Below are 57,671 nucleotides of genomic sequence, written 5' to 3' on the forward strand. Positions count from 1 at the left end.
GGGGGCGCCGTGGAGCTGTCTCTGTCTTTGCAATTCGGGGTGGGCGCTCCGCCGCTTGGGGGCGCCCCCCGGGGGGGGGGGGGGGGCGCCGGGCGGGGGGGGGGGGGGGGGGGGCGCCCCCCCCCCCCCCCCACGGCGGAGTCGGCTCAGGTGAGCGTCAGGGTGAGGACTCCGGAGTACGACCCCGGAGGCGTGAACGCCGGTACGTCCAGGGAGAGTCCGGCGTCGACGGTGAACTGGCCGCCGGTGAGCGTGCCGTCCGGGGTCGACGCGAGGGTCGCTCCGGAACTGCCGACGGTGCCCGCGGAGCCTGCCGTGCAGGTGCTGGGGCTGCCCGACTTGGTCGCGCAGGCGGGGGTCCAGCTGAGCTTGCCCGCGTCGATCTTGGCACCGGGTCCGGTGAAGTCGGTGACCTTGCCGGTGAGCGACCAGCCGGCCGGCCCGCCACGGAAGTCCTTGACGGTGACGGTCTGCAGATTGCCCGTGGACGCCCCGCCCTGACCGAAGTCGACCGCCGACAGCGCGACGGAGTCCCCGGCCTGGGACATGGACAGGGTCCCCGCCTTGACGGTGGTGGTCAGCTTCTGGCTCCCGGCCGGCACGGGGGTCGTGTCGTTCACGACGTACGCGGCGGGCCCGGCCCCCAGGGAGTCGCTCCACGCACTCCCCTCGTACGCCACGATCCCGGTCGTCGTCTTGTCGTTGACGGTGATCGGAGCGCTGAAGGAACCGTCGGTGCCCGCGGTGGCGGTCGCCGTGTCCGCGGTCTGGCTGCTGCCCGACCGCCCGGCCAGCGTCACGGTCGCGCCCGGCGTGAAGTTCTGGCCGCTGACGGTCACGCTGTCACCGGGGTTCCCGGAGGCCGAACTCAGGCTGATGGCACGGTTGTTGACCGGGGTGGTGGCGGTCGCCGTGACGGTCTCCGACACCGGTGCGGGCGGGTTGGTGACCGTGCAGGGGGTGTCCAGCTCCAGGATGTAGCTGGTGTGGATGTTGTAGTCACCGGGCGAGAGCGTGATGGCACCCGGCGAGGTGACGGTGAACGTCCCGGTCATCGAGAACGACGGGAAGGTCCCGTACCCCGGCACCGGATCGTTCTTCTTCGGCCCGGCGACCGTGACGTCCCCGGTCTGCGCGCCACCCAGCGTCACCTTCCCCGTCGGCGTCATGATGTCGGCCGGCAGGGCGAGGGCGGTGGGGTTGTTGGCGGCGGGCGTGACCACGGTGTAGGTCACGGTGACCGTGTCGCCGACCTTGGGGCTGGTGTTGTCCACCGAGATGTTGGCGGTGGTGGTGCCGTCGATCGGCGGGAGGCCCGCGACGGCGGGCGGGATGCAGTGCGTGGCGAAGTCGACGTTCGTCCCGGCGGCACCGGCCGGACAGGCCAGCGCGCCGCCCGCCGTGACCGCGAGCGCGGTCGCCCCGAACAGTGAGATCAAGCGCCACCGTCGGGATCTTCGTGATCTTGGGGGTGAACCCATGGAAGCCCCCTCCTGAGGGTTGCGGGCGCAGCGGCTCCTCTGCGCCGACAGGGGGCCATTGATGTGGAGGGCGCGTGAGAAGTCAATGGAGATGCCGCAGAAACCTGACGGTTCATCAGCTTCTGCGGCATCCGGAACGAACCCGTCAGCCGGACCGGTCAGAAGACGAAGGGTCCGGGTGACTGGGCGGCGCTGGACGTACAGGTGACGGTGACACCGAAGATGACCATCTTCAGCGAGCCGCCGTAGAAGTCGAGGCTGTCACCGGAGGCCACGGTACCGGGGAGCGGGCCGACGGTGACCGCGGAGCCGGCGGCCATGGCCGGGTTCACGGTGCCGCTGAAGGTCCGGGTGGCACCGGTGGAGTTGGCCATGGTCAGCGTGGAGGCGATGGAGTTCGCCGACAGGGCGAGCGGGGTGGTGATCGCGCTGGAGGTGAGCGTGAGGGTGGCGCTCGTGCCGCTCTGGGTCGCGGTGAGGGTGGCCGCGCCGCCGCCGAAGATGCCGCAGCTGGCGGTGACGGTCGCGGTGGTGGGGGTGACGGCGGCGGCCGATGGCGCGAAGGCCAGCGCCGTGGCGGCGAGGGCTCCCGCCGCGAGTGCCGCACCGGTGGTGATTCGCTTCATGGGGACAGTGCTCCCTTCCCGTTGCACGTTGCCTGGGAATGCCATGTGGGGATGGCGACGACCCCGGTCCGGGTGGATGCGGGCACACCGCGGGGCGCCGAATCCGACGGCCCGTCCGAATCTGACGGTCCGTCGGAACGTACGGTCCCATTGACACGCGAGAGACTCGGACCGACAAGGTTGAATTCCGGCCTACTGTCTGCGACGCCTGGCCGAGGGGGTGGGTGCGGGTTGCGACGGCGGTGCGGGTGCGGGTGCGCGGGGGCCGGTCGCGCAGTTCCCCGCGCCCCTTGAGGTGGGACGGCCGAAGCCGGCTGCCGAGCGGGGCCATTCGCCGGAGGGGTGGTTGCGGCGGGGCGGGGGGGCTGGTCGCGCCCCTTGCGGTGGGATCAGTCAGCGCCCCTTCAGGGACGCCGGGAACTGCGCGAGCAACCACGACGGCGCCGCACCCGCCCATCCACCCCGCCCACCCAAGTCAACGAACCCCCGCCCCTCACCCGACGGAGTCAAGCAACCCCTCGCCTCTCCGGCGACCGGGTCGGGTGGGTGGGCAAGGTCAGGCGGGGACAGTGAGCCGCACTTCGCCGTCCGGCCCCGCCAGCAGCACCGGCGTCCCCGGCCCCCCAAGATCCCGCACCGCGGCAACATCCTCCGCACAAACCCCGTCGGCCCCCGTCACGACCGCCGCCGCCTCCAGCGACTCCGCCCCCGACGCCACCGCCATCGCCACCGCCGTCCGCAGCGCGCTCAGCTTCAGCGAGGCCAGTTCGACGGTCCCCGCCACATACGTACGGCCCGTCGAGTCCCGTACGGCCGCCCCCTCGGGCACCCCGTTGCGGGCCCGGGCCGAGCGGGCCAGGGTGACGATCTTGCGGTCCTCGGGATCAAGCGCGTTGCTGTCGGTCATACCCCGAGCATACGAACCGCGCGCTTGACTCGGTCAACCCGGTTCACGACCGGTCCAGCCGCAGTCGCTCCGCTCTCGGCAGGCCGGCGACGACGAGGTCGTACGAGTCCTCGATCAGCTCTTTCACCAACCGGTCGGGGAGGTCGCTGTCCACGGTCACGGTGTTCCAGTGCCGCTTGTTCATGTGATATCCCGGCGCGATCAGCCCCTCGTGCTCGCCGCGCAGCCGCACCGCGTCCTCGGGGTCGCACTTGAGGTTGACCTTGAGGGGCCTGCCGTCCATCCAGCTCAGCGCGAACATCTTGCCGAGCACCTTGAAGACGGAGATGTCCGGGTTGAAGGGGAAGTCCTCCTCGGCCGCATTGAAGGAGAGGCAGAAGGCGCGGAGTTGGGCCGGGGTCACTCGGAGGTCTCCTCCGCGTCCTCGGCCGCGGGCACCGGCTCCACCAGCACCGTCACGATCTTGTTCCGGCGTCCGGCGGCCGCCTCGGCGGTCAGCGCCAGCTTGCGGCCGTCCGGGAGTTCCACCTGTGCGGAGGCACCGGCGATGGGTACCCGGCCGAGCGCCTTGGCGAGCAGTCCGCCGACGGTCTCCACGTCCTCGTCGTCGTACTCCTCCAGGCCGTACAGCTCGCCGAGGTCCGTGATGTCGAGGCGGGCGGTGACCCGGTGGCGGTCGTCGCCGAGGTCGGTGACGGGCGGGAGTTCCCGGTCGTACTCGTCGGTGATCTCGCCGACGATCTCCTCCAGGATGTCCTCGATGGTGACGATCCCGGCCGTGCCGCCGTACTCGTCGATGACGACGGCGACGTGGTTGTGCTCCTTCTGCATCTCGCGCAGCAGGTCGCCGGCGTTCTTGGTGTCGGGCACGAAGAACGCGGGCCGCATGGCGGTGGAGACCAGGTCGGACTCCGCGTCCCGGCTGATGTGCGTCTTGCGGACCAGGTCCTTCAGATACACGATCCCGACGATGTCGTCCTCGCTCTCCCCGGCGACGGGTATCCGCGAGAAACCCGAGCGCAGCGCGAGGGTGAGGGCCTGGCGGATGGTCTTGTAGCGCTCGATGACGACGAGGTCGGTGCGCGGGACCATGACCTCCCGGACCAGCGTGTCACCCAGCTCGAAGACCGAGTGCACCATACGGCGCTCCTCGTCCTCGATCAGCGACTCCTGCTCGGCGAGGTCGACCAGGGCCCGCAGTTCGGCCTCGGAGGCGAACGGGCCGCGCCTGAAGCCCTTGCCGGGGGTGAGCGCGTTGCCGAGGAGGATGAGCAGGTAGGGGATCGGGCCCATGACGCGGGCCAGCGGCAGCAGCACGTACGCGGCGGCCGTGGCCGTGTTCAGCGGGTGCTGGCGGCCGATGGTGCGCGGGGAGACGCCGACGGCGACGTACGACACCAGCACCATCACGCCGATCGCGGCGAGCAGCGCCTGCCAGGTGGTGGGGATCTCCTCCAGGCAGGCGTAGGTGACCAGGGCCGCGGCGGCCATCTCGCAGGCGACGCGGACCAGCAGCGCCACATTGAGGTAGCGGGTGGGGTCGGCGGCGACCTGGGCGAGCTTGGCGCTGCCGCGCCGCCCGGACTTCACGGCCTCCTCGGCGCGGAAGCTGGAGACACGGGCGATACCGGCCTCGGCGCAGGCGGCCAGCCAGGCGACGACGACCAGCGCGATCGCGCCGAGGACGATCTGCGGACTCATACGAATACGACCCGGCCGCTTACGAGACCGTCGGCGCCGGGGACGGGCCGGTCAGGCCCTGCTCCGACCGCCAGCCGTCCACGATGGCCGCCTGAAGGCCGAACATCTCGGCCTTCTCGTCGGGCTCCTCGTGGTCGTAGCCGAGCAGGTGCAGCACTCCATGGACGGTGAGCAGCTGGAGCTCCTCGTCCATGGAGTGCTGGGTCTCGGCCTCGGCGCCCTGCTTGGCGGCGACCTCCGGGCAGAGCACGATGTCGCCGAGCAGCCCCTGCGGGGGCTCCTCCTCGTCCTTCGACGGCGGCCGCAGCTCGTCCATCGGGAAGGACATCACATCGGTCGGACCCGGCAGGTCCATCCACTGGATGTGCAGCTGCTCCATGGCGTCGGCGTCCACGACGATCACCGAGAGCTCGGAGAGCGGGTGGATGCGCATCCGTGCGAGTGCGTAGCGGGCGATGTCGAGGATCGCCTGCTCGTCGACCTCGGTTCCGGACTCGTTGTTGACGTCGATCGACATGGCGCTGTGCTTGTCTACTTCCCCTTGTGCCCGGCCTTCGAGCGGCCGCCCTGGTGGGCGCCGTTCTCCGTGCCGTGCTTGCTGTCGTACTTCTCGTACGCGTCGACGATACGGCCCACCAGCTTGTGCCGTACGACATCGTGGGACGTGAGACGGGAGAAGTGCACGTCCTCCAGGCCCTCCAGGATGTCCTGCACCTGGCGCAGACCGGACTTGGTCCCGTTGGGCAGGTCGACCTGGGTGACGTCACCCGTGATCACGATCTTCGATTCGAAGCCGAGCCGGGTGAGGAACATCTTCATCTGCTCGGGCGAGGTGTTCTGGGCCTCGTCGAGAATGATGAAGGCGTCGTTGAGGGTGCGGCCTCGCATGTAGGCGAGGGGGGCCACCTCGATCGTCCCGGCCGCCATCAGGCGCGGGATCGAGTCCGGGTCGAGCATGTCGTGCAGCGCGTCGTACAACGGCCGCAGGTAGGGGTCGATCTTCTCGTAGAGCGTGCCGGGCAGGAAGCCCAGCCGCTCGCCCGCCTCCACGGCCGGCCGGGTCAGGATGATGCGGTTGACCTGCTTGGACTGCAGGGCCTGCACCGCCTTGGCCATGGCCAGATACGTCTTTCCGGTACCGGCGGGGCCGATGCCGAAGACGATCGTGTGCTTGTCGATCGCGTCGACGTACCGCTTCTGGTTCAGGGTCTTGGGGCGGATGGTGCGGCCGCGCGAGGACAGGATGTTCTGGGTCAGAACCTGGGCCGGGGTCTCCTCCGCGCCCTCCCCGTTCTCACTCGCCCGCAGCATGGCGATCGAGCGTTCCACTGCGTCCTCCGTCATCGGCTGTCCGGTGCGGAGCACCAGCATCATCTCGTCGAACAGGCGCTGGACGAGGGCGACTTCGTGCGCGTCGCCGACCGCGCTGATCTCATTGCCCCGGACGTGTATGTCGGCCGCCGGGAAGGCCTTCTCGATCACGCGCAGCAGGGAGTCGCCGGATCCCAGCACGGTGACCATGGGGTGCTGGGCGGGAACCTCGAACTGAGCTCGGGCCTGCTGCTGCGCGGGAGAGTGAGCTGTGGGTGTCTGAGTCATGGGCCGGCGCTTAAGGCCTGCGGTTCCTCCTCTTCACGGCCGCGTAGCTGAGGGCGGCCTCGCGGTATCAAGCGTACGACGCGGGACTGACAACGCCGTAGGCCTTTTCGCAGTGGAAGGCGCCCCCGGTGAAACGGTGAGCCCTGCATGCGCTCCCGCACGCCGGGGCAGAATCCGGGCCGTCACTGCCATCACGTGGCCGGAGGGGCCGCGTCCGCTCCACGTCACCTGTCCGTACAGAAAGCAGGTAGCCGTGCAGCTGCGTCTGCCCACGTCGGTGTCCGAGGCCCGGGAATGTCTGGCCGAGGGGGCGATACCCGTCGGCGGGGCGACCCTCGTGTGGGCCGCGTGGCAGCGGGACGGCTTCCCGGAACAGGCGGTGTCCCTGCGGGGGGTGCCGGAGGCGACGGTCATCGGGGACGGGGTGCTGGGCGGCGCGGTGCTGCTCCACCAGGTCGACGAGCGTGTTCCGGAGCTGCTGCGGAGGGCGGCGAAGGGTGTCGGTACGGGTGCGGTGCGCCGCGCGGCGACGGTGGGCGGGAACATCGCCGGGTCGACCCTGCGGGATCTGTTGCCGGCGGCGATCGTGCTGGACGCGCGGGCCGATGTGCTCACGGCGGACGGTGTGTACGAGGTGGACCTGACCGAGGTGCAGGCCAAGTCGCCGGTGCTGCTGGCGCTGCGCTGGCGGGAGCCGGTGAAGGGCGCCTACGTGAAGGTCGCCGATCCGGCGGGCGGAGAGGTCCCGACGATCGCCGCGGCGGCGGTGGACACGGAGGGTGTGCTGCGGGTCGCGGTGCGGGAGGGGTATGCGGTGAGCAGCGGTGAGGTGGGCGCCGACGGGGGTGAGCTGGAGGAACTGTTCGCCGGGGCGTTGTCGGGGGTGTCGGAGGCGGGGCGGGAACTGGTGCGGGAGCAGGTTGCCAAGGTGCACGGGGAGTAGGTGGGGCGGTGTCGGTTCGTCGTCGGCTGCGGGCCGGTGGGGGCTGATCGCGCAGCTCCTCCCCCGGCGCCGGTAAGCGACACCCCCCGCCCTCACCCCGCCCGGCCGAACCCGATCGTCGGTACTGCTCTCCGCAGGGGCCACGGCCGCACCAGTTCCTCCCCCGGCACCAGGCCCTCCAGGAACGCGTACCGCCGCAGTGCCGCCGGATCCTGGCCTTCCACGGACTGGACCTTGCGCCACCACGCCCCGATCTCCGACCACCCGGGAGCGGACAGGGAGCCGCCGAACTCCTGCACCGAGAGCGCCGCGGTGAGGCCGGCGAAGGCCAGGCGGTCGGCGAGCGGCCAGTCGGCGAGCGTGCCGGTGACGAAACCGGCGACGAAGACATCGCCCGCGCCGGTCGGGTCGAGGGCCTCCACGGCGATCGCCGGGACCTCCGCGGACTCGCCGGTGCGGCCGTCGACCGCGTACGCCCCGTCCGCCCCGAGGGTGACCACGGCGAGGGGCACGTACTCGGCGAGGGCGTGGGCCGCGGCGCGCGGGCAGTCGGAGCGGGTGTACCGCATCGCCTCCGCCGCGTTCGGCAGGAACGCCTCGCAGTGTTCGAGGTCGGCGAGGCCGGCCAGATCCCACGCCCCGGTGTCGTCCCAGCCGACGTCGCCGAAGATCCGGGTCCCCTCGGCGGCGGCCTTGGCGATCCACGGGTTGCGTTCGCCGGGCGTGAGGGAGGCGACCGCGGCGCGGGCCCGGGCGGGGTGCCCGGGCGCGTTCTGCTGGCGGAACAGCGTGTCGGCGGGCGGCTCGTGCCCGTGCGACACCATGGTCCGCTCCCCCTCGTAGGCCATGGAGACGGTGACCGGGGAGTGCCAGCCGCGTACGGTCCGCGACGGGGAGAGGTCGATGCCCTCGCCCTGGGCGAGCGTGTCCCAGCAGTACTCGCCGTAGTGGTCGTCGCCGAAGGCCGCCGCGAGGGAGGTCTTCAGCCCCAGGCGGGCGAGGGCGGTGGCCATGTTGGCGATGCCGCCGGGGCTGGAGCCCATGCCCCGGGCCCAGGACTCGGTGCCGCGCACCGGCGCGGAGCCGAGGCCGGTGAAGATGATGTCGAGGAAGACGGTGCCGGTGAGGTAGACGTCCCAGGGCGGATCGTCCGGCGTGCGCAGGCCGGCCAGCGGGTCGACCTGGGCCGGGCAGTGCGGTTCTGTTGCTGCTCCGATGTCGTCGTCGAGGTACTCCGGTTCCTCTCCGGCGAACGCGTTGGACGCGGTCACGGTGCGCTCCCTGACGTGGTGCGGATCCGGCAAGTGTGCACCATGTCACGGCAGAGGCGGCCGCCCCCGCCGTGCGACCGCCCGAACGAGCGTCCCTTCCGGCGCCGCTACCAGCGCGGTACCGCCGGTGTCGGCCACCCCGGCTCGGCCACCCGCATCGCGGCCGCGTCGTCGCGGTCGCGGAGCGTCCCGTCGTCGTCCAGCCAGCGCCGGTGCAGCCGCCGTAGCCGCTCGTGGTCGAGTTCGACGCCGAGGCCGGGCTCGTCGGAGACGGTGACCCGGCCGCCGTCGAAGGTGAGCCGTTCGGTGAGGACGTCCTCGGACTGCCAGGGGTAGTGCGAGTCGCAGGCGTGGTGGAGGTCCGGGACGGTCGCGGCGACGTGGGTCATCGCGGCGAGGCTGATCCCGAGGTGGGTGTTGGAGTGCATGGAGACGCCGACGCCGAAGGTCCGGCAGACGGCGGCCAGTTCCCGGGTGTTGCGCAGCCCGCCCCAGTAGTGGTGGTCGGAGAGCACGACCTGGACGGCGCCCCGGGTGAACGCCTCCCGGATCTCGCCGAACGTCGTGACGCACATGTTGGTCGCGAGCGGCACGTCGGTGCCCGCGGCCACCTCCGCCATCGCCGGGGTGCCGAGCGCCGGGTCCTCCAGGTATTCGAGGACGTTCCCGAGTTCCTTCGCGACCTTCAGCGAGGTCTCGACCGACCAGGCGCCGTTCGGGTCGAGCCGCAGCGGGTGCCCGGGGAACGCCTCGGCCAGCGCGCGTACGGCCGCGATCTCCTCGTCGGGCGGGAAGACCCCGCCCTTGAGCTTGAAGGAGGTGAAGCCGTAACGGTCCTTGAACCGGCGGGCCTGCGCCACGACCCCGGCCGGGTCGAGCGCGGCGCCCCAGTCGTCGGCCTCCGCCGGGACGCCCGCCGGATGCGCGGCCCACTTGTAGAACAGGTACGCGCTGTACTCGACCGAGTCGCGCACCTTGCCGCCGAGCAGTGTGTGCACGGGCAGCCCGAGCGCCTTGCCGAGGGCGTCGAGGCAGGCGACCTCGAAGCCGGAGACGACCGACAGCCGCAGCTTGTCGGCGGTCTGGACGCCTCGCAGCCCGCCGACGTCGACCTGCCCGGAGACCCGGGCCGCGTCCACGGCGACCTCGTCGGCGACCGTGAACAGCCCGTTCAGGTCACTGACCTGCCGTCCCCGCAGCCGCTCGGCGAACGGCCGGGCCAGCTCCAGGTACTTGGTGTCGCCGTAGGTCTCGCCGACCCCGACCACCCCGTCGGCGGTCTCCACCTCCACGATCAGCCGGGGCGTGTACGGCTGGTGCACGCCCTGTGTGTTCAGCAGCGGCGGGTCGGCGACCAGGATCGGGGTGAGGCGGACATCGGTGATCGTGAGGTTCACAGGGACGCTCCTACGAGGTCGAGTCCGGTGGTGAGCAAGGCCCGGAGGTCGGCGAGGTCGGTGGGCGAGGGGTCGGTGAGCGGGGCGCGTACCGGGCCCACCGGCCGGCCGCGCAGCCGGGCCGCCGCCTTGACCAGCGACACGGCGTACCCGGGGACGCGGTCGCGGAGTTCGACGAGCGGGACGTAGAAGTCGCGCAGCAGCTTGTCGACCGTGCCGTGGTCGCCGCCCTGCAGGGCGGTGAAGAAGGCGTTCGCGATCTCGGGGGCGAAGGCGTGCACGGCGGAGGAGTAGGCGGGGACGCCGACGGTCGCGTAGGCGCGGGCCTGGATCTCGGCGGTGGCGGCGCCGTTGAAGAAGAGGAAGCCCTCCGGGGCGGCGAGGGTGAGCCGCTGGAGCCGGTCGAGGTCGCTGTGCCCGTCCTTGAGCCCGATGACACCGGGGATCCGGGCGATACGCGTCAACGAGGCGGCCGTGTAGGCGACTTGACCGCGCTGGTAGGCGATGAGCGGGAGTGACGTCCGGGCCGCGAGCTGCTCCAGCTGGGCGACCAGTCCGTCCTGCGGGGCGGCGACGAGGTAGTGCGGCAGGACCAGCAGGGCGTCGGCCCCCGCATCTTCGGCGATGCGCGCGAAGCGGGCGGCCTGCGCCCAGCCGTACCCCACCCCGGCGACCACGGGTACCCGGCCGCCGGCCTCCTCGACCGCCACGGTCACGACCTGCCGGTACTCGTCCTCGTCCAGCGAGAAGAACTCGCCCGTCCCGCAGGCCGGGAAGAGCGCGCCGGGCGCGGTGGCCAGCTGCGCGCCGACGTACGCCCGGAACCCGTCGACGTCGAGGGACCCGTCGGCACGGAAGGAGGTCAGCGGGAAGGACAGCACCCCGCCCGCCATCCCGTCCCGCAGCCTGCGCACCACACTCCCCGGCTCTCCACCCACCGCATTCATCTCCCCATGTAGATGACATCCATGTATGAAGACAGAGGGTAGATATGCGAACGCACCCCCGTCAACGGCACACCCCGCACCCGCCCCTCTACGATCAGCACATGTCCGAGACAACAGGCGTCCGCGAGGTGAAGTCCGCGGCGCGCACGGTGGAGCTGCTGGAGCTCCTCGCGGCCCGCGGCGACCGCCCGGCCCGGCTCCAGGAACTGGCGGACGAACTCGGCGTCCCGCGCAGCTCGATGTACGCCCTGCTGCAGACGCTGATCACCCGGGGCTGGGTGCGCACCGACACGACCGGCTCCCTCTACGGCATCGGCATCCGCACCCTGCTGACCGGCACGAGCTATCTGGACTCCGACCCGCGCGTCCGCCTCGTACGCCCGTACCTGGACGAGGCGTCCCAGGCACTGGGCGAGACGATCCACCTCGCCCGGCTGGACGGCACGAACGTGGCCTACCTGGCGACCCGGGAGTCCCACGAGTACCTGCGCACGATCAGCAGGGTGGGCCGACGCCTGCCGGCCCACGTGGGCGCCCTGGGCAAGGCGCTCCTGGCGGAACGCGCGGACACCGCCCTGCCCGAGGGCCCGTACCGGGCACTGACCCCCAACACCCACACCACCAGGGACTCCCTCACGGCGGATCTCGCCGAGGTCCGCCGCCGCGGCTACTCGACCGACCGCGAGGAGGGCGTCCTCGGCATCGCCGGCTTCGGCTTCGCCCTGCGCTACGACACCCCGGCCCAGGACGCGATCAGCTGCTCGGTACCGGTGGCCCGCCTGACACCGGAGCACGAGGAGGAGATCGTCGCGGTGATGGAGGAAACCCGCACAAGAATCGAGTCGGCGACAACGGGCGGCACGGTCAACTGGCGCTGAGCGTTCCCACCTGCCTGGGGGCGCGGGGAACTGCGCGACCGGCCACATCGAACCCGCACCCGCCACCCCACCGCTCCCCCACGGCGCGCGGCGCTTCTACCCCCCTCCCCACCTGCCAAACCACACCGTGCTCCACATCACACCCCCCGCCCTTCTTCCGCTCCCTCTCCCTTGATACAAATTGCCCGCGCGTTCCTGTCCCTCGACGGCCTGCGCCCAACCCCCTTTCTCCACCGCTCCTTTCGCATGCCCTGGGAACGCCCGTGTCCGCCCGCACCACCCCCTGGCCCCTCGTCGCCCTGTTCACGGCCGGGTACCTCGCCCCGTACCTCCTCCCGACCACCGTCGGCAGGCTGGAGTCGGGGCTCCCCCTCTCCGCCACCCAGGCGGGCGCAGTCGGCAGTGCACTGCTGCTGAGTTCGGCGGTGGCCGGCTTCCTGCTCGCCGCCCGCGTGGACCGCATCGGCCCCCGTACCCTCGCCCGGACCGGCCTGCTCCTCGCCGCGCTCGGCTACGGCGGCGCCGCCCTCACCACCCATGTCCCGGCGGTCATAGCCGGCGCGGTCGTCGGCGGCTTCGGCTCCGGCACGATCACCGCCGTGGCCGCCACCGGCATCGCAGCCCAGCGCGACCCGCACCGCGTCACCACTCTCGGCCTGCTCGGCGTCTCCGCCCTCGCCGGTGCCGTCTATCTGACGGTCCCGCACCTCGGCCCCGGCCATGCGCAGCCCCTCGCCGCGATCGCGCTCACCGCCCTCGCCGTCTGGCCGCTCACCGGCCGTCTCTCCCCCCGTACCGCCCCGGCCCTCCCCCTCACCGACACCGACACCGGCACCGGCGGCTCCCGGCTCCCCCGCCTCCGCTCGGGTCTGCTGCTGGCCGCCGCGATGCCGTGCTGGTCGGCCGTGCAGAACTCGCTCTGGGGTGTGAGCGGCCGGATCGGCCTGACGCAGGCCCATCTCAGCGAGGTGACCGTCGGCGGGGTGTTCGCGGTGGCGCTCGGCGCCGGTCTGCTGGGCGTGGTCGGGGCGGGCGCCCTGGGCCCGCGGCTCGGCCGGGCGCTGCCGATCGGTCTGGGCACGGTTCTCATCGCGGGCTGCGTCGCGCTCAGCGCGTCCGCCACCGACCTGACGACGTTCGCGGCCGGCGAGATCGCCTGGAACGTGCTCTACCCGGTCGTCCTGTCGTACGTCATCGGCCTGGCCGCCTCCCTCGACCCGCGGGGCCGCTGGGCGGTACTGGTCGGCTCGGCGTCGTCGCTCGGCACGGCCACCGGCCCGGTGATCGGCAGCCTGCTGTCGGCCCGGGCCGGTTTCCCGGCGATGGGGACGATCCTGGCGGTGGGCCTGCTGGCGGTCGCGGTCCCGCTGACGGCGGTGGCACTGCGGCGCAGGACCACCACCGTCGCGACCCACTCGGCGCTCACCGACGAGACGGCGGTACGACTGGACGTCGCGGCCTAAAGGCCTGGAGGCATGGAGGCCTGGAGGCCTGGAGGCCTGGAGGCCTGAAGACGCAGAGGCCTAGGGCCGGTGGGGGCCGAACTCGAAGGCCTCCACCTCGGCGATGTACCGCGCCCGCAGTTCCTCGTCGTCCTCCAGGAAGGACGCGACGAAGGAGTTGCGGGCCAGCTCCCGCATCTGCTCCCTGGACAGGCCCAGCGCGTCGCGCACGGCGTGGTAGTTGTCGGCGACGTACCCGCCGAAGTAGGCCGGGTCGTCGGAGTTGACCGTGCACAGCAGCCCGGCCTCGATCATGGCCGGAAGCGGATGCTCGGCCAGCACGTCGACGGCGCGCAGCCGGACGTTCGACAGCGGGCACAGCGTCAGCGGAATCCGCTCCCGCACCAGCCGCTCCACCAGCGCCGGGTCCTCCATGCAGCGCAGCCCGTGGTCGATGCGCTCCACACCGAGCAGGTCCAGCGAGTCAGTGATGTACTGCGGCGGCCCCTCCTCACCGGCGTGGGCCACCCGCCGCAGCCCGAGCTCGGCCGCGGCCTCGTACACCTCGCGGAACTTGACCGGCGGATGCCCGACCTCGGCCGAGTCCAGCCCGATGCCGGTGATCCGGTCGAGGTAGGGCTTCGCGGCCTCCAGTGTCGCCATCGCGGACTCGGCGGACTCGTCCCGCAGGAAGCACATGATCAGCCGGGTGGAGATGCCGTGGTTCTCGACGCTGTGGCCGAGCGCCCGCCACAGCCCCTCGACGACCGTGCCCATGGGCACTCCCCGCGCGATGTGCGCCTGCGGGTCGAAGAAGATCTCGGCGTGCCGTACGCCCTGCTCGGCGGCGCGGGCGAGGTAGGCGTTCGCGAGGTCCTCGAAGTCCTGCTCGGTGCGCAGGACGGCCATCAGCTCGTAGTACAGGTTCAGGAAGGACTGCAGGTCCTCGAACTGGTACGCCTTGCGCAGCGCTTCGGTGTCCGCGTACGGCAGTTCGACGCCGTTGCGCTCGGCGAGCCGGAACGCCAGTTCGGGCTCCAGGGTGCCTTCGATGTGGAGGTGCAGTTCAGCTTTGGGGAGGGGCATCAAAGCATGGTACGGCCGCTTCACCTGCGCTTCGGAACCGGCACACGGAGCAGATCCCGCGCCACGGTCAGCTCGCCCTCGTATCCGGCGGCCCGCGCCTGCCGCTCGAACTCCTCGGGTTCCGAGTAGCGCTGGCTGAAGTGGGTCAGCACGAGGTGCCGTACGCCCGCCTCCCGGGCGACGGCCGCCGCCTGACCGGCGGTCAGGTGGCCGTGTTCCTCGGCGAGTCCGGCGTCCTCGTCGAGGAACGTGGACTCGATGACGAGCAGGTCGCAGCCCTGAGCGAGGGCGTGCACGCCCTCGCACAGCCGGGTGTCCATCACGAACGCGAACCGCTGGCCGCGCCGCACCTCGCTGACCTCGTCCAGCGTGATGTCCCCGAGGACGCCCGCGCGCTGGATCCGGCCGACGTCGGGGCCGGTGATCCCGTGCGCGGCGAGCCGTTCGGGCAGCATGCGGCGGCCGTCGGGTTCGACGAGCCGGTAGCCGTACGACTCGACGGGGTGGGACAGCTTTCGGGTGTCCAGCGTGTACGACCCGGTGGCGGCGAGGTCGCCGTCCGCGTCGACCGGGGCCTCGGTGATGCCGACGGTCTCGCGGTAGGCGGTGGCGTAGCGGAGGCGGTCGAAGAAGCGCTGCCCGGACCTCGGGTAGTGGGCGGTGACCGGGTGCGGGACCTTGTCGAGGTTGATCCGCTGGATGACGCCGGCGAGGCCGAGGGAGTGGTCGCCGTGGAAGTGGGTGACGCAGATCCGGTTGAGGTCGTGCGCGGCGACGCCGGCCCGCAGCATCTGCCGCTGGGTGCCCTCGCCGGGGTCGAAGAGGATGCCCTCGCCGTCCCAGCGGAGCAGGTAGCCGTTGTGGTTGCGGTGCCGGGTGGGGACCTGGCTGGCGGTGCCGAGGACCACCAGTTCACGTACGGACACGGCGGGTTATCCGGGCGGCCACTGCAGGCCGCGGCCGCCGAGGACGTGTGCGTGGGCGTGCCAGACGGTCTGGCCGGCGCCGCTGCCGGTGTTGAAGACGATGCGGTAGCTCTCCAGCTTGTCCTCGTCGGCGACGGTCTGCGCCTCGCGCAGTATGTCGGCGGCGACGGCGGGCTCGCCTGCGGCGAGCTCGGCCGCGTTCTTGTAGTGGACCTTGGGGATCACCAGGACGTGGGTGGGCGCCTGGGGGTTGATGTCCCGGAAGGCGACGGTGGTGTCCGTCTCGCGGACGATCGTCGCGGGGACGTGGCCTGCGACGATCTTGCAGAACAGGCAGTCGTCCTGAGGTTCCCCTGCCATGTTTTCTCCTCGCCGGGTGATCAGTTTCGGGGGCATCGTATCGTCGTCGGGCGCGGGTGCGTGGGGGGTCGATCGCGCGGTTCCTCCCCCAGCCTTCGGCCGGGAGTACCCCCACCGCCCCTGGGTGGGACCCGGCACCCCTCCCTACATCGGCAGCGTCGGCGGGGTCTTCGCGGGAGTCGTCTCAAGCGCCTCCAGCGCTATCCGCACCGCCTCGTCCAGCTGGGGATCCCGCCCCGCCCCCCAGTCCTGCGGGGTCTGTACGACCTCCACGTCCGGGTCGACGCCGTGGTTCTCCACGCCCCAGCCGTAGCCCTCCAGCCAGAACGCGTACTTCGGCTGGGTGACCAGCGTGCCGTCGACCAGGCGGTAGCGGCTGTCGATGCCGATCACGCCGCCCCAGGTGCGGGTGCCGACCACCGGGCCGATGCCGAGCGCCTTGATCGCCGCGTTGACGATGTCCCCGTCGGAGCCGGAGAACTCGTTCGCGACGACGACCACCGGCCCCCGGGGCGCGTCCATCGGGTAGCTGTGGGGCCGCATGCCGCGCGGCAGGTCCCAGCCGACGATCCGCCGGGCCAGTTTCTCGACGACGAGCTGGGAGGTGTGCCCGCCCCGGTTCTCGCGGACGTCGACGACGATGCCCTCGCGGGCCATCTCCACGCTCAGGTCGCGGTGGATCTGGGCCCAGCCGGGCGCCTGCATGTCGGGGACGTGGAGGTAGCCGAGGCGGCCGCCGGACGCCGTGTGGACATGGGCCCGGCGGTCGGCGACCCAGGCGTGGTAGCGCAGCGGTTCCTCGTCCGAGACCGGGACGACGACCGGGTGGCGCAGCTCGCCGCCGCCGGCCGGGGACACGGTCAGCTCGATCGCCTTGCCGGCCGTGCCGACGAGGAGCGGGCCGGGGCCGGTCACCGGGTCGACGGCGCGGCCGGCGACGGCCACGATCGCGTCGCCGACGCGGACCGCGACACCGGGTGCCGCGAGCGGGGAGCGGGCGCCGGGGTCGGAGGTCTCGGCGGGCAGGATCCGGTCGATGCGCCAGCTGCCGTCCGCGTGCCGGGAGATGTCGGCGCCGAGCAGGCCCTGGCGGGCGCCGCCGCCGTGGCCGCCGCGCGGGGTGACATAGGCGTGCGAGGTGCCGAGTTCGCCCTGCACCTCCCAGAGCAGGTCGACGAGGTCGTCGTGGGTGGCGCAGCGGTCGACGAGCGGGCGGTAGCGGTCCAGGACGCCGTCCCAGTCGACGCCGCCGAGGTCGGGGCGCCAGAACTGGTCGCGCATGATGCGGCCGGTCTCGTCGAACATCTGCCGCCACTCGGCGGCCGGGTCGACGGTCTGCCGTACCCGGGTCAGGTCGACGGTGATGTTGGTGTCGCTGTCGTCGTCGCCCGAGGCGCGGCGGTCGCTGGGTACGACCTTGAGCTTGCCGTCGGCCCACAGCAGGACGCGTTTGCCGTCGCCGCTGACCTGGAAGTGGTCGGCGTCGGAGGCGAGGTACTCGATGCGCTGCTGGGCGAGGTCGTAGCGCTCCAGCTCGGTCTTGGGCTCGGGGTCCTCGGGGTGGGCGCGGGAGGCGCCGAGCACACCGCGCACCGGGTGGCGCAGCCACAGGACGCCGTCCTTGGCGGCGCGCAGGCCGGAGTAGCGGCCGGCCTCGACGGGGAAGGGCACGATCCGGTCGGCGAGGCCCTCCAGGTCGATGCGGGTGGCGGGGGTGCCCTCGGCGTCCGGGGTCTCGTCCTTGTCGGGGGTCTCGAAGGGGCGGCCGTGCCGCTGCGGCCCGAACGGCGAGGGGGTGGTCGCGGCGAGGGTGATCAGGTGCGGGCGGTCGCCGACCACGAAGGCCAGGTCGAAGACGTGCTCGTCGTAGACCGGGTCGAAGGAGCGGGTGGAGAGGAACGCCAGGTGTTTGCCGTCGCGGGTGAAGGCGGGGTCGTAGTCCTGGAAGCGCAGCGGGGTCGCCTCGGTGACCGTGAGGTCGGTGGTGTGGGCGATACGGAGCTGGGCGAGTCCGCCGGCGCCGGGGTGCGACCAGGCGAGCCAGCCCGAGTCGGGCGAGAAGGTGAGGCCGGAGACGTCGCCGTCCTCGCTGCGGTCCACCTCCCTGACCTCACCCGTCTCGCGTTCGACGAGGAGCAGGCGTCCGTCGTGGGAGGCGACGGCGACCCGGCTGCCGTCCGGGGCGACGGCGAGCCCCAGGACCCGGCCGAGCTGTCCGGCGGCGAGCCGGCGCGGGGTGGAGCCGGGCGCGAGGCCGGTGGCGGGGGCGAACTCCAGGGCGTCCTCGCCCTCGGCGTCCGTCACCCACACCACCCACTCCTCCGCGTCCGCGCGGAAGGTGACGGGCCGCCGGGCACGCACCCCGGGCTGGGCGGCGAGGGCGCGCGCCGGGCCGGACCGGTGGGTCACCCAGTGCACGCCGCCGCGTACCAGGACGGCGCTGCCGCGCGCGGTGTGGTCGGGCGAGGCGGAGCCGAACCAGCGGGCCGCGTTGACCGGGTACGGCTGCCGGTCGACGCGGGGCCCGCCGAGCCGGACGTCCAGGCGGCGCGGCTCGGCGCCCTCCAGGTCGTCCAGAAGCCAGAGTTCACCGGCCGAGGCGTACACGACCCGGGTGCCGTCGCTCGCCGCGTGCCGGGCGTAGAAGCCGTCGAGGGGGGTGTGCCGGCGCAGGTCGGAGCCGTCGGCGAGGGAGGAGTACAGCGCCCCGGTGCCCTCGTGGTCGGAGAGGAACGCGATCCTCTCCCCGGCCCACACGGGGTACTCCAGGTTCCCGTCCAGTTCCTCGTGCAGCCGTACGAACTCGCCGTCCCCGGCCCGGTCGATCCAGAGCTTCCCGGCCGTACCGCCCCGGTACCGCTTCCACCAGGCCGCCTCGCGGCCCATCGGCGCGGACAGCAGCACGGTGTGCGGCCCGTGGGCGACATGGCCGACCGGGCCGTACGGCAGGACGGCGGACGGTCCGCCGTCGAGCGGGACGGTACGGGCCCAGCTGCGCCGGAGGCTGGCCTGGCCGTAAGTGGTGATCGCGAGGACCTGCCCGTCGTCGGTCCAGCCGCGCACCTGGGTGCGCGCACTCCCCCAGTGCGTCAGCCGGGTCGAGGGGCCGCCGTCGACGGGGGCGATGTGGATCTCCGGGGCGCCGTCGCGGGTGGAGGTCCAGGCGACCGTGGTCCCGTCGGGGGAGATACGGGGCAGGGTCACGGGGACGTTGTCGGCGCTGACCCGCCAGGCCCGGCCGCCGTCGAGGGGCGCGAGCCACACGTCGTCCTCGGCGGTGAAGGCGATCAGGTCGCCGTGGACATGGGGAAATCGGAGGTAGGACCGCGGTCCTGTCGCTGCACCCTGAGTCACCCGCTCAGCCTATGCACCACGGCGTGTTCCCGGCGGTCGGTTTCGATCACTTTCCCTGCACGGGCCAGCACTTGGGGTCACCCTGGCACCAGATGGTCCTGGTGACCGTGACGGTGGGACCGGGCTGCCGCCCGTACGTGGGCGGCCGGTAGCTGTACGACGGTCCGGGCGTGGCATCGCAGTTGCCGAGCCCCTTCACATGGAACCACTCCTTGCCGCCGACCTCGGCCACGAGGTCACCGCGCACACAGGCCCCGCTGACCGCCTTGGTGACCCGCCCGGTCACGGTGATGGCCCGGCCGTCCTTCGTCTTCCCCTTGCAGTCGACGGAGACGACGGTGGTCTCGGAGGGGGACGGCGTCCTGGTGGCCTGCGCCGCCTTCGTCGCCTTCGCCGAGGAGCCGTAGTTGCCGGTGCAGGTGAGCCAACTGACGTCGACGTGCTGCCGTTTCAGCTCGGCGGTGGCGGTCTGGTCGGTGGTGTACGCGACCGTCGCGGTGTTCAGGTCGCTGGGCCGGCAGGCCACCATGCCGCCGATGCCCACCGCGGCAAGGCACGTCACGGCGGCCACCCTGGCTGCGCGCGGCCGACGCCAAATCCGTCTCAATGCCCCCATGGAGGGCAGCCTGCCACCGCCGGGCCCCTGACGGTAGGGGGCATACGGCCACTCACGTGTTCGGTCATGTCCCCCTGGGGGGACCGGTCCTGCGTGCCGTGGCGCCCGGGGCCGTCGTCAGGTGCGGAGCAGCAGCCACTCCTGCAGCTCCACCAGGTTCCCCTCCGGGTCCTTGAGGTGGGCGACGCGCATGCGTTCCGTCATCGGCGCCGGGCCGTGCACCAGGACGGCGCCCCGCGCGGTGATCTGCTCGCAGTAGGTGTCGAGGTCGTCGACGCGCAGCACCACCAGCGACCGGTGCCCGGTGGCGGAATCCCCCAGCTCGCCCAGTATCGCGGCCATCATCGCCCGGTCCTGCAGGGCGATCCCCGCGGACCCGGCGTGCGGGCTGAACTTCTCGTACGGCCCTTCGCTCGCCCCCGACTGCGGCTTCAGCCCGAGCACCTCGCAGTAGAAGCGGTAGCAGGCGGCGAAGTCGGTGACCAGCAGCCGGATCTGGGCGAGTTCCACGGTGTGTTCCCCCGGAGTGTCGTGCGGTTCAGGACCACCGGCCGGTGCGGCCCAGGAGCAGGGCCGCGGCCGCCGTCCCCGCGGTCGATGTGCGCATCACGGTAGGCCCCAGGGTGTACGCCTTCGCACCCGCCTCCTCGAAGAGTGCCAACTCGTCCCGGGCGACGCCCCCTTCGGGCCCGACGACCAGCACGATCTCGCCCTCGGCGGGCAGTTGGGCGGTGGCCAGCGGCAGGCTTTCGTGCCCGAAGTCGGAGTGGAGGACGGCGGCGAGGTCGGCTCCGGCGAGAAGCGCGGCAACCTGCTTGGTCGTCGCCGCGTCCGCGACCTTGGGGAACCGCACCCGGCGGGACTGCTTGCCGGCCTCGCGGGCGGTGCCCCGCCACTTCGCGAGCGATCTGAGGCCCCTGTCGCCCTTCCACTGGGTGATGCAGCGGGCAGCCTGCCAGGGCACGATGGCGTCGACGCCGACCTCGGTCATGGTCTCCACGGCGACCTCACCGCGGTCGCCCTTGGGGAGGGCCTGGACGACGGTGATACGGGGCTGCGGGAGGGGCTCCTCCTGGACGCTGTGCAGGCCCGTCACGACCAGCCGGTCCTTGCCCTCGGCGGCGCGCACGACGCCCTCGATCCAGCGTCCGCGCCCGTCGGTGAGGATGACGTCCTCACCGGGCTGCAGCCGCTTCACGGAGACCGCGTGGCGTCCTTCGGGCCCGTCCAGGACGACCTCGCCGCCGGAGAAGTCGGGCACGACCAGCGGGTCGAGCACGAACACAGGGGCGGTCATCGCTCCTCCCCCTCCTTGGTGGACAACGCTGTCGACGCGGCGGCGAGTTCCTCGGCGAGGATCTCCACCAGCTGTCCGGCGGGCAGCTCCCGGGCCATCCGGTGCCCCTGCCCGGCCCACAGCGCCATGCCCTGCGCGTCCCCGGCCCTGGCGGCGGCCTTGCGCAACGGGGAGGTGAGGTGGTGGACCTCCGGGTAGGCGGCGGGCGCGTACGGGCCGTGCTCGCGCAGGAAGCGGTTGACGAGACCGCGGGCGGGCCGTCCGGAGAACGCCCGGGTCAGTTCGGTCCGGGTGAACAGCGGGTTGGTCAGCGCCTGCTTGTGCAGCTCGGTGGCGCCGGACTCGGGGGTGGCGAGGAAGGCCGTACCCAGCTGGGCGGCGCTCGCCCCCGCGGCCAGCACGGCGGCGATCTGGCTGCCGCGCATGATGCCGCCGGCGGCGACGACGGGGATACCCACCGTCTCCCGTATCTGGGCGATCAGCGACAGCAGCCCGATCCCGGACCCGTCGTTCTCCTGCACGTCCCGGTGTGTGCCCTGGTGTCCCCCGGCCTCCACGCCCTGCGCGATCACCGCGTCCGCCCCGGCCCGCTCGACGGCGAGGGCCTCCTCGGCGGTGGTCGCGGTGACGAGGGTCAGGGTGCCCGCGCGGCGCAGGGAGTCGAGGACCTCCGGGCTCGGGACACCGAAGTGGAACGAGGCCGCGGCCACCGGGTTGTCGAGCAGTACGGCCAGCTTGGCCTCGTACCCGTCGTCCCGGCCGCTGTCCGGGTCGCCGAGCTCGGTCTCGTACCAGGCGGCCTCACCGGCCAGCTGATGCGCGTAGACCTCCACGGCCCCGGACTCGGCGTACTCCGGCTGCGGCATGAAGAGGTTCACGCCGAAGGGACGGCCGGTCAGCCCCCGCAACTGCTTGATCTCCTGGTACATCCCGTCGGCGGTCTTGTACCCGGCGGCGAGGAACCCCAGCCCGCCCGCCTCGGACACGGCGGCGGCGAGCTGCGGCACGGAGACCCCGCCCGCCATGGGGGCCTGCACGATCGGAAGGGGGAAGAGATCGGTCAGCGCGGAGGACATGACGGCATGTTGTCACGTCCTCCGAACAAGTCCGAATCGGGCCGCCGCCTTGGCACATGCCAGATATATCGGGGTCGAAGGCCTCACCTTCGACCCGAGCCTCACCTTCGGCCGAACCGAGTCGGGCGAAGGCCTCGCCCTTCGGCGAACCGAGTCGGGTGGTGGGTGGGCGAAGGCCTCGGGGGTCCAGGGGGCGGGGCCCCCTGGCGGCCACCCGTCAACGCCCGTTGAACGCGTCCTTCAGCCGGCTGAACAGACCCTGCTGGCCCGGCTGGAACTGCCCCGTCGGCCGCTCCTCGCCGCGCAGCTTCGCGAGCTCCCGCAGCAACCGCTCCTGCTCGGGGTCCAGCTTCGTCGGCGTCGTCACCTCGACGTGCACGATCAGGTCGCCCCGGCCGCCGCCCCGCAGATGCGTGACACCGCGCCCGTGCAGCGGGATCGACTGCCCGGACTGCGTGCCCGGCCGGATGTCGACCTCCTCCATCCCGTCCAGCGTCTCCAGCGGCACCTTCGTACCGAGCGAGGCCGCCGTCATCGGGATCGTCACCGTGCAGTGCAGATCGTCCCCGCGCCGCTGGAACGTGGAGTGCGGCAGCTCGTGGATCTCGACGTACAGGTCACCGGCGGGACCGCCGCCCGGACCGACCTCGCCCTCACCGGCGAGCTGGATCCGTGTGCCGTTGTCTACACCGGCCGGGATCTTCACGGTCAGCGTCCGCCGCGACCGCACCCGCCCGTCACCCGCGCACTCGGGGCACGGCGTCGGCACGACGGTCCCGAACCCCTGGCACTGCGGGCAGGGCCGGGAGGTCATGACCTGCCCGAGGAAGGACCGCGTCACCTGCGAGACCTCACCCCGGCCCCGGCACATGTCGCAGGTCTGGGCGGTGGTGCCCGGCGCCGCGCCCTCACCGTTGCAGGTGTTGCAGACGATCGCCGTGTCGACCTGGATGTCCTTGGTCGTACCGAAGGCCGCCTCGTCGAGCTCGACCTCGATCCGGATCATGGCGTCCTGGCCACGGCGGGTACGCGAGCGCGGCCCGCGCTGCGACGCCGTACCGAAGAACGCGTCCATGATGTCCGAGAAGTTCCCGAACCCGCCGGCCCCGAAGCCGCCCGCGCCCGCGCCGCCGCTCTGCGAGAGCGGGTCGCCGCCGAGGTCGTAGACCTGCTTCTTCTGCGGGTCGGAGAGCACCTCGTAAGCGGCGTTGATCTCCTTGAACCGCTCCTGGGTCTTCGGATCCGGGTTGACGTCCGGGTGCAGCTCGCGCGCGAGCCGCCGGAAGGCCTTCTTGATCTCTTCCTGCGACGCGTCGCGGCGCACGCCGAGAACGGCGTAGTAGTCCGTGGCCACTTACGACTCCGCCAGGATCTGTCCGACGTACCGTGCCACCGCTCGTACCGCTCCCATCGTTCCCGGGTAATCCATGCGGGTCGGTCCGACCACGCCGAGCTTGGCGAGTGCCTCGCCGCCCGAACCGTAGCCGACCGACACCACGGACGTGGAGTTGAGTCCCTCATAGGCGTTCTCGTGACCGATGCGTACGGTCATGCCCGAATCCCCGGCCTCGCCCATGAGCTTGAGGAGCACGACATGCTCCTCCAGCGCCTCCAGGACGGGCCGGATCATGAGGGGAAAGTCATGCCCGAAGCGGGTGAGATTGGCGGTCCCGCCGATCACCAGCCGCTCCTCGTTCTCCTCGACGAGCGTCTCCATCAGCGTGGAGAGCACCGCCGAGACCGTACCGCGGTCCTCGGCCTCGAAAGCCTCCGGCAGGTCTTCCACCAGCCGGGGAACGTCCGAGAACCGGCGCCCCGCGACCCGGCTGTTCAGCCGCGCCCGCAGATCCGCCAGCGACGACTCCCCGAACGGCGCCGGGCAGTCGACCATCCGCTGCTCGACCCGCCCGGTGTCGGTGATCAGCACCAGCATCAGCCGGGCCGGAGCCAGCGCGAGCAGTTCCACGTGCCGCACGGTGGACCGCGTCAGCGACGGGTACTGCACGACCGCGACCTGCCGCGTCAGCTGCGCCAGCAGCCGCACGGTCCGCGCCACGACGTCGTCGAGATCGACGGCGCCGTCGAGGAAGTTCTGGATGGCCCGCCGCTCGGGCGCGCTCATCGGCTTGACGCCGGCCAGCTTGTCGACGAACAGCCGGTAGCCCTTGTCGGTGGGGATCCGCCCGGCGCTGGTGTGCGGCTGGGCGATGTACCCCTCGTCCTCCAGGGCGGCCATGTCGTTGCGCACGGTCGCCGGGGAGACACCGAGGTTGTGCCGCTCGGTCAGCGCCTTCGACCCGACCGGCTCCTCGGTTCCGACATAGTCCTGGACGATGGCGCGCAATACCTGAAGCCTGCGTTCACTCAGCATCCAGCGCCACACCTCCAGAAAGTCGTCCCCGCGGCCTTTCGGGTCCTTCGGGTCTTTCGTCTGGCACTCTGCGATCCCGAGTGCCAGCATCCCCGGCCAAGTGTACGGCTGCCGGGTACTGACTGGGCAAGGTCGGTCAGGACCCGTGACGTTCTACGGCTAGCGTCGCGGCATGACGGTGACTTGGGAAGAGCTGGGCTGGGAGCGGCTGGCCGAAGGGGTCGGCCGGTGCCGGCTGCCGGGCTGGGACTGCACGGCGGGGCTGGTTCTCGGCGCGGGCACGGCCCTGATGGTGGACGCCGGATCGAGTCTGGCGGAGGGCGCGCGGTTGCGTACGCAGGCGCAGGAGCTCGCCGGCCGCCGTGTGACCCATCTCGCGCTCACCCATCCGCACTTCGACCATGTCTTCGGCGCGGCCGCCTTCGCGGACGCGGAACTGTACGCGGCGGTGGGCACGGAGGCCGTCCTCGCCCACGACCGCGGGGAACTCCGCCTGGACGCGATCCGCAACGGCCTGCCGGCCCCGGAGGCCGAGGAGGCGGCCGACGCCCTGCCGCGCCCCCGCCATCTGGTCTCCGGCGAGTGGACCCTGGACCTCGGCGACGGCCGCCAGGCCCTGCTGGCCAACGTGGGGCCCGGCCACACACCGCAGGACCTCGCGGTCCTCGTCCCCGGCGACCCGGAGGTGGTGTTCTGCGGCGACCTGGTGGAGGAGTCCGGCGATCCGCAGGCCGGCCCCGACGCCGTACCGTCCCGATGGCCCGCGGCCCTGGACCGCCTCCTGTCGCTCGGCGGCGATCGCGCCCTGTACGTGCCCGGTCACGGAGCGGTGGTGGACGCGGCGTTCGTACGGGCACAACGCGACACCCTGGCGGCCCGTTTCGGCGTGTCGCGGTGACCGTGGCCGGGCTTCTCCTATCGTCATCCGAATGCGCCAGTACTCCGCCGACCTGACCCCGCCGTGGAAGAAGCCGAAGCCGGTGCCGGAGGTGGCCGCCGAACCCGGTCTGGTGGTGGAGGAGCCCGGCACGGGTTTCTGCGGCGCGGTGATCCGCTGCGAGGCGGGCACGGTCACCCTGGAGGACCGCTTCGGCAAGCACCGGGTCTTCCCGCTGGAGCCGCGCGGCTTCCTCCTGGAGGGCCGGGCCGTCACCCTGGTGAGGCCCGCGTCCGGGGGTCCGGTACGCCCCTCCCGCACCGCCTCCGGCTCGGTCGCCGTCCCCGGCGCACGCGCGCGTGTCGCCCGCGCGGGCCGCATCTACGTGGAGGGCCGCCACGACGCGGAACTCGTCGAGAAGGTCTGGGGCGACGACCTGCGCATCGAGGGCGTGGTCGTGGAGTACCTGGAGGGCGTCGACGACCTGCCCTCCATCGTGGCCGAATTCGCCCCGGGCCCCGACGCCCGCCTGGGCGTCCTCGTCGACCACCTGCTCCCCGGCACGAAGGAATGGCGCATCGCCCGGTCGGTCACCAGCGCCCACGCCCTGGTGGTCGGCCACCCCTACATCGACATCTGGGAGGCGGTGAAGCCGTCCTCCCTGGGCATCGAGGCATGGCCGCGCGTCCCGCACGGCCAGGACTGGAAGACCGGCGTCTGCCGGGCCCTCGGCTGGCCCTCCGACAACACGGGCGCGGTGTGGCAGGCGGTCCTCGCGCGCGTGGGCTCCTACAAGGACCTGGAACCGGAGCTGCTGGGGCGGGTCGAGGAGCTGATCGACTTCGTCACGGGCAGCGGCGGGGCCTGACCCCGGCCGGTCTGGTCGGTCCGGCCGGTCCGGTCAGTCCACCAGGTCCCGCACCACCGCGTCCGCCAGCAGCCGGCCCCGCAGCGTCAGCACGGCCCGCCCCTCGTCGTACGCCTCCCGCACCAGCAGCCCGTCCGACAGCGCCCGGCGCGACGCCCTGAGCCCCTCCTCCTTCAGGAGCCCCAGCGGCACCCCCTCCCGCAGCCGCAGCTCCAGCAGGATCCGCTCCACCCGCCGGTCCTCGTCCGCCAGGACCTCGCGTCCGGCACCCGGCGACCGCCCCGACGCCAGTGCCGCCGCGTACGCCCCCGGATGCTTGACGTTCCACCAGCGCACCCCGCCCACGTGCGAGTGCGCCCCCGGCCCGGCGCCCCACCAGTCGGCGCCCCGCCAGTACAGCTCGTTGTGCAGGCAGCGGGCCGCCTCGGAGGTCGCCCAGTTGGACACCTCGTACCAGTCGAAGCCCGCCCCCGTCAGCACCGACTCCGCGATCAGATAGCGGTCGGCGTGGACGTCGTCGTCGGTCATCGGGACCTCGCCCCGGCGGATCCGCCGCGCGAGCTGCGTGCCCTCCTCGACGATCAGCGCGTACGCCGACACATGGTCGGGTCCGGCCCCGATCGCCGCGTCCAGCGAGGCCCGCCAGTCGTCGTCGGACTCGCCCGGGGTGCCGTAGATCAGATCGAGGTTGACATGTTCGAAGCCGGCCGCACGGGCCTCGGCGACACACGCCTCGGGGCGCCCGGGGGTGTGGGTCCGGTCGAGGACCCGCAGCACATGCTGTCTCGCGCTCTGCATGCCGAAGGAGATCCGGTTGAAACCGCCCTCCCGCAGGGTCGCCAGATAGGCCGGGTCGACGGACTCCGGGTTCGCCTCCGTCGTCACCTCCGCGTCGGCCGCCAGCCCGAACTCGTCACGGATCGCGCCCAGCATCCGTACGAGATCGCCGGCCGCCAGCAGCGTCGGCGTACCGCCCCCGACGAACACGGTCCGCACCTCGCGCGGATCGTCGCCAAGGACCTTCCTCGCCAGCCTGACCTCGTCGATCAGCGTGTCGGCGTAGTTGTCGCGGGAGGCGAGGACACCGCCGGTGCCGCGCAGCTCGGTCGCCGTGTACGTGTTGAAGTCGCAGTAGCCGCAGCGGGTCGCGCAGTAGGGGACGTGCAGGTAGAACCCGAGGGGGCGGTCGGCGGCACCGGCGAGCGCGGAGGCGGGCAGCGCGCCGTCGTCGGGGACGGGCTCGCCGTCGGGAAGTGCGGAAGGCATGTCCTCCATTGTCCCGCACCCGCGCCCCGCACCCGTCCGGCCGTTCACTCGGCCTGGAGCACCAGCAGCGCCAGGTCGTCCTCCGGCTGGCCGCCGCCGAACTCGTGGACGAGCCGTCTGATCCGCTCGGCGATCAGCTCGGCACTCAGCCCCGCGCAGCCGGCCAGCGCCTGCGCCAGCCCGTCGCCGTCGTCGAACTGGCGGGAGCCGGAACGGCGCTCGGTGACCCCGTCGGTCACACACAGCAGGCTGTCGCCGGGCGCGAGCTCGATGGTCTCGCTGATGTACGTCTCGTCCTCGACGACCCCGAGCAGGGTCTGGGGGCAGGCGGCGGTACGGACCTCCCCGTCCGGGCCGAGGAGCAGCGGCAGCGGGTGTCCCGCGGAGGCGAGGGTGCAGCGGACACCGCCCCCCTCCAGAGGCGTGAGCTCGCCGTACAGGAGGGAGAGGAAACGCGTCTGCGGGCCGTCGCCGGGCGGCGACGGGCGGCCGCCGGCGGCGACCAGGGCGCGGGCGGCCGCGTCGGCGGCCTCCGTGGCGTCGTCGAGGAGGAGCTGGTTGAGGCGGTCCAGGACGTCGGCGACCCGGTAGCCCTCACGGGCGAGGAGCCGCAGCCAGGGGCGGGCCAGCCCGATGACGACAGCGGCCTCGGGGCCCTTGCCCTGGACGTCGCCGACGGCGAAGCACCAGCGGCCGTCCCCGGCCGGGAACAGGTCGTAGAAGTCGCCGCTGGGCCCGCCCTTGTCGCAGGGTTCGTAGACGAGCGCACTGCTCAGCCCCGGGATCTCGGCGACCGCGCCGGGCAGCAGTCCGCGCTGCAGTACGGCGCTGATGGTGGCCTGGCGGGCGTACTGGCGGGCCGCGCCGATGGCGAGGGCGACCCGCCGGCCGAAGTCCTCCACCAGACCGGTGATCTCGTCGGGGAAGGCGTCGGGGCCGGAACGTCCGATGACCAGTGTGCCGAGCGGGCGGCCGCCCGCGATCAGCCGGTAGGCGAGCGCCGAGCCGTGGGCGCCCTGCGGGCCGAACGCCGCACGGGGCCAGGGATACGGCTCGGGCCCGGACCGTAAGCCCTCCCTCGCGCAGGGCGGATCCTTCTCCAGGACCCGGCGCAGCTCCTCGATGCGGTTCTCGCTGCCGTGCCAGACCCGGGCCAGCCGCGGCCCGCCCGCACCGGCGGGGTCGCTCCAGCCGCCCCCGCGCACGGTCGCCTCGTCCTCCAGCCACACCGCGCACCAGTCCGCGAGCCTGGGCACGATCAGCTGTCCGGTGAGCGCGGCGACCAGGTTCTCGTCGAGCTGCCCGGCGAGCAGGTCGGAGGCCTCGGCGAGGAAGGACAGGGCGCCCCGGTTGAGCCAGTCGTGGTCCCGTTCGGGGCGATGGGGGCACCCCCGCGCGAGGTCGTCCGAGCCTGCGGGAGGCTCGGGCGCGAGGATCTCGGCGACCTTCAGCTCCTGCTCGTCGGGGAGCGTGCCGCCGCGGCCCGTCAGCCGCGCCCACACCGTCTTCGCGCCGGTCCGGTACGTCACGCCCCAGGACTCGGCGAGCGAGGCGACCAGACGCAGCCCGCGCCCGTACTCCGGGGTCTCGTACGGCGTCTCGCCCGGGTGGTCGCGCGGGGCGCGGGAGGGATGGTGGTCGGTGACCTCGACGACGAACGCCGTCTCCTCCCCCGCCTCCAGCCACCAGTCGACCTCGACGTCCGTGCCGGCGTGGACGACGGCGTTGGTGACGAGTTCGCTGACGACGACCATGACGTCCTCGGCGATCCGCGCCTGTTCCCGGCCCAGCCGTTCCTGACCCGGCCGGTCCCGGTCCAGCAGGCCGCAGTCGATCCACTCGTCGAGGGAGGCGCGCACCAGCGCGCGGGCGGAACCCGGCGCGAGGGGGCTCCCGGGCAGGGTCGCACGCCCCTGCGCACGCGGGCCCGTGCTCTCGTGCGCAGGCGCCTCACGGACCCGGGAGACGGTCTCCCGTTGCGTGGGTATGGCCCCCATGTCCAGCTCCCCGAGCAGTTCGGACGAATACATCCCGATCGATGCGGACAGAGTGACAGACTGACTGCGCCCATAAGCACCGAGTTACCGAAGTGGGCCGCCATGAGTGAGAACAGTGCTACGCGTGTGCTCGAAGACGGACAGAAACCGGAACAACTCCGAGCATCCGAGTTACGCCCTCTGCTCGCCGCGATGACCGCCGCCCGCGACGGCGACTTCAGCAAAGTGCCGGAGACCGGAGAGGGGATCGTCGCCGAACTCACCGCGGTCTACAACCAGATCATGGACCGCAGCGTGCACTTCAACACCGATGTGCAACGCGTGAAACGGGAGCTCGTACGGCACGGCCGCCTCGACGAGCGGCTGTCGGCGAGTCCCGGCCAGGGCGCCTGGACGTCCCGTGTCAACGACGTCAACCAGGTCCTCGACGCCCTGGTCGCCCCGGCGGCGAACGCCACGCGCGTGCTGGACGCGGTGGCCGGCGGCGATCTCACCCAGCGGGTCGATCTGCACGACGGCAGCCGGCAGTTACGCGGTGATCTGCGCCGGCTGGGCAGCACGGTGAACAAGATGGTCGATCAGCTGTCCCTGTTCACCGGGGAGGTGACCCGGGTCGCGCGCGAGGTCGGCACCGAGGGGCGGCTCGGCGGCCGGGCCAAGGTGCAGCGTCTGTCGGGAAGCTGGCGGGACGTGACCGAGGCCGTCAACACCATGGCGTCCCGGCTGACCGCCCAGGTCCGCGACATCGCCCTGGTGACGACGGCGGTGGCCCGCGGCGACCTGACCCGCACGGTGACCGTCGAGGCGACAGGCGAACTCCTGGAACTGAAGCTCACCGTCAACACCATGGTCGACCAGCTGTCCGCGTTCGCCGACGAGGTCACCCGCGTCGCCCGCGAGGTCGGCACCGAGGGGCAGCTGGGCGGCCGCGCACAGGTGCGGGGCGTTTCCGGCGTCTGGAAGGACCTCACCGACAACGTCAACTTCATGGCGTCGAATCTGACGTCCCAGGTCCGCAACATCGCCCAGGTGACGACAGCCGTCGCCAACGGCGACCTTTCGCAGAAAATCATGGTCGACGCCCAGGGCGAGATTCTCGAACTGAAATCGACGATCAACACGATGGTCGACCAGCTCTCCGCCTTCGCCGACGAAGTCACCCGCGTCGCCCGCGAAGTCGGCACCGAAGGAAACCTCGGCGGCCGGGCACAGGTCAGAGGCGTCTCCGGCGTCTGGAAAGACCTCACCGACAACGTCAACTTCATGGCCGACAACCTGACCTCCCAGGTCCGCAACATCGCCCTTGTCTCCACGGCCGTCGCCCAGGGCGATCTCGGCAAGAAGATCACCGTGGAGGCGAAGGGCGAGATTCTCGAACTGAAATCGACGATCAACACGATGGTCGACCAGCTCTCCGCCTTCGCCGACGAAGTCACCCGCGTCGCCCGCGAAGTCGGCACCGAAGGAAACCTCGGCGGCCAGGCACAGGTCAGAGGCGTCTCCGGCGTCTGGAAAGACCTCACCGACAACGTCAACTTCATGGCGTTGAACCTGACGTCCCAGGTCCGCAACATCGCCCAGGTGACGACAGCCGTCGCCAACGGCAATCTTTCCAAGAAAATCACCGTCGACGCACGCGGCGAGATCCTGGAGTTGAAAGACACCGTCAACACGATGGTGGAACAACTGCGGGCCTTCGCCGACGAGGTGACCCGGGTGGCCCGCGAGGTCGGCACCGACGGCCGGCTGGGCGGCCGGGCCCAGGTGCTCGGCGTCTCCGGGGTCTGGCGGGACCTGACCGACAACGTCAACTACATGGCCGACAACCTCACCTCACAGGTGCGGAACATCGCCCAGGTGGCGACGGCCGTGGCACAGGGCGACCTGTCGAAGAAGATCGACGTGGACGCGCGCGGCGAGATCCTGGAACTGAAGACCACCATCAACACCATGGTCGACACACTGTCGTCGTTCTCGTCCGAGGTGACACGGGTGGCCCGCGAAGTTGGCTCCGAGGGCCAGCTGGGCGGCCAGGCACGCGTGGAGGGCGTGTACGGCACCTGGAAACGCCTGACGACGAACGTGAACGAACTCGCGCTCAACCTCACCACCCAGGTCCGCGCGATCGCCGAAGTCGCCTCCGCCGTGGCCCAGGGCGACATGTCCCGCTCGATCACCGTCGAGACGCAGGGCGAGGTCGCCGAACTGAAGGACAACATCAACCTGATGGTGGCCAACCTTCGCGAGACCACCCGCGCGAAGGACTGGCTGGAGTCCAACCTGGCCCGCCTGGCCGCGCTGATGCAGGGCCACCGCGACCTGATGGAGGTCGCCGACCTGATCCTGCGCGAACTGACCCCGCTGGTGAACGCCCAGTACGGCGCGTTCTTCCTGGCCGACCCGGACGAGGACGGCCCCGCCGTGCCCACCGCCGTACCGGCGAAGGGCCTGGCGTTCATCGCCGGCTACGGCTCGGCCCAGGGCGCGACCGTCGAGACCGGCGGCCTGCCGGTGCACGGCCTGGTCCGCCAGGCGGCCCGCGAGAAGAAGCGGATCCTCGTCGAGGAGGCACCACCGGACTACATCAAGATCAACAGCGGTCTCGGCGAAGCCGCCCCGACGACGATCGTCATCATCCCGATCCTCTTCGAGGACAAACTCCTCGGCGTGATCGAGCTGGCCTCCTTCTCCCGCTTCTCGGACGTCCACCTCGCGTTCTTCGACCAGTTCGTCAACACCATCGGCGTCGCGATCAACACGATCATCGCCAACTCGCGTACGGAGTCCCTGCTCGGCGAGTCGCAGCGGCTGGCGATGCAACTCCAGGAACGTTCGGACGAACTCCAGAAACAACAGGCGGAACTGCAGCACTCGAACGCGGAACTGGAGGAGAAAGCAGCCCTGCTGGCGACGTCTTCGCAGTACAAGTCCGAGTTCCTGGCGAACATGTCCCACGAACTGCGCACCCCGCTGAACTCCCTGCTGATCCTCGCCCGTCTGCTGTCCGACAACCCCGACGGCCGTCTCTCCGACCAGGAGGTCCAGTTCGCGACGACGATCCACCGCTCGGGCTCAGACCTGCTCCAGCTCATCAACGACATCCTGGACCTGTCGAAGATCGAGGCCGGCCGGATGGACGTACGCCCCAAACGCCTGCCCCTGATCAAACTCCTCGACTACGTCCACGCGACCTTCCGCCCACTCACCCTGGACCGGGGCCTGGCCTTCGAGGTGACCGTCGGCGAGGACGTACCGCGCGAGATGTACTCGGACGAACAACGCCTCCAGCAGATCCTGCGCAACCTGCTCTCCAACGCGACCAAGTTCACCGCCAAGGGGCGGGTGGAACTGCGGGTGGCCCGGGTCAAGGACCCCGAGCACCACTATGTCGGTGACAGCGACGAGGTGATCGCCTTCGAGGTGTCGGACACCGGCATCGGGATCGCCGCCGAGAAACTCCCGGTGATCTTCGAGGCGTTCCAGCAGGCCGACGGCACCACGAACCGCAAGTACGGCGGCACCGGCCTCGGCCTGTCCATCAGCCGGGAGATCGCGGGCCTGCTGGGCGGCCGTATCGTCGCCGAGAGCGAACCCGGCAAGGGCTCGACGTTCACGCTGTACGTCCCGGTCGTCAGCCCCGGCCACACGGCGGCGGGCCCGACCTCGGAGGCCCACGCCCTGCCGGCCCTCGGCCCCGCCCCGGCCGCCGCCCCCGACACCGAGGACTCCTGGCCGACGCCGGCCAGGCTGGAGGCCTGGCAGACCGGCCGCCCGGGCCGGATCCTCCCCGGCCGCCGCGTCCTGATCATCGACGACGACATCCGCAACGTCTTCGCGCTCACCCACGTGCTGGGCCGCGTCGGCATGCCGGTGCTGTACGCGGAGAACGGCCGGGAGGGCATCGAGACCCTCGAACGCAATCCGGACGTCGAACTGGTCCTGATGGACATCATGATGCCGGAGATGGACGGCTACGAGACCATCGCGGCCGTCCGCCGCGCCCCCCGATGGACCGGCCTGCCGATCGTCGCCCTCACCGCGAAGGCGATGCCCGGTGACCGGGAGAAGTCCATCGCGCGCGGCGCCAATGACTACGTGCCCAAGCCGGTGGACGTCGACCGGCTGCTCACCGTCGTCTGCGCGCTCCTGGACCCCGAGAACCCCGCCACCGCCGACGGCGGCACGGCCGACGAGGAACGGACGGAGCAATGATCGCTGACGAACGTGCGGGCATCCTCGTGGTCGACGACATGGAGGACAACCTGATCGCGCTCGAAGCCGTCCTGGGATCGCTGAACGAGCCGATAGTACGGGCGCGTTCCGGCGAGGAGGCGATGAAGGCCCTGCTGCGCCGCCGCTTCGCCGTGGTCCTCCTCGACATCCGCATGCCGGGCATGGACGGCTTCGAGACAGCCGCGAACATCAAACGCCTCGACCAGACGAAAGACGTGCCGATCATCTTCCTGACGGGCGCGGAGGAGGACGCGGGATACGCGTTCCGCGGTTACGCGACGGGCGCGGCCGACTATCTGACGAAGCCGTTCGATCCGTGGGTGCTGCGGGCGAAGGTCAACGTCTTCCTGGAACTGCACCGGAAGAACCAGCAGCTGCAGACGCTGCTGGCCCGGGAACAGGAGGATTTCAGCGAGCTGAGCAAGCGGTTGGCGGGACTGGAGGACCACTTGTCCGAGGAACCCGTCGACGTAGCAACGCTACGAGAAGAAGCCCGGGAGCTACGTCGACTGTTGAGCAGAGCTGAACGGTCTTACTGAACGGGCGCGGGGAACTGCGCGAACAGCCCCCACACACCCGCACCCGACAACGCCTTCTACGCCTCGCGCGTCCCCGCGTACATCTCGTCGATGAGGTGCTTGTACTCCCGCTCCACCACCGGCCTCTTCAGCTTCAGGCTCGGCGTGATCTCCCCGTGCTCCACATCGAGGTCCCGGGGCAGCAGCCGGAACTTCTTGATGGTCTGCCACTTCTGCAGCCCCGCGTTGAGCTCCTTGACGTAGCCGTCGACCATCTCGACGGTCGCCGGCGCGGCCACGACCTCGGCGTAGGACTTGCCGCCCAGGCCGTTCTCCTTGGCCCATTCCAGGATCGCGACCTCGTCGAGGGCGATCAGGGCGGTGCAGAAGTTCCGGTCGGCGCCGTGCACAAGGATGTTGGAGACGTACGGGCAGACCGCCTTGAACTGTCCCTCGACCTCGGCAGGCGCGATGTACTTGCCGCCGGACGTTTTGATGAGGTCCTTCTTGCGGTCGGTGATCCGCAGATAACCGTCGGGGGACAGTTCTCCGATGTCACCGGTGTGGAACCAGCCGTCGGCCTCCAGGACCTCCGCCGTCTTCTCCGGCAGCCCGTGGTAGCCCTGCATGATGCCGGGGCCGCGGAGCAGGATCTCCCCGTCGTCGGCGATGCGCACCTCGCAGCCGGGCAGCGGCTTGCCGACCGTGCCGGTGCGGTAGGCCTCGCCGGGGTTCACGAAGGACGCGGCCGAGGACTCCGTGAGGCCGTAGCCCTCCAGGATGTGCACGCCTGCGCCGGCGAAGAAGTAGCCGATCTCGGGCGCCAGCGCGGCCGAGCCGGAGACACAGGCCCGCAGCCGTCCGCCGAAGGCCTCCCGCAGCTTGCTGTAGACGAGCCCGTCGGCGACCTTGTGCTTGGCGGCGAGCCCGAACGGCGCGGTCGCGGCACCGGTACGCCGGAAGTTGTCCTGGGTGACCTTGGCGTACTCGCGGGCGACCTCGGCCGCCCACTGGAAGATCTTGTACTTGGCGCCGCCGCCCGCGCGTGCCTTCGCGGCGACGCCGTTGTAGACCTTCTCGAAGATGCGCGGCACGGCGGCCATGTACGTCGGCTGCACGACCGGCAGATTCTCGATGATCTTGTCGACGCGGCCGTCGACGGCGGTGACGTGACCGACCTCGATCTGCCCGGAGGTGAGCACCTTGCCGAAGACGTGGGCGAGCGGCAGCCACAGGTACTGCACGTCCTCGCTGCTGATCAGCCCGGTCGCGGCGATCGCCTTCGCCATGTACGACCAGTTGTCCTGCGGCAGCCGCACGCCCTTGGGGCGGCCGGTGGTGCCGGAGGTGTAGATGAGGGTGGCGAGCTGGTCCTTGGTGATCGCGCCGACCCGTTCCTTGATCAGCTCAGGGTGCTTCTCCAGGTACCTGGCGCCGCGCTGCTCCAGTTCGGCCAGGGTGATGACCCAGTCGCCGGTCTCCACGCCTGCCGGGTCGATGACGACGACCCGGATGAGCTCGGGCAGCTCGGCGCGCTTCTCGACGGCCTTGGCGACCTGTGCCGCGTCCTCCGCGATCAGTACCCGGCTCTCGGAGTCGGAGAGGATGAACGCCGATTCCTCGGCGTTGGTCTGCGGATAGACCGTGGTGGTGGCTGCGCCGGCACACAGGATGCCGAGGTCGGCGAGGATCCACTCCACACGGGTGGAGGCGGCGAGGGCGACACGCTGCTCGGGCTGGATGCCGAGTTCGATGAGACCGGCCGCGATCGCGTAGACCCGCTCGGCGGCCTGCGCCCAGCTGAGCGACTTCCAGTCGTCGGGGCCCTGACCGGAGGCCGCTGGCACCGGGTATCGGTAGGCCTCGGCGTCCGGTGTGGCCGCCACGCGATCCAGGAAGAGGGCCGCCACGGACGGCGGTCGGTTCTCGATCAGTGTCTGTGTGTCGCTCACGACATCCTCCGGGGCCCGCGACGGTGCGGCTGGCTCAGTGCGGCTGGGGTTCACTCACGGTGGGGTTCGCGCTAGTTGTTTAACTCGCGAGTAACTATCGAGCAGGGATCAGAGTAAGCCGCGACCGGCCTGTGCGTAAGGGGCATCGGCCTGTCTGTTTCCCCGCATGTTCCACGCAGAGCGACCCTACGCACGCGTAGGGGCCCGCCACACTTTCGTACGACGGACCCCTGTTGCACCCGATTTACGGCCGTGACCGACCGTTACCCGTGGTTACTTCTTGCTCTTGGCCGATCCCGCGCTGTCATCGCTGCTCAGGACCGCGATGAAGGCTTCCTGCGGAACCTCCACGGAACCCACCATCTTCATCCGCTTCTTGCCTTCCTTCTGCTTCTCCAGCAGCTTGCGCTTACGGGAGATGTCACCGCCGTAGCACTTGGCGAGGACGTCCTTGCGGATGGCCCGGATGGTCTCGCGGGCGATGACCCGGGAGCCGATGGCGGCCTGGATGGGCACCTCGAAGGCCTGCCGGGGGATGAGCTCGCGCAGCTTGGCGACGAGCCGCACACCGTAGGCGTAGGCGGCGTCCTTGTGGGTGATCGCCGAGAAGGCGTCCACCTTGTCTCCGTGCAGCAGGATGTCGACCTTGACCAGGCTGGAGGTCTGCTCGCCGGTGGGCTCGTAGTCCAGCGACGCGTAGCCGCGCGTCTTCGACTTCAGCTGGTCGAAGAAGTCGAAGACGATCTCCGCGAGCGGCAGCGTGTACCGGATCTCGACCCGGTCCTCCGACAGGTAGTCCATGCCCAGCAGCGTGCCGCGCCGGGTCTGGCACAGCTCCATGATCGAGCCGATGAACTCGGTCGGCGCCAGGATGGTGGCCCGCACGACCGGCTCGTACACCTCGCCGATCTTCCCCTCGGGGAACTCGCTCGGGTTGGTGACGATGTGCTCGCTGCGGTCCTCCATGACCACGCGGTAGACCACGTTGGGCGCGGTCGCGATCAGGTCGAGCCCGAACTCGCGCTCCAGCCGCTCCCGGATCACGTCGAGGTGCAGCAGCCCCAGGAAACCGACGCGGAAACCGAAGCCGAGGGCGGCGGAGGTCTCCGGCTCGTAGACGAGCGCGGCGTCGTTGAGCTGCAGCTTGTCGAGGGCCTCGCGCAGCTCCGGATAGTCGGAGCCGTCCAGCGGATACAGACCGGAGAAGACCATCGGCTTCGGGTCCTTGTACCCGCCGAGCGCCTCGGTCGCACCCTTCTGCTGGCTGGTGACGGTGTCACCGACCTTGGACTGCCGGACGTCCTTCACACCGGTGATCAGGTAGCCCACCTCGCCGACGCCCAGCCCGTCCGCGGCCAGCATCTCCGGCGAGTTGGTCCCGATCTCCAGCAGCTCGTGCGTGGCGCCGGTCGACATCATCTTGATGCGTTCGCGCTTGTTGAGCTGGCCGTCGATGACACGGACGTACGTCACGACACCGCGGTAGGAGTCGTAGACCGAGTCGAAGATCATGGCGCGGGCGGGCGCGTCGGCGACACCGACCGGCGCCGGGATCTCCTTGACGACCTTGTTGAGCAGCGCGTCGACGCCGACACCGGTCTTGGCGGAGACCCGCAGCACGTCGTCCGGGTCGCAGCCGACCAGGTTCGCCAGTTCCGCGGCGAACTTCTCCGGCTGCGCGGCCGGCAGGTCGATCTTGTTGAGCACGGGGATGATCGTGAGGTTGTTCTCCATCGCCAGGTAGAGGTTGGCGAGGGTCTGCGCCTCGATGCCCTGGGCGGCGTCGACAAGGAGGATGGTCCCCTCGCAGGCCGCCAGCGACCGCGAGACCTCGTAGGTGAAGTCGACGTGCCCCGGAGTGTCGATCATGTTGAGGATGTGCGTGCTGCCCTGGTCCGGGCCCTCGGTGGGGGCCCAGGGCAGACGCACCGCCTGGGACTTGATCGTGATGCCGCGCTCGCGCTCGATGTCCATCCGGTCGAGGTACTGAGCACGCATCTGCCGCTGCTCGACCACACCGGTCAGCTGGAGCATCCGGTCGGCGAGCGTGGACTTGCCGTGGTCGATGTGCGCGATGATGCAGAAATTGCGGATCAGAGCCGGGGCGGTACGGCTCGGCTCGGGCACATTGTTAGGGGTCGCGGGCACGCAGGGTCCTGTCTCTTGAGGCGCCTTATGCCTCGGGTCGGATCTATACGTAGTCTCCATGGTCCCATGGAGAGGGACCCGGGGGTGTTTTGGCCCACTACGGGAGGTCCGCAGCGCCTGCCCCCGGAGGGGCCGCCGAGGCCGGTTTGGGCTGGCCGCCGCCCCGCTGCTACTCTGGGCAGCTGTGTCTCATGCCCTCTCAGCACGAGGCACGTCATCAGAAAACACCCGGCACGGGACCCGGACCTCTCCATGTCTTCAACGCACGGAGTACTCCTGGCCCCGCACCAGAACCTGAAAAGGCTCATTCGTGGCGAACATCAAGTCCCAGATCAAGCGGATCAAGACCAACGAGAAGGCTCGGCTGCGCAACAAGGCCGTCAAGTCCTCCCTGAAGACCGCGATCCGCAAGGCCCGTGAGGCCGCTGCCGCGGGCGACGTCCAGAAGGCCACCGAGCTGCAGCGCGCTGCCGCGCGTCAGCTCGACAAGGCCGTCTCGAAGGGCGTCATCCACAAGAACCAGGCCGCCAACAAGAAGTCGGCGCTCGCTTCCAAGGTCGCGTCCCTCCAGGGCTGAACCCCTTCTCTGATCTGACCGCCGGAAGGACCCAGAGCGGGCCCTCTCTCATCCGCTCCCGACCGGCACCCCCGGAGCCACGCGCGGCCTGCGTTCGCCACGCGGGCGTAGCTCCTCAGAGCATGAATCGAAGGCCCCGGCACCTCGCCCTTCCCCAGGGCGGGCGCCGGGGCCTTCGGCACTCCTGCAGCCCATTCGCCACCCGAGGCCGAAGGCCCGTACACCGCCGGAGCCCGGCCGGCATCCCACCAGCCCGTCCGGCGTTCGAGGACGAGGCCGTCCAGGCCGAAGCGGGGGTCCGAGGGCGGCGCAGCCCCCAGGAACAGGCCACGAGAGTCGAAGGGGGCCCGGCCCCTATTCCCGGCCCCGCGACCGCGCCGCCCGCGCAATGGTCACCACGGCCTTCTCCAGGGCGTACTCGGGATCGTCCCCACCGCCCTTCACCCCCGCATCCGCCTCGGCGACGGCCCGCAGCGCCACCGCGACCCCGTCCGGCGTCCACCCCCGCATCTGCTGCCGCACCCGGTCGATCTTCCACGGCGGCATGCCCAGCTCCCGCGCCAGATCCGCCGGCCGCCCGCCCCGCGCCCCCGACAGCTTCCCGATCGCCCGCACGCCCTGCGCGAGCGCACTCGTGATCATCACCGGTGCGACCCCGGTCGCCAGCGACCAGCGCAACGCCTCCAGCGCCTCCGCCGTACGCCCTTCCACGGCCCGGTCGGCGACGGTGAAGCTCGACGCCTCGGCCCGCCCGGTGTAGTACCGCCCGACGACGGCTTCGTCGATGGTCCCCTCGATGTCCGCGGTGAGCTGGGTCGCGGCCGACGCCAGCTCCCGCAGATCGCTGCCGATGGCGTCGACGAGCGCCTGACAGGCCTCCGGCGTAGCGGACCGCCCGAGCGCCCGGAACTCGCTCCTGACGAACGCGAGCCGGTCCGCAGGCTTGGTCATCTTCGGGCAGGCGACTTCCCGCGCCCCCGCCTTGCGGGCCGCGTCCAGCAGCCCCTTGCCCTTGACCCCGCCTGCGTGCAGCAGCACGAGCGTGATCTCCTCGGCGGGCGACCCGAGATACGCCTTCACGTCCTTGACCGTGTCGGCGGACAGATCCTGCGCATTGCGTACGACCACGACCTTGCGCTCCGCGAAGAGCGACGGACTGGTCAGCTCCGCAAGGGTGCCGGGCTGCAACTGTTCGGGGTTCAGGTCCCGTACGTCCGTGTCGGCGTCGGCGGCGCGGGCAGCGGCCACCACCTGTTGCACGGCCCGATCGAGCAGCAGGTCCTCCTGGCCCACGGCAAGCGTCACCGGGGCGAGCGGATCGTCATCAGCAGTCTTCTTGGCCATCGCGCCAAGCATCCCACGGCCCACTGACAACGAGTCCGCGCGGCCGCTCGCCCCTCAGCGGCACGGCCACCGGTGCCGGCAGGTCACGGCTCCTCCCGCCATCCCTCCCACTCCCCGGCGAACTCGTCCAGCTCCGCCGGGTCCAACCGTCCCGCCTCGTCCCTCAGCAGCACCAGCCACTGCGCGTCCTCCGCGTCGTCCTCCCCCGCCAGCGCGTCCCGCACCAGCCGCGGCTCCTCGCCGATCCCGAACCGCTCCCCGAGCGCCTCGGCGGCTTCCTCCGCCGCATCCCGATCCGGCAGCACCAGCACATGTCTCACATCGCTCACGGCCTCATTCTCGGACACTGCGAACCACCGCGAGAACCGGAACGATCCCGAACGGCCTGCTCAGCCCTTCGGCACGATCTGCACATCGAGGTCGACCCGGATGCTCGGCCCGACGACCGCGATCCCGCGCGCCAGCATCGTCTGCCAGCTCACGGTGAAGTCGTCCCGGTGCAGTTCGGTCGTGGCCCGGCAGGCCGCCCGCGTCTCGCCCTCCATGCCGTTGCCGAGCCCGAGGTACTCCGTGTCCAGGGTGACCGTGCGCGTCACACCGTGCAGGGACAGCGCCCCGGTGACGGCCCACTTGGTGCCGCCCCTGTGCACGAACCGGTCGCTGTAGAACTCCAGCGTCGGAAACCGCTGCACGTCCAGGAAGTCCGCCGACCGCAGATGGTCGTCCCGCATCCGGACGCCCGTGTCGATGGTCGCGGCGTCGATCACGATGTGCATCGCGGACCGCTCGACCGGGTCGGCGATCCGCACCGCACCCGCGAACGAGTTGAACCGCCCGTGGATCCGGGCCAGTCCGATGTGCCGCGCGGTGAAGCCGATCGAGGAATGTGCCGGCTCGATCTCCCAGTCCCCCGCCGCTGGCAGGTCCGGCGGCTGGGCGACCTGGAGGGTCACGTCACCGAGCGAGGCGAGGCAGTTCTCGCCGACCAGTGCGGTCGCCCGGTACGGCGTGAACCCTTCGGCGGACACCGCCAGCCGGTACTCCCCCGCAGGTACGGTCGTCATGAACGACCCGTAGGGGTCCGCTCCGCCGCTGACCACCGTCCGCCCCATGGCGTCGCTGACCGCGAACTCCGCCTTCACCACCGGTTCGTTGACCGGGTCGAGCACCCGGCAGCTCAGTACCCCGGCGTCGGGCGGAGTCCGCACCGCCGCGAGGGGACTCGTCCGTTGCACCCGGTTCGTTCGGTTTGCCATCAAGCGGCCGAACATCCACGCCACCCCTGTACGCCTCGCCACCATCCGTTACCGAAGACACATTCGATCACCGATGCGGCTTTCGGGGCAACACGGGCCCACATCACGGGAATCCAGCACATACGCTGGAACTACGCACGAGTAGCATGCTACGCGCCAGTAGTAACATGTCCTCCCGTGAAGCCCGAATTACCCGTTCGGGTCGTCGTTCCGCGGATTTCGCACAGTGGGCACCCGGTCCAGCCCGATGCCGAACCACTCCCGGTAGGCCCCCAGCACCTCCTCGTCGTGCTCCAACTCCCTTGCCTCGCGCGCCCCGTCGGCCGCCGTCACCGTCAGCGTCCGCCCGCCGAGCGTGATCCGCCCGCCGTCCTCGGTGATCCGGGAGCAGACCAGCGACTGTGTGAAGTGGGACGACGGCGAGGTGCTGTGCCACCACGCCCCGGCCGTGAAGTCCCCCAGCACCCGCGGCCGGACCTCCAACCGGTACTCCGGCTTCCCGTTGCGCAGCACATCCAGGTCCCCGTCCGCCGCACCGCCCTCTCCCCCTGCCCCCGCCGCGTCCGGCCCGGCCGCCGTGATCCGGAACGTCCCGCCGGGATCGGCCTGCTCACCCCGCTCCCCGAACGCCAGCGGGTAGTGGCTGTGCGCCCCGAAACCGACATCGGCGAGCCACTCGTCCCCGTCCGCCGTCCGTACCCGCAGCGCGAGATGGTCGTACGGGATCCCGACCCGCCCCTCCGCCCCGTACACCCGCCCGGCCAGCGGCGTCACCTCGAAACCCAGCGCGGTCAGCAACACCGAGAAGGCACCGTTGAGTTCGTAGCAGAACCCGCCCCGGCCCGCGTCCACCACCTTGTCCAGCAGTCGCTTCTCCTCCAGCACGATCTCCTCGCCGAGGTGGATCGACAGGTTCTCGAAGGGCACGGTCCGCAGATGCCGCAGATGCAGCTCACGCAGAACCCCTGCGGTGGGCCGGGCCGGGCGGGCGGCCCCGAGACGGCGGAGATAGGCGTCGATCCGAGCGGAGTTCACCGAGTTCATGCCCTCAGTCTCGCGCCACGCTCAGCTCCCCCGTCCCCCGCCCCGTACGTCCACCGGTCACGGCGAGCGCCCCGTCCCGGTCGGTCCGCAGCACCACCGCCCCCAAACCCTCGAGCTCGGCCACCGTGCCCGGCGCCGGGTGACCGTACGGGTTGTCCGTTCCGCACGAAATGAGTGCGACCCTAGGCGCCACCAGCCGTATCAGCTGCGGATCCTGGTACGCGGATCCGTGATGGGCCACTTTCAGAACGTCCACCCCGCCCAGTTCGGCAGCCGCCGGTGATCTCAGCAGTTCCTGCTGGGCCGGGGGTTCGAGGTCCCCGAGCAGCAGCATCCGCAGTCCGGCCGTACGGACCAGCAGCGCCACGCTCGCGTCGTTCGGGCCGTCCGGCACCGATGCCGGATCAGCCTGCGGCCACAGCACCTGCCAGTCCAGCGGCCCGGCCCTGCGCCGCTCCCCGGCGACCGCCCGCGTGAGCGGGACGTGGTGCTCGGCCGCCTCCCTGCGTACGAACTCGGCCTGCTCCGCCGGCTCCTCGAACCCGGTCGTCTCGATCTGCGCCACCGTCCGCCCGCGCAGCACCCCGGGCAGCCCCGCGACATGGTCGGCGTGGAAGTGGGTGAGGACAAGGAGCGGAACGCGGGTGATGCCGAGTTCCCGCAGGCAGTGGTCGACCAGCGCCGGGTCGGGCCCGGCGTCCACCACCACGCCCGTCCCCGCGCCCGCCGCGAGCACGGTCGCGTCACCCTGCCCGACATCGCACATCGCCAGCCGCCAGCCGGGCGGCGGCCAGCCCGTGATCACCCGCGTCAGCGGCACCGGCCGTACGACCAGCAGCACGAGCAGCACCCCGAGCACCCCGCACCACCACGGATGCCGCAGCAGCCGCCGCCCCAGCAGTACGACGACCACGGTGACCCCGGCGAGCAGCAGCGCCCCCGCCCAGCTCCCGGGCCAGTCCACTCCCGCGCCCGGCAGCTCGGCCCCGGTCCGGGCGATCCCCGCGATCCATCCGGCCGGCCAACTCGCGCACCACGCCAGCGCCTTGGCCACCGGCATCGCCACCGGAGCCACCGCGAGCGCCGCGAACCCCAGCACCGTGGCCGGCGCGACCGCGATCTCGGCCAGCAGATTGCAGGGCACCGCCACCAGACTCACCCGCGCCGACAGCACCGCGATCACCGGTGCGCACACCGCCTGCGCGGCCGCGGCGGCTCCCAGCCCCTCGGCCAGCCGTTCCGGCACCCCGTGCCGCCGCAGTGCCTCGCTCCATCCGGGCGCCAGCACCAGCAGTGCCCCGGTGGCCAGTACGGACAGCAGGAAGCCGTAACTGCGCGCCAGCCACGGGTCGTACAGCACCAGCAGCAGAATCGCCGTCGCCAGCGCCGGGATCAGGGATCTGCGGCGGCCGGTGGCCAGGGCGAGCAGGGCGACGGCTCCACAGGCCGCGGCCCGCAGCACACTGGGGTCCGGACGGCACACGACGACGAATCCGAGTGTGAGTGCCGACGCGAGCAGCGCGGTCGCCCGCAGCGACAGTCCGAGGCGCGGGGCGAGGCCGCGCCGCTCGACCTGCTGCGCCAGACCCGGCGGTCCGATGAACAGGGCCAGCAGAATGGTGAGGTTGCTGCCGGACACCGCGAGGGTGTGTGCGAGGTCGGTCTCCTCGAAGGCCTCGTCCAGCTCGGGAGTGATCCGCGAGGTGTCCCCGACGACCAGCCCGGGCAGCAAGGCCCGCGCGTCCTCGGGCAGCCCGTCGGTCGCCTCCCGCAGTCCGGCCCGCAACCGCCCGGCCAGCCGCTGCGGCCCGCTCGGTTCCCCCACCAGCATCGGGGCGGGCGAATCCCGCACCCGCAGCATCGCAGCGACCCGGTCCCCGCCGGCCGTCGCCGGCGCCAGCCGCCCGCTGACCCGCAGCCGCGTGGAGGGCAGCAGGCCGAGCCACACCGACCGACCGCCGCCGCCGGGCGCCCGCACGCCCGAGTCGATGGCCATCAGCACCGGCGAACGTGTCGTCACCGCGGTCCCGTCGCCCGTCTCCACCCGCCGTACCTCGCCGCGCACCAGCACCGCGACCGGAGTGGCGTGATTCCCCTGCACCCGCGGCCTGCTGACCCAGGGGTCGCCCGTGAGCTCCACCTCTGCGGTCACGGTCGCGTACCCGCGAGCCAGCCCGGGCACCGGCCCCCTGCGCACATCCGCCCCGTGCAGCCCGGCGGAGACGGCCGCCCCGGCGACGCACAGGAGCAGGGCGCCGACGGAGGCGCTCCGCCAAGTCGCCGGGAGAGGCGTGGTGTCGACGGTCCCAGTCCCCGGTCGAGGACCCGTCCGGCTCCGCCACAGGAGGATCACCCCGGCGACCAGGCAGGCGACGGCGATCCCGGCCGTCCACCCCGGTGCCGCGTCCAGCGTCAGTGCCGCCGTCGCCCAGGCGGCCGACGCGGGCGGCACCAGCCGCAGGTCGGCCGCTCCGTCCTGCCGGGGGTGCGCGGTCCCGAGCCGCCCGTCCGAGCCGGCGGGGACGGCCCGGCGGCGCACGGTCACGGGCCCCGGCGGGGCGCCGTCGGTCACGGGACTCATGGCTGTACCAGATCCCGGAGGTCGGAGAAGCGCCGGTCGCCGATGCCTTTGACCTGGCGGAGTTCGTCGACGGAGCGGAAACCGACGTGCTGGGTGCGGTAGTCGACGATGTGCTGGGCCAGGACCGGGCCGACTCCGGGCAGTGCGTCGAGCTGCTCCACGGTCGCGGTGTTCAGGGAGAGCGGAGCGGCCGGGCCCGCTCCCGTCGCGGCACCCCCGGCCTGGCCCGGTGCGGCCGGCGGGGCGGGGCCGCCCCCGACGACGATCTGTTCGCCGTCCACCAGGAAGCGGGCGCGGTTGAGTCCGTCGGTGGCCGTCCCCGGCCGCACCCCGCCCGCCGCCCGTAGCGCGTCGGTCACCCGGGACCCGGCCGGCAGGCTGTGAACCCCCGGCTCACGCACCTTCCCTGTGACGTCCACGACGATCTCGCCGACAGCCCCGCCGGTCCCACCGGGCGCCGTGGCGGTACCGGCGCCCCCAGCCGGCGCCTTTCCCTCGCTCTTCCCGCTTTTCTCGCTCTTGTCGCTTTTCTCGCTCTTGTCGCTTTTCTCGTACGGTGCTTCCGCACGCACCACCTCCGGCGCGTTCACCGACTCGGTCCGGCCTGTCCAGAAGTGCTGGACGGCGAGGGCCGCGGCCACGACGAGGACCGCCCCGAGGGCGACCGCGCCCCGGCGTTCCAGCCCGCAGCGGGTCTGCAGCCACACCGGCATCCGCTCCCGCACGGCGAACCCGAGCCGGGCCCGCATCGCGGGAAGCGCCGGCTCGCGCCGGGTCGTGGTCTCGCCGGCCAGGGCGCGGGCCGAGGACATGACGGCCGCCGCTGTGGACAGTGCGGCCACAGCGGTGCGCACCCCGGATGTGGCGGCCCGCATCCCGGATGTGGCGGTGGCCGCGGTCAGTCCGGTCGCCGGACCGGTGCCGGTCACCGTCCCTCCGTGCGGCGGTCCTTGTGCGGGCTCCGGCCTGGTGACTCCCCGTTGGCCGAAGAGGAGTTCCGCCCGGCGGCGCAGTTCGTCGGGCGGGGCCGGACGGTGGCGGGTGGGGATCCGGACCGGGGACCGGCGGTGCCGGGTGCGGCCGTCGGAGGCGGGGCCCCGGCCGGGGCCGCTGGTCGCATGTGTCGTGTGTGAGCGTGATCGAAGTGCCATGCGACGAGGATGGGGCTTCCCGCCGATTCATGATGATCTTGCCCAATTTCCGTGGATCACAGCCGGGTTGTGGACAACTTCGCCACCCGCACGAGTGAACGCGGTGCGGCTGCCGCCCCGGATCCGCAGGTCACCGCGGGGAGACGACCGCTCCGAGGAGCCCGGGTCCGGTGTGGGCGCCGATGACCGCGCCGACCTCGCTCACATGCAGGTCGGCCAGCCCGGGCACCCGCGCCCGCAGCCGGTCGGCGAGGGCCGAGGCACGGTCGGGGGCGGCGAGGTGGTGAACGGCGATGTCCACCTCGGCGCTGCCCGCACGATCGGCCGCGAGCTCCTCGAGACGGGCGATGGCCCGGGACGCCGTCCGCACCTTCTCCAGCAGTTCGATGCGTCCGCCGTCCAGCTGGAGCAGGGGTTTGACGGCGAGCGCGGAACCCAGCAGGGCCTGGGCGGCGCCGATACGGCCGCCACGGCGCAGATAGTCGAGGGTGTCGACGTAGAAGTACGCCGAGGTGCCCGCGGCACGCTTCTCCGCCGCCGTGACGGCCTCATCGACGGTGCCGCCCGCCTCGGCGGACTCGGCCGCGGCGAGCGCACAGAAGCCGAGCGCCATGGCGACCATCCCGGTGTCCACCACCCGAACCGGGACGGGTGCTTCGCGGGCCGCGACGACCGCCGCGTCGTAGGTGCCGGACAGTTCGGCGGACAGGTGCAGCGAGACGATGCCGGTGGCCCCGGACTCGGCGACCCTGCGGTAGGTTTCGGCGAACTCCTCGGGGCTGGGCCGGGAGGTGGTGACGGGGCGCCGCTTCTGCAAGGCCTGCGCCAGGGAACGCGTCGAGATCTCGGTGCCCTCTTCGAGGGCCCGGTCGCCCAGGACGACGGTCAGGGGTACCGCGGTGATGCCGTGGCGCTCCATCGTCCGCGGCGGCAGGTAGGCCGTTGAATCGGTGACGATCGCGACATGGCGGGACATGAGCTGGAGGTTACCTGGCGTAGCCCAGGGGCGGCAGCCCGCCCCCGCTTCCCCTGACCGGTACCGGCCGGATCAAGTGCTGCTCTCCGGGCGGGGCTTCTTCTGCCAGGGGTAGACCTGGCGTCGGCCGGGCGGGGTGATCGCGGGCTTCACAGGCTCCTCGGAGGCGGCCGAATTCGGTGCCTCCGGCCAGCTCTGGCGGTCGCCCGGGCCGTCCGCGGCCTCGGGCCACGGCGGGGTGTCGGACGCGGGGGCCGGACGGGTCCAGTGCCGCAGGGCGTCCGCCTCGACGCCGATCTGTGTGCTCAAGGTGTCCAGATCGTCGTCGGCGAACCGGCGGGCCCGGTCACGGGCCGCCCAGCGCAACGCGTCCGCGGACTCGGTGATGCGCTCGGTGCGGCGGCGCAGCTCGGGCAGCCGCCCGGCGAGCGTGACGCGGTCCGGCTCGGACTCCAGACGCCGCAGTTCGCCGTCGAGTTCGTGTCCGTGCGCGCTGAGCCTCTGGAAGAGGCCGAGGGACTCCTTCAGCGACTCGTCCTCGGCGACGCCCGCGTGCAACGCGTCCTGGGTGGCCCGCATCGAGGTGCGCAGGGTGAGCCGCAGCTGGGCGATCTCGGCCGCCGGGCCGATCTGGACCATGGACCTGGCGCGCAGTGTGTGATCCTCGACCGTGCGCCGGGCCTGCGTGATCGTACGGTCCACACCGCGCTTGGCGGCGCCGACCGCCTTGAACGTGACGTACGCCCCGCCGGCGACGAAGACCAGGAAGAGCAGGGCGAATACGACGATCACTGCTTCCACGGTGCTCCTCCTCCGCTCCCGACCACCCGACCGCTCTCGCACACGGCGTGGGTGGCCGCGCCCCTCAACGGTAAACGCAAAGGGCAGGCCCAGGGTTCCGGAAGAACCCCGAACCTGCCCGTAGGGGACCACCCGGAGGCGGCCTGCGGCGTTACGCCGTGACGATGTTCACCAGCTTCGGCGCGCGCACGATCACCTTGCGGATGTCGGCGCCGCCCAGCGCCGCGACGACCTTCTCGTCGGCCAGCGCGGCCTTCTCCAGCTCCTCCTCGGAGATCGCCGGAGGCACCTCCAGGCGTGCCTTGACCTTGCCCTTGATCTGGACGACGCAGGTCACGGTCTCGTCGACGACGTACTGCGGGTCGGCGACCGGGAAGTCCCGGTGCACGACCGAGTCGGTACGGCCCAGCTTGCGCCACAGCTCCTCGGCGATGTGCGGGGCCAGCGGCGCGATCATCAGCACCAGCGGCTCGGCGACCGTACGCGGCACGGCGACACCGGCCTTGGTCAGGTGGTTGTTCAGCTCGGTGACCTTGGCGATGGCGGTGTTGAAGCGCAGGCCCTCCAGGTCCTGGCGGACGCCTTCGATCGCCTTGTGCAGGGCACGCAGCGTCTCCTCGTCGGGCTCGGCGTCGGTGACGGTGATCTCACCGGTCGCCTCGTCGACGATGTTGCGCCACAGCCGCTGCAGCAGCCGGAACTGGCCGACCACCGCGCGCGTGTCCCACGGCCGGGAGACGTCCAGCGGGCCCATCGCCATCTCGTACAGACGCAGCGTGTCGGCACCGTACTCGGCGCAGATCTCGTCCGGAGTCACCGCGTTCTTCAGGGACTTGCCCATCTTGCCCAGCAGACGGGTGACCTGCTCGCCCTCGTAGAAGTAGGTGCCGTCCTGCTCCTCGACCTCGGCGGCGGGGACCGGGAAACCGCGGGAGTCGCGGTAGACGTAGGCCTGGATCATGCCCTGGTTGAACAGCTTGTGGAACGGCTCGGCGGAGGAGACGTATCCCAGGTCGTACAGGACCTTCGACCAGAAACGGGCGTACAGCAGGTGCAGCACGGCGTGCTCGGCACCGCCGACGTACAGGTCGACACCGCCGTGCGGCATGCCCTGGCGCGGGCCCATCCAGTACTGCTCGATCTCCGGGTCGACCAGCTGCTCGCTGTTGTGCGGGTCCAGGTAGCGCAGCTCGTACCAGCAGGAACCGGCCCAGTTGGGCATGGTGTTGGTCTCGCGGCGGTACTTCTTCGGCCCGTCGCCCAGGTCCAGGGTGACGTCGACCCATTCCTCGTTGCGCGACAGCGGCGTCTCGGGCTGGGTGTCGGCGTCCTCGGGGTCGAAGGTGCGCGGCGAGTAGTCCTCGACCTCCGGCAGCTCCAGCGGCAGCATCGACTCGGGCAGCGCGTGGGCGACGCCGTCCTCGTCGTAGACGATCGGGAAGGGCTCGCCCCAGTACCGCTGGCGGCTGAACAGCCAGTCGCGCAGCCGGAAGTTGACGGTGCCCTCGCCGATGCCCTTGCGGGCCAGCCACTCGGTGATGCGGGCCTTGGCCTCGACGACCGGCAGACCGTCCAGCTTGATGCCGTCGTTGGACGAGTTGATGATCTTCGCGTCGTACGACCCGAAGGCGTCCTCCCACGTCGCGGTGTCGGTGCCGCGACCGTCGGTCGGCTCGACGATGCAGACGATCGGCAGCTCGAAGGCGCGCGCGAACTCGAAGTCGCGCTGGTCGCCGGCCGGGACGGCCATGATCGCGCCGGTGCCGTAGCCCATCAGCACGTAGTCGGCGATGAAAACCGGGATCTTTTCGCCGTTGACCGGGTTGGTCGCGTACGCACCGGTGAAGACGCCGGTCTTGTCCTTGGCCTCGGCCTGCCGCTCCACCTCGGACTTGGCACCGGCCTGTGCGCGGTACGCGGCGACGGCCTCGGCCGGGCCGGCGTGGCCACCGGTCCACACGTCGCGGGTGCCCTCGGGCCAGGCGGCCGGGACGAACTTGTCGACCAGCGGGTGCTCGGGGGCCAGCACCATGTAGGTCGCGCCGAACAGCGTGTCCGGGCGCGTGGTGAAGACCGTGATGTTCTCGCCGTCGATGGGGAAGTCGACGCGGGCGCCCTCGCTGCGGCCGATCCAGTTGCGCTGCTGCAGCTTGATGGCCTCGGGCCAGTCCAGCGCCTCCAGGTCGTCCAGCAGCCGGTCGGCGTAGGCGGTGATGCGCATGTTCCACTGGCGCAGCTTGGCCTTGAAGACCGGGAAGTTGCCGCGCTCGGAGCGGCCGTCGGCGGTGACTTCCTCGTTGGCCAGCACGGTGCCCAGGCCGGGGCACCAGTTGACCGGTGCGTCGGAGGCGTAGGCCAGCCTGAACTCGCCCAGGACGTCACTGCGCTCGGCGGCGGTCAGCTCGTTCCACGCGCGCGTGTGGCCCGGTACGGAGCGCTCACCGGACTCGAACTGGGCGATCAGTTCGGAGATCGGGCGGGCCTTGTCGGCCTCGTCGTCGTACCAGGAGTTGAAGATCTGCAGGAAGATCCACTGGGTCCACTTGTAGTAGTCCGGGTCGATCGTGGCGAACGACCGGCGCTTGTCGTGGCCCAGGCCGAGCCGGCGCAGCTGGACCTTCATGTTCTCGATGTTGGCCTCGGTGGACACCCGGGGGTGCGTGCCGGTCTGCACGGCGTACTGCTCGGCGGGCAGGCCGAAGGCGTCGAAGCCCAGGGTGTGCAGGACGTTGTGGCCGTTCATCCGCTGGAAGCGGGCGAAGACGTCGGTGGCGATGTAGCCCAGGGGGTGTCCGACGTGCAGGCCCGCACCGGACGGGTACGGGAACATGTCCATGATGAACTTCTTGGGCCTGGCGACCAGCTCGGGGTCGCCCGCCAGGTCACCCTTGGGGTTCGGCGCCGCGTACGTGCCGTCGACGTCCCAGAAGTCCTGCCAGCGTGCCTCGATGTCGGCCGCCAGGGCAGCCGTGTAGCGGTGCGGCGCTGCCTCCGCCGACGTAGCGGCGGCAGCGGGGTTCGTCTCGCTCATGATCCTCAAAGCTCCATCGGTCGTCTCTGCCTGCGGCTGCGAACTTTCTAGAAACGAAAAATCCCCTCACACAGGAGGGGACGCCGCGCCGATGCCGACCAACCGTTTCGTCCGGCGGTCGGGACTGATCAGCGCGGCCCGCTAAGCAGAAGGCGTACGGCACGCATGGCGTCAGGGTACCGCAGCGCTTGAGCAAGCTGCGACGCGCTTACGTATCAACGGTTGACACGTGCGTCTAAGGCGACCATCGGGACGAGAGTTGAACCAGGTTCAAGATTTTCTTCGCGTACCGTCCACTAAGGGACACCACAAGGGCCACACCACTCTTTGATAACAACGCAATAACTCAAACCTCGTACTGATCGGTATGGCGCCACTTAGGCTGCGGCACCGGGACCGCTTTCCCGAACTGCTCGGAGTTGCCCCCATGAACCCTCGTCGTAGTAACAGCTCGCTCCCCAAGCCAGGCCGCTCGGCCTATGGGGTGGCATCCGCTGTCGTTCTGCTGCTCATACCCGTTGTCGTCCTGCTCGGAGGTGACTGGCTGCAGCAGTTCCTGAACTTCGGTGCGGGTGTGCTGGCGCTCGTCTGCCTCACCTGCTCGTGCATCTGGGGCCTGGTCGCCCAGGACCGGATTCTCCTCAACATCCGCCAGCGGATCGTGGCGCAGGCCATCCACCGGGTCACCGCAGTCGCCTCGATCGCGTTCCTGTTCGTGCACATCGGCGTCAAGATCGCGCTGGACCACGCCGACTGGATCGCGGCCCTGATCCCCTTCGGCTGGCTCGTCACAGGCAGCGGGGGCGCGAACCCGGGCAGTGCCACCCTCATCGGCATGGGCTCCCTGGCCGCCTACCTCATGATCTTCGTGGGCATCACCGGAGCGCTGCGCAACCAGTTCGCCACCCCCGCACCGGTCGCGGCCCGCTGGCGCGCGATGCACATGATGGCCTACCCGGCCCTGTGCTTCGCGGTGATCCACGGCCTGTTCGCGGGACGCGCGGCCAAGCCGTTCTTCATGATCTCGTACGAGCTGTGCCTGGCCGGGATCATCGCGGCCCTCGCCCTGCGTGCGGCGCCGCGCCCGTTCAAGCGCAGGTTCGCCGACCGGCTGGTCACGCTCCTGGGCGACTCGGCCCGGTCGAGCCTGAACGAGCTGGACGCCAGCCGCGCCCGGGTCAGCGAGTCCGGCATGTCGGGCTACGACGGCGGGCGTGAGCGCGAGCGCGAGCCGAGGCCGTCGCGGGCCGACACGGCGACCTCGCAGTCGAACCCGCTGTTCCCGTCCGCCGCACCCACCGCCGAGCCGGCCTCCGGCTTCGCGGCCGCCTACCGCGCCACGGCCGCGCCCGGCCAGCCCCAGTCGCCGTTCGCGGCCGGCCAGACCGCCCGAATGGAGCGGATGGACATGCAGGGCACCCAGGCCATGCCGCGCATGGACGGCCCCGCCAGCACCTCCGGCAGCTGGCCGATCCCGTCCCCGCCGCCGGTCGGCGAGGCGCCCCCGTCGGCGTACGACCCGCTCCAGGACACCGGATACAACATCCCGGTCTACGGCAATTCGGGCGCGGGTGGAGCGGGAGGACGTGATGTGTACGACACCGGTGAGACGAACGCCCGCTACGGGACGTACAACTCGAATGACACGTACAACAGCGGTCCCGCCAACGAACCAGCGCCCGGCGCGTCCTTCGACGCACCGGGTTCGGGCGAACCTTGGAACACGCCTTCCGGAGGCTATAGGTGAACGAGGCCCTGCCCGACGTCCCAGAAGTCCGCGTGGTCGGCCTTCCGCAGCTCACGTCGGGCTTCGACCTTGTCGAAAGACTCGATCTGCCCATGCACCTCAAGGTGCACGGGCCGCTTGAACCCCTGGGCGGGGAGCAGCTCGCGCAGCTCTCCGAACGCATCAACCTGAAGGGCCGCGGCGGCGCGGGCTTCCCCTTCCACAAAAAGCTGCGCTCGGTCGCCGAAGCCGCGATCAAGCGCGGCGTACGGCCGGTGGTCGTCGTCAACGGCAGCGAGGACGAGCCGGCCTGCCGCAAGGACACGGTGCTGATCAACCGTGCTCCGCACCTGATCCTGGACGGCGCCCTGCTGTGCGCCGAGGCACTGGGTGCCCGCACGCTCGTGGTGGGGGTCACCCGGGAGTCCACACAGCGCTCCATGGAGCAGGCGCTCGCCGAACGGGGTCTGAGCACCGGCCGCCGTTCGGCTCTGAAGGCGTTCGTGCAGCGCAACCCGGTCCGTATGGTCACCGGCGCCGCCGCGTCGCTGATCCGCTCGATCGACGGCGGCCCGGCGATCCCGCCCGGCCGCAAGACCAGCGCCTCGCAGAACGGTGTCGGCGGAGCGCCCACGCTGCTGTCGAACGCCGAGACGTTCGCGCAGCTGGCGATCGCCGCCCGTATCGGGCCGGAGCGCTACGGCAACACCGGTCTGTACGACGAGCCGGGCACCGTGATGCTGACGGTCTCCGGTGCGGTCGCCCGCCCCATGGTGATCGAGGTCCCCACGGGTGTGCCGCTGCGCTACGTCCTGCAGCTGGCCGGCGCCCCGCCGGTCCCGCAGGGCGTGCTGACCGGCGGCTACCACGGCAGGTGGATCGACGCGGCCACGGTCAACGAGGCGATCGTCTCCCGCAACTCCCTGGACGCGGTGGGCGGTGCGCTCGGCGCGGGCGCGATCCTGCCGATCACGCAGGACACATGCCCCCTGGGCGAGTCGCTGCGGGTCGCCCAGTGGCTGGCGGAGGAGAGCGCGGGGCAGTGCGGCCCCTGCTACCTCGGTCTGCCGGCGGCAGCGCGCGGCATGGAGGACATCCTCAACGGCGGCGGCCCCGCCGCGCTGGAGGCACTCAAGCAGGTCGCGAAGAACGTGAAGCGGCGCGGCGCGTGCTCGCACCCGGACGGCTCCGCGATGTTCCTCGAGTCGACGATCAAGGCGTTCACCGACGACTTGGCGGCACACGTCCTCGGTAACGGCTGCGGACGGCCCGTGGAGGGTGTTCTGCCGCTCTTCGAGGACGGCAAGATGCCTACGGGCATCCCGGGCGGCGGAGAGCCCGAGGACAACGGTGGCGGCAGCCGTCAGAAGATCTACGTCGACTGGACGCTGTGCCGGGGCCACGGTCTGTGCGCGGACATCCTCCCGGAGGTCTTCGAGCTGGGCGCCGACGGCTTCCCGACGGTCGCGCAGGCGAAGGTGCCGCGGTTCGCGGAGGCCAAGGCGATCCGCGCGGTGCGCCGCTGCCCGGCGCTCGCCCTGCGCATCGAGGAGGACACACGTTCGCAGGCGCCGGCCAAGAACCTGCCGGTTCTCTCGCAGGGCCGCGGCCGCCGGGCCCTGGGCCGCTGACCGCACCGCATCAGCACCACGACGAGCACCACATGTAAGGCGGGCCACCCGGTCGGGTGGCCCGCCTTACATGTGACACAAGTTTGCGGTGTTTCCGGACAACGGTTTCTGATGTTCCCGAACAACGCCGAAGGCGGACCGTCCATCCGGACGGTCCGCCTTCGATTTTTGTGGAGCTAAGGAGAATTGAACTCCTGACCTCCTGCATGCCATGCAGGCGCTCTACCAACTGAGCTATAGCCCCTTGTTTTGGTCCGCCGGGTTTCCCTGGCGGCGACGCCAACATTACACGGTCGACGGGGTGGACCACCAAATCGTTTCCGTTCTGTACGGATACGGACGCTACTGTCGGACTTCATGACCGTGATCGCGTTCTCCGGGACCCGACGCCGGGTGCCGGCTGCTCTGGGGACGTGCGTCCTGTCGTTCACGGCGTTCTGGGTGGCGCAGCGGGCCGCGCATGTGTCGATGATCGACCTGATGGTCTACCGGGCGGAGGGGACGACCGTCCGCGCGGGCGGCGATCTCTACGCGCTGCGTACGACGGCGGCCCATCTGCCGTCCACCTACCCGCCGTTCGCGGCTCTGCTGTTCACTCCGCTGACGCTGCTGGACGTCACGAGCATGCGCACGCTGGCGACGGCCGGGAATCTCGTCCTTCTGGTGGTGTTCGTCGGGCTGTCGATGCGGCTTGTGGGGCACGCGCGCGTGGAGGGCGTGCTGTGGGTCGCGGCGGCGGCGGTGTGGTGCGAGCCGGTGTGGACGACGGTGCGCTACGGGCAGGTGAATCTGCTGCTGTCCGTGCTGGTGCTGTGGGATCTGTCACGCCGTCCCGCCGAACGCCCGGACCGGTGGGCGGGGGTGGGCGTGGGGCTCGCGGCCGCGGTCAAGCTGACGCCGGCCCTGTTCGCGGTGTTCCTGCTCGCCACGGGCCTGGTCGCGCGCCTCGGAGGCCGGGACGGGGGCCCCTGGCTGCGGCACGCGCGCGGGGCGGCCGCCACCTTCGCGGGGGCGACCCTGCTGGCGGTGGCCACCCTGCCGTACGACTCGTGGCGGTTCTGGACCGCGATGGTGTTCCGGACTGGGCGGGTAGGGCGGGCCGAGGAAACCGCGAATCAGGCCCTGCGCGGCGTTCTGGCGCGGTTGCTGCACACTCCGGAGCCAGGATCCGTCTGGGCCGCCGCAGCGGCCCTGACGGCCGTCCTGGGGCTTGCTGTGGCGGTCGCCGCGGAGCTGCGCGGCCGACGGGCCTGGGCGGTGGCCGCGTGCGCGGTGACCTCGTTGCTGATCAGCCCGGTGTCCTGGTCGCACCACTGGGTGTGGTGCGTGCCCGTGGTGCTGCTGCTGTGGACGCGCGGGCATCGGGCTGTGGCCGTGGGCACGGTGGCGGCCTTCTGCTCGTACGCGCTGTGGTGGGTGCCACACGGGCAGGGACGGCCCGAACTGCACCAGAGCGCCGTCGGCTTGACGCTGTCGGCGCTGTACCCGGTCACCGGTGTGCTGTTCTTGGCGCTCGCCCGGACATCGTCGCCGAGGCCGGGCACTGCTCAGGACGTGCCGAAGCCCAGGCCGACGAAGCTCAGGCCGTGACGAACGAGTAGAACCTCTTGAGCGTGCAGTGCTCTTCGAGGAGGCGGCCGTAGATCGGCTCGCCCTCCAGCTCACGGTAGGTCTCGATCGGGTCGCCTTTTATGATCAGCGCCCGCGCGCATTCCTCGCACCAGTACTGGTAGTCGGGGTTGATCGGCTCCATGTCGCGGACGATCGGGGTGCCGCTCCCGCACCAGTCGCACTTCCGCCTGTGTGCACCCATCGATCAGCTCCAGCTGTGGCCGCAGGCCGTGCACACGTAGGAGATCCCGCCGTTGTCGCCCAGTACTTGGGCGACATGCACGGAACCGCAGGAAGGGCAGAGCAGCCGGGTGATCGTGTCCCGTATCAACGCAGCACCGAGGAGGTGGCCGCCCTCCCCAAGGATGCTCGCAGGCATCGCTACTCCTCCCGTCGGGCCGCGCCCCCTTCCGGCCGTTTGATTCTGCCACGGCCGGACCAATACGGTCAGCGACGCCTCAGTACCAGTCCGGACACAGCACCCACGGCCGCCGTTGCGGCCAGCGCCCAGGCACAGGCTGACAGCGCCTCCGCAGAGGTATACGCCCGTGGGCCCCCAAGTGACTCAAGCCGGTTCAAGAACAGTGTGCCGAACGCGGCGACCCCGATGAGCTGACCGAGCTGGGTGACGGTGGCAAGGAGGCCGCTGGCGTCCGCGGCGTCCTCGGGGCGCACGGTTGCGAGCGCGCCGGTGAGCGTCGGGCTGAAGGCGAGCGCGAGCCCCATGCCCACTCCGGCGTACGCCAGATAGAACCACGCGCCCCCGTCGCCGCCCCCGCGGAAGGCCGCTCCGACACCGGCCACGCCCAGCGCGGTCAGCGCGAATCCGGCGGGGGTCAGCACCCGCTGCCAGGAGGCGGGCCACCTGCGCCAGGTCAGGGCGACCGTGCCGAAGACGACGGCGGTCGGCGCGAAGGTGAGACCGGCGTGCAGCGCGCTGTAGCCGAGGCCGTTCTGGACGTGCAGGGTGAGCGTGAACAGGAACCCTGCGTTGACGGCCATGACGGCGAGGATGCGGAGGACGGCCAGCCCCATGCCGGGGTGGCGCAGCACCCTGGGTGCGATCAGCGGGGCGCCGCCGTGCCGGGCGAGCCGGGACTCGTAGCCGCAGAACAGCGCGAGAAGGACCACGGAGGCGGCCAGGGAGAGCCAGGACCACAGCGGCCAGGCCTCCTGCTGCCCGAGCACCAGGGGAACCGTCAGCAGCGACACGGCGGCGCCGAGCAGGACGAGGCCGGGCAGGTCCAGGCCGCGTGCCCGCTCGGCTCCGGATCCGGTGCCGGGCGGCAGGACACGCCGGCCCAGGACGAGGAGCACGGCGCCGACCGGCACGTTGACGAGGAACACCGGCCGCCAGCCGGTGCCGAACAGGTCGGCGCTGACCAGGACGCCGCCGACGACCTGGCCGGCCGCGGCGCCGACGGCCAGGACCGCGGAGTAGGCGCCGAGCGCCCGGATACGGGCCTCGCCGGTGAAGGCGCGCTGGATGATGCTGAGGACCTGCGGGATCATCACCGCCGAACCGGCGCCCTGCACCAGCCGGAACACGATCAGCTCGGTGGCGCCCTGGGCCAGGCCGCAGGTCAGTGAGGCCGTCGTGAACAGAGCGAGTCCGGCGAGGTGGACCCGGCCGTGGCCGAGCCGGTCGCCGAGACAGGCGCCGGTGATCAGCAGCACGGAGTAGGTGATGGCGTAGCCGGCGACGATCAGTTGCAAGTCGGCGCCGGTGGCGTGGAGTTCGGAACCCATGGTGGGAGCCGCGACGTTCACGATGAAGACGTCGAGCACGGCCATGAACAGGGCCG

The 57,671-nt window shown here is 71.3% G+C and carries 47 protein-coding genes and 1 tRNA gene (1 of these 48 running past the window's edge); 11 read left to right on the forward strand and 37 right to left on the reverse strand.

Annotated elements, in window-relative coordinates:
• Positions 1–146: 146 nt before the first annotated feature.
• From ACIRR9_RS32020 to ACIRR9_RS32050, 7 genes are all read right to left on the reverse strand, one after another.
• Complete coding sequence (locus ACIRR9_RS32020) at positions 147–1,481, reverse strand: beta-xylosidase (RefSeq protein ID WP_403758949.1); 1,335 nt, start codon at positions 1,479–1,481, stop codon at positions 147–149.
• Between the two features lie 158 nt (positions 1,482–1,639).
• Positions 1,640–2,107 carry a hypothetical protein gene (locus ACIRR9_RS32025; protein ID WP_403758952.1) on the reverse strand — a complete coding sequence of 156 codons (468 nt, stop codon included), beginning with the start codon at positions 2,105–2,107 and terminating at the stop codon, positions 1,640–1,642.
• A 556-nt stretch (positions 2,108–2,663) separates the two neighbouring features.
• Positions 2,664–3,014, reverse strand: coding sequence for a cytidine deaminase (locus ACIRR9_RS32030; RefSeq protein WP_123977074.1), 351 nt, complete (start codon positions 3,012–3,014; stop codon positions 2,664–2,666).
• A 43-nt stretch (positions 3,015–3,057) separates the two neighbouring features.
• Entirely contained in the window at positions 3,058–3,417 is a 360-nt protein-coding gene (locus ACIRR9_RS32035; protein WP_403758955.1) for an MmcQ/YjbR family DNA-binding protein, read from the reverse strand.
• Positions 3,414–4,715, reverse strand: coding sequence for a hemolysin family protein (locus ACIRR9_RS32040; RefSeq protein WP_403758958.1), 1,302 nt, complete (start codon positions 4,713–4,715; stop codon positions 3,414–3,416). The genes ACIRR9_RS32035 and ACIRR9_RS32040 overlap by 4 nt, the downstream gene beginning before the upstream one ends.
• Before the next feature lie 19 nt (positions 4,716–4,734).
• Positions 4,735–5,232 carry an rRNA maturation RNase YbeY gene (ybeY, locus tag ACIRR9_RS32045; RefSeq protein ID WP_123977071.1) on the reverse strand — a complete coding sequence of 166 codons (498 nt, stop codon included), beginning with the start codon at positions 5,230–5,232 and terminating at the stop codon, positions 4,735–4,737.
• A gap of 14 nt (positions 5,233–5,246) precedes the next feature.
• On the reverse strand, positions 5,247–6,314 hold the full coding sequence (locus tag ACIRR9_RS32050) for a PhoH family protein (RefSeq protein ID WP_403758961.1): 1,068 nt from the start codon (positions 6,312–6,314) through the stop codon (positions 5,247–5,249).
• Positions 6,315–6,567: 253 nt separating this feature from the next.
• Between ACIRR9_RS32050 and ACIRR9_RS32055 the strand changes: the two genes are divergently transcribed.
• A complete protein-coding gene (locus ACIRR9_RS32055) occupies positions 6,568–7,257 on the forward strand; it encodes an FAD binding domain-containing protein (RefSeq protein WP_403758964.1) in 690 nt (229 codons plus the stop codon).
• Between the two features lie 92 nt (positions 7,258–7,349).
• Here the strand turns inward: ACIRR9_RS32055 and ACIRR9_RS32060 are convergent, their stop codons facing one another.
• From ACIRR9_RS32060 to ACIRR9_RS32070, 3 genes are all read right to left on the reverse strand, one after another.
• Complete coding sequence (locus ACIRR9_RS32060) at positions 7,350–8,528, reverse strand: PfkB family carbohydrate kinase (protein WP_403758967.1); 1,179 nt, start codon at positions 8,526–8,528, stop codon at positions 7,350–7,352.
• Between the two features lie 107 nt (positions 8,529–8,635).
• Complete coding sequence (locus ACIRR9_RS32065) at positions 8,636–9,925, reverse strand: glucarate dehydratase family protein (RefSeq protein ID WP_403758970.1); 1,290 nt, start codon at positions 9,923–9,925, stop codon at positions 8,636–8,638.
• Positions 9,922–10,872: a 5-dehydro-4-deoxyglucarate dehydratase gene (locus ACIRR9_RS32070; RefSeq protein WP_403758973.1), complete on the reverse strand. Its 951-nt coding sequence runs from the start codon at positions 10,870–10,872 to the stop codon at positions 9,922–9,924. Before ACIRR9_RS32070 ends, ACIRR9_RS32065 begins: the two co-directional genes overlap by 4 nt.
• 101 nt (positions 10,873–10,973) lie before the next feature.
• Between ACIRR9_RS32070 and ACIRR9_RS32075 the strand changes: the two genes are divergently transcribed.
• Together ACIRR9_RS32075 and ACIRR9_RS32080 are read left to right on the forward strand one after the other, a co-directional pair.
• Complete coding sequence (locus ACIRR9_RS32075; RefSeq protein ID WP_403758976.1) at positions 10,974–11,750, forward strand: IclR family transcriptional regulator; 777 nt, start codon at positions 10,974–10,976, stop codon at positions 11,748–11,750.
• Positions 11,751–12,013: 263 nt separating this feature from the next.
• A complete protein-coding gene (locus tag ACIRR9_RS32080) occupies positions 12,014–13,213 on the forward strand; it encodes an MFS transporter (protein WP_403758979.1) in 1,200 nt (399 codons plus the stop codon).
• Between the two features lie 60 nt (positions 13,214–13,273).
• Here ACIRR9_RS32080 and ACIRR9_RS32085 read toward each other — a convergent pair whose 3' ends face one another.
• The 10 genes from ACIRR9_RS32085 to hrcA all read right to left on the reverse strand — a co-directional run bounded on the left by ACIRR9_RS32085 (position 13,274) and on the right by hrcA (position 24,278).
• The gene (locus ACIRR9_RS32085) at positions 13,274–14,278 is read right to left on the reverse strand and encodes an adenosine deaminase (protein ID WP_403758981.1); all 1,005 of its coding nucleotides are present in this window, start codon (positions 14,276–14,278) and stop codon (positions 13,274–13,276) included.
• A 20-nt stretch (positions 14,279–14,298) separates the two neighbouring features.
• Positions 14,299–15,204 carry a ribonuclease Z gene (locus ACIRR9_RS32090; RefSeq protein WP_403758984.1) on the reverse strand — a complete coding sequence of 302 codons (906 nt, stop codon included), beginning with the start codon at positions 15,202–15,204 and terminating at the stop codon, positions 14,299–14,301.
• A 6-nt stretch (positions 15,205–15,210) separates the two neighbouring features.
• A complete protein-coding gene (locus ACIRR9_RS32095) occupies positions 15,211–15,564 on the reverse strand; it encodes a histidine triad nucleotide-binding protein (protein ID WP_403758987.1) in 354 nt (117 codons plus the stop codon).
• A 144-nt stretch (positions 15,565–15,708) separates the two neighbouring features.
• Positions 15,709–18,918, reverse strand: coding sequence for a S41 family peptidase (locus ACIRR9_RS32100; RefSeq protein ID WP_403758990.1), 3,210 nt, complete (start codon positions 18,916–18,918; stop codon positions 15,709–15,711).
• Positions 18,919–18,964: 46 nt separating this feature from the next.
• Entirely contained in the window at positions 18,965–19,534 is a 570-nt protein-coding gene (locus tag ACIRR9_RS32105; protein WP_403758993.1) for a hypothetical protein, read from the reverse strand.
• Positions 19,535–19,651: 117 nt separating this feature from the next.
• Positions 19,652–20,044 (reverse strand): VOC family protein, encoded by a 393-nt coding sequence (locus ACIRR9_RS32110; protein WP_365349401.1) that lies wholly within the window; start codon positions 20,042–20,044, stop codon positions 19,652–19,654.
• A 28-nt stretch (positions 20,045–20,072) separates the two neighbouring features.
• Positions 20,073–20,831, reverse strand: coding sequence for a 16S rRNA (uracil(1498)-N(3))-methyltransferase (locus ACIRR9_RS32115; RefSeq protein ID WP_403758998.1), 759 nt, complete (start codon positions 20,829–20,831; stop codon positions 20,073–20,075).
• On the reverse strand, positions 20,828–21,907 hold the full coding sequence (locus ACIRR9_RS32120; RefSeq protein WP_403759001.1) for a nitronate monooxygenase: 1,080 nt from the start codon (positions 21,905–21,907) through the stop codon (positions 20,828–20,830). The genes ACIRR9_RS32115 and ACIRR9_RS32120 overlap by 4 nt, the downstream gene beginning before the upstream one ends.
• 217 nt (positions 21,908–22,124) lie before the next feature.
• The gene (dnaJ, locus tag ACIRR9_RS32125) at positions 22,125–23,261 is read right to left on the reverse strand and encodes a molecular chaperone DnaJ (RefSeq protein WP_365349395.1); all 1,137 of its coding nucleotides are present in this window, start codon (positions 23,259–23,261) and stop codon (positions 22,125–22,127) included.
• Entirely contained in the window at positions 23,262–24,278 is a 1,017-nt protein-coding gene (gene hrcA / locus ACIRR9_RS32130; protein ID WP_123977055.1) for a heat-inducible transcriptional repressor HrcA, read from the reverse strand.
• A 172-nt stretch (positions 24,279–24,450) separates the two neighbouring features.
• On the opposite strand from hrcA, the gene ACIRR9_RS32135 reads away from it, so the two are divergent.
• Together ACIRR9_RS32135 and ACIRR9_RS32140 are read left to right on the forward strand one after the other, a co-directional pair.
• Entirely contained in the window at positions 24,451–25,176 is a 726-nt protein-coding gene (locus ACIRR9_RS32135; protein WP_403759005.1) for an MBL fold metallo-hydrolase, read from the forward strand.
• Positions 25,177–25,207: 31 nt separating this feature from the next.
• Positions 25,208–26,023 (forward strand): DUF3097 domain-containing protein, encoded by an 816-nt coding sequence (locus tag ACIRR9_RS32140; protein WP_403759008.1) that lies wholly within the window; start codon positions 25,208–25,210, stop codon positions 26,021–26,023.
• A 33-nt stretch (positions 26,024–26,056) separates the two neighbouring features.
• Here the strand turns inward: ACIRR9_RS32140 and hemW are convergent, their stop codons facing one another.
• The gene (hemW, locus tag ACIRR9_RS32145; protein WP_365349389.1) at positions 26,057–27,289 is read right to left on the reverse strand and encodes a radical SAM family heme chaperone HemW; all 1,233 of its coding nucleotides are present in this window, start codon (positions 27,287–27,289) and stop codon (positions 26,057–26,059) included.
• Between the two features lie 44 nt (positions 27,290–27,333).
• Positions 27,334–29,286 carry a SpoIIE family protein phosphatase gene (locus ACIRR9_RS32150; protein WP_403759011.1) on the reverse strand — a complete coding sequence of 651 codons (1,953 nt, stop codon included), beginning with the start codon at positions 29,284–29,286 and terminating at the stop codon, positions 27,334–27,336.
• Between the two features lie 102 nt (positions 29,287–29,388).
• Here ACIRR9_RS32150 and ACIRR9_RS32155 point away from each other — a divergent pair, with 102 nt between their 5' ends.
• Positions 29,389–33,498: a HAMP domain-containing protein gene (locus tag ACIRR9_RS32155; protein WP_403759013.1), complete on the forward strand. Its 4,110-nt coding sequence runs from the start codon at positions 29,389–29,391 to the stop codon at positions 33,496–33,498.
• Complete coding sequence (locus ACIRR9_RS32160) at positions 33,495–34,058, forward strand: two-component system response regulator (protein ID WP_403759016.1); 564 nt, start codon at positions 33,495–33,497, stop codon at positions 34,056–34,058. Before ACIRR9_RS32155 ends, ACIRR9_RS32160 begins: the two co-directional genes overlap by 4 nt.
• 56 nt (positions 34,059–34,114) lie before the next feature.
• On the opposite strand, the gene ACIRR9_RS32165 is transcribed toward ACIRR9_RS32160, so the two are convergent.
• Positions 34,115–35,989: an AMP-dependent synthetase/ligase gene (locus tag ACIRR9_RS32165; RefSeq protein WP_403759019.1), complete on the reverse strand. Its 1,875-nt coding sequence runs from the start codon at positions 35,987–35,989 to the stop codon at positions 34,115–34,117.
• Positions 35,990–36,262: 273 nt separating this feature from the next.
• Entirely contained in the window at positions 36,263–38,137 is a 1,875-nt protein-coding gene (gene lepA, locus ACIRR9_RS32170) for a translation elongation factor 4 (protein ID WP_403759022.1), read from the reverse strand.
• A gap of 310 nt (positions 38,138–38,447) precedes the next feature.
• Here lepA and rpsT point away from each other — a divergent pair, with 310 nt between their 5' ends.
• On the forward strand, positions 38,448–38,714 hold the full coding sequence (rpsT, locus tag ACIRR9_RS32175; RefSeq protein WP_046733201.1) for a 30S ribosomal protein S20: 267 nt from the start codon (positions 38,448–38,450) through the stop codon (positions 38,712–38,714).
• 354 nt (positions 38,715–39,068) lie between these two features.
• Here rpsT and holA read toward each other — a convergent pair whose 3' ends face one another.
• From holA to leuS, 9 genes are all read right to left on the reverse strand, one after another.
• A complete protein-coding gene (gene holA, locus ACIRR9_RS32180; RefSeq protein WP_403759026.1) occupies positions 39,069–40,058 on the reverse strand; it encodes a DNA polymerase III subunit delta in 990 nt (329 codons plus the stop codon).
• A gap of 83 nt (positions 40,059–40,141) precedes the next feature.
• The gene (locus ACIRR9_RS32185) at positions 40,142–40,387 is read right to left on the reverse strand and encodes a hypothetical protein (protein WP_403759029.1); all 246 of its coding nucleotides are present in this window, start codon (positions 40,385–40,387) and stop codon (positions 40,142–40,144) included.
• Between the two features lie 60 nt (positions 40,388–40,447).
• Positions 40,448–41,329 (reverse strand): YceI family protein, encoded by an 882-nt coding sequence (locus tag ACIRR9_RS32190; protein WP_403759032.1) that lies wholly within the window; start codon positions 41,327–41,329, stop codon positions 40,448–40,450.
• A 174-nt stretch (positions 41,330–41,503) separates the two neighbouring features.
• The gene (locus tag ACIRR9_RS32195; RefSeq protein WP_403759345.1) at positions 41,504–42,349 is read right to left on the reverse strand and encodes an arylamine N-acetyltransferase; all 846 of its coding nucleotides are present in this window, start codon (positions 42,347–42,349) and stop codon (positions 41,504–41,506) included.
• A 13-nt stretch (positions 42,350–42,362) separates the two neighbouring features.
• Positions 42,363–44,939, reverse strand: a complete 2,577-nt coding sequence (locus ACIRR9_RS32200; protein ID WP_403759034.1) for a ComEC/Rec2 family competence protein — start codon at positions 44,937–44,939, stop codon at positions 42,363–42,365.
• Positions 44,936–46,090 carry a helix-hairpin-helix domain-containing protein gene (locus ACIRR9_RS32205; protein WP_403759037.1) on the reverse strand — a complete coding sequence of 385 codons (1,155 nt, stop codon included), beginning with the start codon at positions 46,088–46,090 and terminating at the stop codon, positions 44,936–44,938. The genes ACIRR9_RS32200 and ACIRR9_RS32205 overlap by 4 nt, the downstream gene beginning before the upstream one ends.
• 130 nt (positions 46,091–46,220) lie before the next feature.
• Positions 46,221–47,066, reverse strand: coding sequence for a DegV family protein (locus ACIRR9_RS32210; RefSeq protein ID WP_123977041.1), 846 nt, complete (start codon positions 47,064–47,066; stop codon positions 46,221–46,223).
• A 72-nt stretch (positions 47,067–47,138) separates the two neighbouring features.
• Positions 47,139–47,867 (reverse strand): hypothetical protein, encoded by a 729-nt coding sequence (locus tag ACIRR9_RS32215; protein ID WP_403759040.1) that lies wholly within the window; start codon positions 47,865–47,867, stop codon positions 47,139–47,141.
• Positions 47,868–48,018: 151 nt separating this feature from the next.
• Positions 48,019–50,898 (reverse strand): leucine--tRNA ligase, encoded by a 2,880-nt coding sequence (leuS, locus tag ACIRR9_RS32220; protein ID WP_403759044.1) that lies wholly within the window; start codon positions 50,896–50,898, stop codon positions 48,019–48,021.
• Positions 50,899–51,325: 427 nt separating this feature from the next.
• Between leuS and ACIRR9_RS32225 the strand changes: the two genes are divergently transcribed.
• The gene (locus ACIRR9_RS32225) at positions 51,326–52,645 is read left to right on the forward strand and encodes a cytochrome b/b6 domain-containing protein (protein WP_403759047.1); all 1,320 of its coding nucleotides are present in this window, start codon (positions 51,326–51,328) and stop codon (positions 52,643–52,645) included.
• Positions 52,642–54,255 carry an NADH-ubiquinone oxidoreductase-F iron-sulfur binding region domain-containing protein gene (locus ACIRR9_RS32230; RefSeq protein ID WP_403759050.1) on the forward strand — a complete coding sequence of 538 codons (1,614 nt, stop codon included), beginning with the start codon at positions 52,642–52,644 and terminating at the stop codon, positions 54,253–54,255. The genes ACIRR9_RS32225 and ACIRR9_RS32230 overlap by 4 nt, the downstream gene beginning before the upstream one ends.
• Before the next feature lie 171 nt (positions 54,256–54,426).
• On the opposite strand, the gene ACIRR9_RS32235 is transcribed toward ACIRR9_RS32230, so the two are convergent.
• Positions 54,427–54,499: transfer RNA gene (locus ACIRR9_RS32235), tRNA-Ala, on the reverse strand.
• A 113-nt stretch (positions 54,500–54,612) separates the two neighbouring features.
• Between ACIRR9_RS32235 and ACIRR9_RS32240 the strand changes: the two genes are divergently transcribed.
• The gene (locus ACIRR9_RS32240; protein ID WP_403759053.1) at positions 54,613–55,845 is read left to right on the forward strand and encodes a glycosyltransferase 87 family protein; all 1,233 of its coding nucleotides are present in this window, start codon (positions 54,613–54,615) and stop codon (positions 55,843–55,845) included.
• Here ACIRR9_RS32240 and ACIRR9_RS32245 read toward each other — a convergent pair.
• The 3 genes from ACIRR9_RS32245 to ACIRR9_RS32255 all read right to left on the reverse strand — a co-directional run.
• A complete protein-coding gene (locus ACIRR9_RS32245) occupies positions 55,835–56,068 on the reverse strand; it encodes a hypothetical protein (protein ID WP_006136074.1) in 234 nt (77 codons plus the stop codon). The genes ACIRR9_RS32240 and ACIRR9_RS32245 overlap by 11 nt on opposite strands.
• Before the next feature lie 3 nt (positions 56,069–56,071).
• Entirely contained in the window at positions 56,072–56,245 is a 174-nt protein-coding gene (locus ACIRR9_RS32250; RefSeq protein WP_123977035.1) for a hypothetical protein, read from the reverse strand.
• A gap of 68 nt (positions 56,246–56,313) precedes the next feature.
• Positions 56,314–57,671: the 3' portion of an MFS transporter gene (locus tag ACIRR9_RS32255; RefSeq protein WP_403759057.1), read on the reverse strand. It continues 112 nt past the right edge of the window; only the last 1,358 of its 1,470 coding nucleotides appear in the window; the start codon falls outside the window, past its right edge; it ends in the stop codon at positions 56,314–56,316.

The organism is Streptomyces sp. NPDC101234 (assembly GCF_044767525.1).
GTDB classification, from domain to species: domain Bacteria; phylum Actinomycetota; class Actinomycetes; order Streptomycetales; family Streptomycetaceae; genus Streptomyces; species Streptomyces sasae.

Bases quoted from the DNA above. Each gene is read 5' to 3' on its own strand.
- ACIRR9_RS32020 (WP_403758949.1), bottom strand. From the start codon at position 1,481: ATGGGTTCACCCCCAAGATCACGAAGATCCCGACGGTGGCGCTTGATC.
- ACIRR9_RS32025 (WP_403758952.1), bottom strand. From the start codon at position 2,107: ATGAAGCGAATCACCACCGGTGCGGCACTCGCGGCGGGAGCCCTCGCC.
- ACIRR9_RS32030 (WP_123977074.1), bottom strand. From the start codon at position 3,014: ATGACCGACAGCAACGCGCTTGATCCCGAGGACCGCAAGATCGTCACC.
- ACIRR9_RS32040 (WP_403758958.1), bottom strand. From the start codon at position 4,715: ATGAGTCCGCAGATCGTCCTCGGCGCGATCGCGCTGGTCGTCGTCGCC.
- ybeY (WP_123977071.1), bottom strand. From the start codon at position 5,232: ATGTCGATCGACGTCAACAACGAGTCCGGAACCGAGGTCGACGAGCAG.
- ACIRR9_RS32050 (WP_403758961.1), bottom strand. From the start codon at position 6,314: ATGACTCAGACACCCACAGCTCACTCTCCCGCGCAGCAGCAGGCCCGA.
- ACIRR9_RS32070 (WP_403758973.1), bottom strand. From the start codon at position 10,872: ATGAATGCGGTGGGTGGAGAGCCGGGGAGTGTGGTGCGCAGGCTGCGG.
- ACIRR9_RS32075 (WP_403758976.1), top strand. From the start codon at position 10,974: ATGTCCGAGACAACAGGCGTCCGCGAGGTGAAGTCCGCGGCGCGCACG.
- ACIRR9_RS32085 (WP_403758981.1), bottom strand. From the start codon at position 14,278: ATGCCCCTCCCCAAAGCTGAACTGCACCTCCACATCGAAGGCACCCTG.
- ACIRR9_RS32095 (WP_403758987.1), bottom strand. From the start codon at position 15,564: ATGGCAGGGGAACCTCAGGACGACTGCCTGTTCTGCAAGATCGTCGCA.
- ACIRR9_RS32105 (WP_403758993.1), bottom strand. From the start codon at position 19,534: ATGGGGGCATTGAGACGGATTTGGCGTCGGCCGCGCGCAGCCAGGGTG.
- ACIRR9_RS32115 (WP_403758998.1), bottom strand. From the start codon at position 20,831: ATGACCGCCCCTGTGTTCGTGCTCGACCCGCTGGTCGTGCCCGACTTC.
- ACIRR9_RS32120 (WP_403759001.1), bottom strand. From the start codon at position 21,907: ATGTCCTCCGCGCTGACCGATCTCTTCCCCCTTCCGATCGTGCAGGCC.
- hrcA (WP_123977055.1), bottom strand. From the start codon at position 24,278: ATGCTGAGTGAACGCAGGCTTCAGGTATTGCGCGCCATCGTCCAGGAC.
- ACIRR9_RS32135 (WP_403759005.1), top strand. From the start codon at position 24,451: ATGACGGTGACTTGGGAAGAGCTGGGCTGGGAGCGGCTGGCCGAAGGG.
- ACIRR9_RS32140 (WP_403759008.1), top strand. From the start codon at position 25,208: ATGCGCCAGTACTCCGCCGACCTGACCCCGCCGTGGAAGAAGCCGAAG.
- hemW (WP_365349389.1), bottom strand. From the start codon at position 27,289: ATGCCTTCCGCACTTCCCGACGGCGAGCCCGTCCCCGACGACGGCGCG.
- ACIRR9_RS32150 (WP_403759011.1), bottom strand. From the start codon at position 29,286: ATGGGGGCCATACCCACGCAACGGGAGACCGTCTCCCGGGTCCGTGAG.
- ACIRR9_RS32155 (WP_403759013.1), top strand. From the start codon at position 29,389: ATGAGTGAGAACAGTGCTACGCGTGTGCTCGAAGACGGACAGAAACCG.
- ACIRR9_RS32160 (WP_403759016.1), top strand. From the start codon at position 33,495: ATGATCGCTGACGAACGTGCGGGCATCCTCGTGGTCGACGACATGGAG.
- holA (WP_403759026.1), bottom strand. From the start codon at position 40,058: ATGGCCAAGAAGACTGCTGATGACGATCCGCTCGCCCCGGTGACGCTT.
- ACIRR9_RS32190 (WP_403759032.1), bottom strand. From the start codon at position 41,329: ATGTTCGGCCGCTTGATGGCAAACCGAACGAACCGGGTGCAACGGACG.
- ACIRR9_RS32200 (WP_403759034.1), bottom strand. From the start codon at position 44,939: ATGAGTCCCGTGACCGACGGCGCCCCGCCGGGGCCCGTGACCGTGCGC.
- ACIRR9_RS32205 (WP_403759037.1), bottom strand. From the start codon at position 46,090: ATGGCACTTCGATCACGCTCACACACGACACATGCGACCAGCGGCCCC.
- ACIRR9_RS32210 (WP_123977041.1), bottom strand. From the start codon at position 47,066: ATGTCCCGCCATGTCGCGATCGTCACCGATTCAACGGCCTACCTGCCG.
- leuS (WP_403759044.1), bottom strand. From the start codon at position 50,898: ATGAGCGAGACGAACCCCGCTGCCGCCGCTACGTCGGCGGAGGCAGCG.
- ACIRR9_RS32225 (WP_403759047.1), top strand. From the start codon at position 51,326: ATGAACCCTCGTCGTAGTAACAGCTCGCTCCCCAAGCCAGGCCGCTCG.
- ACIRR9_RS32240 (WP_403759053.1), top strand. From the start codon at position 54,613: ATGACCGTGATCGCGTTCTCCGGGACCCGACGCCGGGTGCCGGCTGCT.
- ACIRR9_RS32245 (WP_006136074.1), bottom strand. From the start codon at position 56,068: ATGGGTGCACACAGGCGGAAGTGCGACTGGTGCGGGAGCGGCACCCCG.
- ACIRR9_RS32250 (WP_123977035.1), bottom strand. From the start codon at position 56,245: ATGCCTGCGAGCATCCTTGGGGAGGGCGGCCACCTCCTCGGTGCTGCG.